This window comes from Erwinia sp. MYb416, from assembly GCF_037479575.1.
Taxonomy (GTDB): domain Bacteria; phylum Pseudomonadota; class Gammaproteobacteria; order Enterobacterales; family Enterobacteriaceae; genus Erwinia; species Erwinia rhapontici.
The window spans coordinates 519,045-576,715 of record NZ_JBBGYT010000439.1 but is presented as its reverse complement, the minus strand read 5'-3'; the positions used below and the strand labels follow the sequence as shown (position 1 = coordinate 576,715).

The following is a 57,671-nucleotide window of genomic DNA, read 5'->3' as shown; positions in this document are numbered from 1 at the left end:
TGCCAGCCAGACCTGCCTGCTGTCGATCAGTGGTCAGTGTTATTACGAGCGCACCTTGCCGAAGGCGATCAGTACCACTGGCATCAGCTTTGACGCCAGCGTGCAGCGGCGTATTCCCATCTGGCAGCATCATGGCTTGTATATTCGTTCACAGCTGTTTGGTACTCAGTACCGCACCCACGGCGACTACAACGAAACGACCTTCAGTACTCAGGCGGGTTACAGCTATCGCAAGGGACGCCATCAGATTGCTGTTGCACCCACGTTTGAGTATTACGATCTGGGTAATGACGCCTTTTACGGTGCCTGGGGTGCGCACGCAGAGTGGAGCTATCTGGCGGGCAGCGCCTCGTTGCTGAAAATTGAGAGCGACTATAAAGCGATGCGCTTTCGGCAGCAGCTGTATGCGCAAAATTTTGATGGCGGGCAAACCTCAACTTACGCCACCTTGTATCGTGAGGTTGGGGCAGGGGTGACGTTGTTTGGCGGTATCGATTTTGTCGACAGTACGGCGGAAGATAAGGTCAATGCCTATCAGCAGAAGGGCGTTCGTCTGGGCGCTTCTGTTGAGTTACCTGCCGGGTTCCAGGCGACCGTATTTAGCGCGTATCGGCAGCGTGATTACGGCATGTACAGTCCGCTTCTTGAGATGCGTCGTCGCGACAAAGAGCAGAATTATACGCTGGTGCTGAAGGCGGTTGACTGGAAGGTCGCGGGGTTTGTTCCACTGCTGACCGTGCGGCATAACAAGGTGAAGAGTAACGTCGACTGGTTGTACAGCTATGATCGTAATGACGTGAGTCTGAAACTGGAGTATGCGTTTTGACCGCCGGGTCAGGCATGCCTGACCCCTGGGAAATATCCGTGCAGCTGGGCGTGGCATGCCGCGCCCGGGAGGATTACAACGAGTCCTGGCTGATTTCGTCCAGCGACAGGCTGAAGCTCGGCACGAAGACTTCGACGAAATAGTCCATTTCCGGGCTGTGGCGCTGCGTCAGCGTCTTCTCAAGCCGCGCTTTTGCCAGCAGAAACTCATTATTACCCGCTGATAATTCTTCCAGGCATTTCAGATAGGCACAGAGAGCATCAGCCTGCTTGACGATGGCCGTCTCCGCTTCGCTGTGCTGATGTTCATCAATCAGCGGTGCATAGGCGGAACGCAGCTCTTCCGGCAGCATTTCAATCAGCTTTTGCTGGGCAATCTTCTCTATCTTTTTGTACTCATGGGCAATCTGCGCGTTGTAATACTTCACCGGTGTGGGCAGATCGCCGGTCAGCACTTCGCTGGCATCGTGATAAATCGCCATCATTGCGATACGTTCAGCGTTGAGATTGCCATTAAATTTCTTATTTTTGATCAGGGCCAGAGCATGGGCGACCATTGCCACCTGTAAGCTGTGCTCCGAGACATTTTCGGTACGCACATTACGCATCAGCGGCCAGCGGTTGATCAGTTTCAGGCGGGAGAGGTGGGCAAAAAAGTGGCTTTGAGTCATGGTCATTTTCCCTTACGTCAAAATGCGAAGAGCGGCCTTAGCCGCTCTTTGGGGGGAACATTACAGCTGGCGATAGCCGCTGAGGAAGCGACCAAACTTGTTAATCGCCATATCCAGCTCATCCACGCGCGGCAGGGTGACGATACGAACGTGATCCGGCCACGGCCAGTTAAACGCAGTACCCTGCACCAGCAGCACTTTTTCTTGTAGCAGGAAGTCGAGCACCATTTTCTGGTCATCGTGGATGTTGAACTTCTTACTGTCGATTTTCGGGAACATATACAGCGCGCCATCCGGCTTCACGCAGCTGACTCCCGGGATTTCATTGATCAACTCCCAGGCACGGTTGCGCTGTTCATACAGACGGCCGCCAGGCTGGATAAATTCGCTAATACTCTGATATCCCCCCAGCGCCGTCTGAATCGCATGTTGCGCAGGGACGTTGGCGCACAGGCGCATTGAGGCCAGCATTTCCAGCCCTTCGATATAGCCTTTCGCATGTTTCTTCGGTCCGTTCAGCACCATCCAGCCCTGACGGAAGCCCGCCACACGGTAGGTTTTTGACAGACCGTTAAAGGTAATGGTCAACAGATCCGGTGCCAGGGCGGCAATAGAGTGATGCTGTGCGGCGTCATAAAGAATTTTGTCGTAGATCTCGTCGGCAAAAATAATCAGGTTATGCTGACGCGCCAGTTCGACCACTTCCAACAGCAGTTCTTTGCTGTAGACGGCACCGGTCGGGTTGTTCGGGTTAATAATCACAATGCCGCGAGTACGCGGTGTAATTTTGCTGCGGATATCATCCAGGTCCGGGAACCATCCTGCAGACTCATCACACAGGTAGTGAACCGCTTTGCCGCCAGAGAGCGATACGGCCGCCGTCCACAACGGATAATCCGGCGCGGGCACCAGCATTTCGTCGCCGCTGTTCAGCAGCGCCTGCATGGATTGCACAATCAGTTCAGACACACCGTTACCGATATAGATGTCTTCTACTGTCATATCACGCACGCCGCGCGCCTGATAATGCTGCATGATCGCTTTACGGGCGGAATAGAGGCCTTTTGAGTCGCAATAACCCTGTGCGCTTGGCAGGTTACGGATGACATCGACCAGAATTTCATCCGGGGCTTCAAAACCGAACGGGGCAGGGTTACCGATGTTCAGCTTGAGGACTTTATTTCCTTCTTCTTCGAGGCGCTTGGCTTCTTTTAATACCGGGCCGCGAATGTCGTAACACACATTATACAGTTTGCTGGATTTATCAATTGGGGTCATCTCTGTCGCCTTGACTGGCAGAAGGGCATTCCTGCCGTGGAAAACTAAACATTGCACAATGTACTCTTCTCCTGGTTCCTTTTGAAGGGTGGCAACAGGCTTTGGTGTGTTAAAGGATGTTTTTTCATTCAGATGGCAGGCGTGCACACTGGATCGCTGTTTTATGACATTTCATGCTGTTATCTGAGTGTAATCCGATGTGAACAACTATTCAGATGTTTTAAAATCTCAGCGTATTGTCCTATCCGTCATACTTTTTCAACGTGATTATTAAATTATTTAGTAAATATTGATGTACTGATGATACATGAAACAGTCAAGTCACGCTTATTTGTCGGTATGTTTTTTGTACAAAGGGGGCTTTGCGTGAAGATTGACCATTGAGGGCTGATCCGCATGCTGCCTCGACCGAGTGTGATAATCGTGCTGTGGGAATAATAAAGTTTGTAGTGTCAGGGCCTGTGCTGCGGGCTGTTGCCAATAAAATCTTACTTTAGTGATAAGAATAATCAGTTTTGGGCTTAAAAAGTAAACGACAGTATGTCAGGATAACCTTCAGGAGACTTTGCACCGGGTGTGCAGGTTCTTCCGGTAATAAAAAAAAGATTTTTATTACCCTAAACAATAAGTACTGCTTAACATTTTTCGCTGTTTCTACAGCGTGTTGGTAACTTAATTTTCAAGGGTTGTTTTAGACTAACGACACCGCAACTCGTCTCTTTTTGAGTTTTGTCGGCGTTACTTAACTATAACGACGCGGCTTCCTGCAACTTATGGGTTAGTGCAGCGTGCATTAGTGATGTATCAGACGGAAGAACCTTTTCTCTGCGATCTTGCCATTCACCATTGGTCAAAATTACCAGAGTAAAAACTACTTATTCGTCTGCCAATGAAAGTAATGCATCGGGTAATTTTTTTTATTGCTAAACACTGTAGCCATTATGCAATTGTTATCATTTTATCCCATTGATAAAAAAGGTAATAACACCAGGGTAGCTGTTTGTAAAAAACTTATAAAGTGAAGAAAAAAACATGACTAGTGCAAATCGTCCAATACTTAATCTTGACCTCGATCTGCTGAGAACCTTCGTTGCTGTTGCTGATTTGAACACCTTTGCTGCCGCTGCAGCAGCGGTGTGCAGAACGCAGTCAGCCGTAAGCCAGCAGATGCAGCGTCTGGAACAATTGGTAGGCAAAGAGCTGTTTGCCAGGCATGGACGCAACAAGTTATTAACGGAACATGGTATTCAGTTACTGGGCTACGCCAGAAAAATCCTGCGCTTCAACGATGAAGCCTGTACTTCTCTGATGTACAGCAACATTCAGGGCGTACTGACCATCGGCGCATCTGATGATACTTCTGATACCATTTTACCGTTTCTGCTCAACCGCGTGACATCGGTTTACCCGAAACTGGCTATCGATGTCCGTGTGAAACGCAATCCCTTCATGATGGAAATGTTAAACCAGGGTGAAGTTGATCTGGTGGTGACGACCTCCAGCCCGATGAACTTCGCCTGGCAGGTTCTGCGTACGTCTCCAACATTGTGGTACTGTGCCGCGGACTACATCTTCCAGCGTGGAGAAGCCATTCCTTTGGTTCTGCTGGATGAGCCAAGCCCATACCGTGACATGGCCATTGACCATCTTAACGAAGCGGGCATTCCGTGGCGTATCTCGTACGTTGCCTCAACACTTGCTGCGGTCCGTGCTGCGGTGAAAGCGGGCCTGGGTGTCACAGCTCGTCCGGTTGAGATGATGAGCCCGGAATTACGCGTAATGGGGGCTGCTGAAGGGCTGCCAATGTTGCCAGACACCGAGTATTTGCTGTGCCGTAACCCGGACAGCGATAACGAACTGGCGCTGGCAATCTTCAACGCAATGGAGTCCGGCAATGATCCCTATCGCCTGACCCCTGCAGCGCCAGACAGCGCAGCTTTTGCCGATGAAGAAGAATAACCAGTAAACGCAAACGATTACTTTTATCATTAAACATTGATGAATTTAAGTTTTACTGAGTAAAAAAGGCCTTTCAGCGTATTTTTAATCTGAAAGGCCTTTTTTTTACCTTTTAGTCGAGTGAAACCCTTCTTTTTTTGACGTCAATTAACACTGCGGTGTCAAAAATTCACCTATTCGTTGAACGACGATTTTTTTCCTCTTTCTGAGTCATCTGGTCCGATCAGTTAATTGATTCGGCAGTAAAAAAACCGACCGTTTTTATCACTAAAAACACCAAACTGTGTTCTGGATCAAAAAAATAACCCCATTAAGGGGCAGGAAAAGAGGACGAATCCTGCCAAAATAGGCCTTGTTAAATACACGATCCAAACAAGGTTTTAACCGCTACACTTTGATCACATGATGTCACTGACTCGATTTAGCCCATTTTTTGAGCATCATGTGTTAAATAAATGTTGTGAGTGTAAAATAATGTGCGGATAGTTTTGTCAAAGTTGACAAAAGGTCAGTTAAAGGAGTAAAAAACCACATAAAATTACTGCCTAATCGCTAAAGACGGTAAAATTTATAAGGTTTTTCATTCTTCCCTTGAATCGATGTGGTGTGTTAACTGCCAAATAATAGAGCAGGACGCAAAACGCCACTTTTGGTGAGTAAGCAAGAGTATGTCAACAACCACAGAAGTCGTCGCCCATCACTGGGCATTCGCTGTTTTCCTGATCGTCTCGATTGGTCTCTGCTGCCTGATGTTGGCCGGAGCATGGTTTTTGGGCGGAAAAGCCCGTGGAAGGCATACAAATACACCTTTTGAATCCGGTATCGCCTCTGTAGGCACCGCAAAACTGCGTCTGTCTGCCAAGTTCTACCTGGTTGCCATGTTCTTCGTCATCTTCGACGTTGAAGCCCTCTATCTCTACGCATGGTCGACGGCTATTCGCGAAAGCGGATGGGTCGGCTTTGTCGAAGCCGCCATTTTCATTTTGGTTCTGCTTGCTGGTCTGTTTTATCTGGTTCGCATTGGCGCACTGGATTGGGCTCCTGCCCGTCGTCAGTTTGACGTCAAACCTACCACCATCTCGCACGCCAACCGTCACAAGCAGTAACAGCGAGGCATTAACATGGACTATACGCTCACCCGCATAGACCCGAACGGTGAGAATGACCGTTACCCACTGCAAAAACAGGAGATCGTGACCGATCCCCTGGAAAAGCACGTTCATCAAAACGTCTACATGGGCAAGCTGGAACATGCCATGCACGACATGGTGAACTGGGGTCGCAAGAACTCCCTTTGGCCGTTTAACTTCGGTCTTTCCTGTTGCTATGTCGAAATGACCACGTCGTTTACGTCGGTGCATGACGTTGCGCGCTTTGGTTCTGAAGTTATCCGTGCTTCGCCGCGCCAGGCAGACTTTATGGTGGTTGCAGGAACCTGCTTCACCAAGATGGCTCCGGTTGTTCAGCGCCTGTATGACCAGATGCTGGAACCGAAATGGGTGATCTCAATGGGTGCCTGTGCCAACTCCGGTGGCATGTACGACATCTATTCCGTAGTACAGGGCGTGGATAAATTCCTGCCAGTTGACGTGTATATTCCAGGCTGCCCACCGCGCCCTGAAGCGTATATGCAGGCGCTGCTGCTGCTGCAGGAGTCCATCGGAAAAGAACGTCGCCCGCTGTCGTGGGTGGTCAGCGATCAGGGCGTTTATCGCGCCAATATGCAATCTGAGCGCGACAGGAAAAACGCCGAGCGTATCGCAGTCACTAATCTGCGTACCCCTGACGAAATTTAAGACAGCAGTTTATGGATGTGGTCATGAAAAGCGCAATAAAAACACAATGTCATCGCGCTGACCCACCTGACGCCAACACTGAGTGCCTGTCTGACAGGCCAGAATGGTGAACAACTTATGACAGATTTAACCACGCAAGATCTCGCTCAGCCGTTATGGCAAACCCGAGATCACCAGGATGACCCGGTGATCGGCGAGCTGCGTAATCGTTTTGGGCCTGATGCCTTTACCGTGCAAGCAACCCGTACCGGCGTGCCGGTAGTCTGGGTGAAACGTGAGCAGTTGCTTGAGATTATTGAGTTCCTGCGCAAGTTGCCTAAACCTTATGTGATGCTGTATGACCTGCATGGCATGGATGAGCGCCTGCGTACGCACCGTGCCGGATTACCGGCGGCGGATTTTTCCGTTTTCTATCACTTCATCTCCATTGAACGCAATCGCGACATCATGCTCAAGGTGGCGTTGTCTGAAAACGATTTGAATGTGCCAACCATCACCAAAATTTTCCCGAATGCCAACTGGTATGAGCGTGAAACCTGGGAGATGTTTGGTATCAATGTCGAGGGCCACCCACACCTGACGCGCATCATGATGCCGCAGACCTGGGAAGGGCACCCGTTGCGTAAAGACTATCCGGCGCGTGCGACCGAATTCGATCCTTTCGAGCTGACCAAGCAGAAAGAGGATCTGGAGATGGAGTCCCTGACCTTCAAACCAGAAGACTGGGGCATGAAGCGTTCGACCAACAATGAGGACTTCATGTTCCTCAACCTGGGTCCGAACCACCCATCAGCGCACGGTGCTTTCCGTATCATCCTGCAACTGGACGGCGAAGAGATCGTCGACTGTGTGCCGGATATCGGCTACCACCATCGTGGTGCGGAAAAAATGGGCGAACGCCAGTCCTGGCACAGCTACATTCCGTACACTGACCGTATCGAGTATCTCGGCGGCTGCGTCAATGAAATGCCTTATGTACTGGCGGTTGAAAAACTGGCAGGTATCAAGGTGCCAGAACGCGTTGAAGTGATTCGCGTGATGCTTTCAGAGCTGTTCCGTATAAACAGCCATCTGCTGTACATCTCTACGTTTATTCAGGACGTCGGTGCTATGTCTCCGGTGTTCTTTGCCTTTACCGATCGCCAGAAAATTTATGACGTAGTGGAAGCTATTACCGGTTTCCGTATGCATCCGGCCTGGTTCCGCATTGGCGGCGTGGCGCATGACCTGCCGAAAGGCTGGGAACGCTTGCTGCGTGAGTTCCTCGACTGGATGCCAAAACGTCTGAAAGCTTACGAACAGACGGCGTTGAAAAACTCCGTGCTGATTGCCCGCTCCAAAGGTGTTTCTGCCTACAACATGGAAGAAGCGCTGGCCTGGGGCACCACCGGTGCTGGTCTGCGTGGTACGGGGCTGGACTTTGACGTGCGTAAATGGCGCCCGTACTCCGGTTATGAAAACTTCGATTTCGAAGTGCCAATCGGAGACGGCGTGAGCTGTGCTTACACGCGTGTGATGCTGAAGATGGAGGAGATGCGCCAGAGTATGCGCATTCTGGAACAGTGCCTGAAGAACATGCCAGCAGGCCCGTTCAAAGCCGACCATCCTCTGACCACACCGCCGCCGAAAGAGCGCACGCTGCAACATATCGAAACCCTGATCACTCACTTCCTGCAAGTGTCGTGGGGCCCGATTATGCCGGCCAACGAATCCTTCCAGATGATTGAGGCGACCAAAGGGATCAACAGTTACTACCTCACCAGTGATGGCAGCACCATGAGCTACCGCACCCGCGTGCGTACGCCAAGCTTCCCGCACTTGCAGCAGATCCCTTCGGTGATCAACGGCAGCCTGGTATCCGACCTGATCGTATACCTCGGTAGTATCGATTTTGTTATGTCAGACGTGGACCGCTAATTATGCACGATCAAAGAATTGCGATCGAAACGATCGATGAAACCGGGGCTTTTGTGCTGAGTGCGGCAGAGCGCGACGCCATCGAGCATGAAAAGCACCACTATGAAGACGCGCGTGCGGCTTCCATTGAAGCGCTGAAAATTGTCCAGAAACAGCGTGGCTGGGTGCCGGACGGTGCAATCCACGCCATTGCTGATGTGCTGGGGATCCCGGCCAGTGATGTGGAAGGGGTGGCAACGTTTTACAGCCAGATCTTCCGCACTCCGGTGGGCCGCCATGTGATCCGTTATTGCGATAGCGTGGTTTGTCATATTACGGGCTTCCAGGGGATTCAGTCGGCGTTGGAAAGCAGCCTGAATATCAAACCGGGTCAGACCACGGCGGACGGGCGCTTTACGCTGCTGCCAACCTGCTGTCTCGGCAACTGCGACAAAGGGCCGGTGATGATGGTGGATGAAGATACCCACGTTCATCTGACGCCGGAAGGTATCGCCAACTTACTGGAGCAGTATCAATGAGACAGATCGTGCGTACTGCCGAAATGCATCCGCTGACCTGGCGCATGCGTGAAGACAAACAGCCGGTATTCCTCGAAGAGTACCGCAGTAAGAATGGTTATGCCGGGGCTGAAAAAGCGCTGAAATCCCTGTCGCCGGAAGAGATTGTCAGTCAGGTTAAAGATTCGGGCCTGAAAGGGCGTGGCGGTGCAGGTTTCTCCACGGGTCTGAAGTGGAGCCTGATGCCAAAAGACGAATCCATGAACATCCGTTACCTGCTGTGTAACGCGGATGAAATGGAGCCGGGCACCTATAAAGACCGTCTGCTGATGGAGCAGATGCCACACCAGCTGGTGGAAGGCATGCTGATCAGCGCGTTTGCACTGAAAACCTACCGTGGCTACATCTTCCTGCGCGGTGAGTACATTGAGGCGGCCGTTAACCTGCGCCGTGCCATTGCGGAAGCGACCGAAGCGGGTCTGCTGGGTAAGAACATTCTCGGCACGGGGTTTGACTTTGAGCTGATTGTGCATACCGGCGCGGGGCGTTATATCTGCGGCGAAGAGACCGCACTGATTAACTCACTGGAAGGGCGTCGCGCTAATCCGCGTTCCAAGCCGCCATTCCCGGCTTCTGCGGGTGCCTGGGGCAAGCCGACCTGCGTTAACAACGTAGAGACGCTCTCTAACGTACCGGCCATTATCGCCAACGGCGTTGACTGGTACAAAGGGATTTCTACCAGCGAAGATGCCGGTACCAAAATGATGGGCTTTTCCGGTCGTGTGAAGAACCCGGGCGTATGGGAGCTGCCGTTTGGCACCACCGCGCGCGAGATCCTCGAAGAGTATGCCGGTGGCATGCGCGATGGCCTGAAGTTCAAAGCCTGGCAGCCAGGTGGCGCAGGTACGGACTTCCTGACCGAGTCGCACCTCGATCTGCCGATGGAATTTGCCAGTATTGGTAAAGCCGGTAGTCGTCTGGGTACGGCGCTGGCGATGGCCGTCGACCACGAAATCAACATGGTGTCGCTGGTGCGTAACCTTGAAGAGTTTTTTGCCCGTGAATCCTGCGGCTGGTGTACGCCATGCCGCGATGGCCTGCCGTGGAGTGTGAAAATTCTGCGCGCGCTGGAAAATAAACAGGGACAGCCGGGGGATATTGAAACCCTGCTGCAACTCTGCCGCCAGCTTGGCCCGGGTAAGACCTTCTGTGCGCATGCGCCTGGTGCAGTAGAGCCACTGCAAAGTGCCATTAAATATTTCCGCGAAGAGTTTGAAGCGGGTATGGCACCCCAGGTATTCAGCAACGCGCACGCGATTAGCGGCATCCAGCCCAACCTTTTAAAGGCGCGCTGGTAAGCAAAGTTTAACGCCCGTGTTCGCACGGGCCTTACGGAAGCATGTTCACTATGGCTACAATTCATGTAGACGGTAAAGAATATGATGTTGATGGCGCAGACAACCTCTTGCAGGCCTGTCTCTCCCTCGGCTTAGATATTCCTTATTTCTGCTGGCACCCGGCGCTCGGTAGCGTCGGTGCCTGCCGCCAGTGCGCGGTGAAGCAATTTCAGAATGCCGAAGACACCCGTGGCCGCCTGGTTATGTCCTGCATGACCCCGGCGTCTGACGGCACCTTTATTTCGATCGATGATGGCGAAGCCAAAGAGTTTCGCGAAAGCGTTGTCGAGTGGTTAATGACTAACCACCCGCACGACTGCCCGGTATGTGAAGAGGGCGGTAACTGTCACCTGCAAGATATGACAGTGATGACCGGCCACAGCTTCCGTCGTTATCGTTTCACGAAGCGTACCCACCGTAATCAGGATCTCGGTCCGTTCATTTCCCACGAAATGAACCGCTGCATCGCCTGTTACCGCTGCGTGCGTTACTACAAAGATTACGCGGATGGCACCGACCTCGGTGTCTACGGCGCGCACGATAACGTCTACTTCGGTCGCCCGGAAGACGGCGTACTGGAAAGCGAATTCTCCGGTAACCTGGTTGAAATTTGTCCGACCGGCGTATTCACGGATAAAACGCACTCTGAGCGTTATAACCGTAAGTGGGATATGCAGTTTGCACCGAGCATTTGCCAGCAGTGCAGCATCGGTTGTAACACCAGCCCGGGTGAGCGCTATGGCGAACTGCGTCGTATTGAAAACCGCTACAACGGTACTGTAAACCACTACTTCCTCTGCGACCGTGGTCGTTTCGGCTATGGCTACGTGAACCTGAAAGACCGTCCACGCCAGCCGATGCAGCGTCGCGGTGATGACTGGATCGCGCTGAATGCTGACCAGGCAATGCAGGGCGCGGCGGATGTGCTGCGCCAGGCGAAGAAAGTGATCGGCATTGGTTCCCCGCGAGCCAGCGTAGAAAGCAACTTTGCACTGCGTGAACTGGTCGGTGCAGAAAACTTCTCCACCGGCATTGCGGCGGGAGAGCAGGCGCGCCTGGATCTGATGCTGAAAGTATTGCGCGACAGCGGAATTCATACTCCGGCGCTGCGCGAAATTGAAAGCTACGATGCGGTGCTGGTGCTGGGTGAAGATCTGACCCAGACCGGAGCGCGCGTTGCACTGTCAGTGCGTCAGGCGGTGAAGGGCAAATCCCGTGAAATGGCTGCCGCACAGAAAGTGGCAGACTGGCAGATTGCCGCCATCCTGAACATCGGGCAGAACGCGAAGCATCCCCTGTTTGTCACCAACGTTGACCAGACCCGTCTTGATGACATTGCCGCCTGGAGCTATCGCGCCCCGGTGGAAGATCAGGCGCGTCTTGGTTTTGCCGTTGCGCATGAACTGGATGAAAGTGCGCCTGTCGTTACGGATATTGATAAGTCACTGGCAGGCAAAATTGACGTCATCGTTCAGGCATTAGCCGGGGCGAAGAAACCGCTGATTATCTCCGGGACTAACTCCGGCAGCGAAGCGATGATTCAGGCGGCCGCTAACGTGGCAAAAGCACTGAAGAATCGCGGTGCTGATGTAGGTATTACCCTGCTGGCAACCGCGACGAACAGCGTGGGTCTTGGCCTGATCGGTGGGAAATCCCTTGATGTGGCATTGTCCGAGCTGGAAAGCGGTGCAGCAGATGCCGTGATTATCATGGAAAACGATCTCTACCGTCACCTGCCAAAGGCGAAGGTGGATGCTGCGCTGGCCCATACGCCAAACGTGATCGTACTCGATCATCAGCGTACGTCGACCACGGAAAAAGCCGGTCTGATCCTCTCCAGCGCCAGCTTTGCTGAAAGCGACGGTACGGTAGTGAATCAGGAAGGCCGCGCACAGCGCTTCTTCCAGGTTTATGACCCTGCCTACTACGACGAAAAAGTACAGATGCTGGAAAGCTGGCGCTGGCTGCATTCGCTGCAAAGCACGATTAACAGCCGCGAAGTGGACTGGAGCCAGCTCGATCATGTGATCGATGCCTGCGTAGCGGCGTTGCCACAGCTGGCTGGGATTAAAGAAGCGGCACCTGATGCCAGCTTCCGTATTCGTGGTCAGAAACTGGCACGTTCACCTAACCGTTCGAGTGGGCGTACTGCAATGCGCGCCAACATCGACGTGCATGAGCCGCGTCAGCCGCAGGACAAAGACAGCATGTTTGCCTTCTCTATGGAAGGGAACAACCAGCCGTCTGCAGCACGTTCGCAAATTCCGTTTGCCTGGGCACCAGGCTGGAACTCACCTCAGGCATGGAATAAATTCCAGGCGGAAGTGGGCGGAAGCCTGCGTAATGGCGATCCAGGCGTGCGTCTGATCGAAGCGGGGGCCACACAGCTGGGCTGGTTCGACACGGTACCTGCTGCCTTCACTGGCGTGAACGATGCCTGGCGTGTGGCACCGTATTTCCACCTGTTCGGCAGCGATGAAATGACTCAGCGCGCCCCGGTTATTCAGCAGCGTATGCCAGAAGCCTACCTGATGGTTAATCCGGATGATGCGGCGAAGCTTGGGGTGAATGTCGGCACGGCCGTTGAGTTTACTTGCCAGGGCGAAACACTGCGCCTGCCAGTACGCTTCTCCAGCACGTTGCAGGCAGGGCAGGTGGGTTTGCCACTCGGTTTACCGGGCATTCCACCGTTCCTGGCGGGTAGCAACATCGACAATCTGCGGGAGGCAGTACAATGAGCTGGCTGACACCGGAAGTTATCGACGTGCTGATTGCCGTCGTAAAAGCGCTGATTATCCTGTTTGTGGTGGTCGGTTGTGGCGCCTTTATGAGCTTTGGTGAGCGCCGTCTGCTCGGCCTGTTCCAGAACCGATACGGGCCTAACCGTGTCGGCTGGGGCGGTTCCCTGCAGTTGGTCGCTGACATGATCAAAATGTTCTTTAAAGAGGACTGGATCCCGCCGTTTACCGACCGCGTGATTTTTACCCTCGCTCCTATGATTGCTTTTACCTCGCTGCTGCTGGCGATGGCGATTGTGCCGGTGACCTCCACCTGGATGGGCGCCGACCTGAACATTGGTCTGCTGTTCTTCCTGATGATGGCGGGTCTGGCGGTGTACGCGGTGCTGTTTGCCGGCTGGTCGAGTAATAACAAATACTCGCTGCTGGGCGCAATGCGTGCCTCTGCGCAGACCCTGAGCTATGAAGTGTTCCTCGGTCTGTCGTTGATGGGCGTGGTCGCACAGGCGGGCTCATTCAACATGGTCGACATTGTTAACAGTCAGCAGCATCTGTGGAACGTGATCCCGCAGTTCTTAGGTTTCCTTACCTTCTGCATCGCCGGTGTTGCGGTCTGTCACCGCCATCCGTTTGACCAGCCAGAAGCGGAACAGGAACTGGCCGACGGTTACCACATTGAATATGCCGGGATGAAATTCGGCCTGTTCTTTGTCGGTGAATACGTCGGTATCGTGACCGTTTCATCACTGATCGTCACGCTGTTCTTCGGCGGCTGGAACGGTCCGTGGTTGCCACCGATTTTCTGGTTCGCGATTAAAACGGCATTCTTCATGATGATGTTCATTCTGATTCGTGCTGCGTTACCGCGTCCGCGCTATGACCAGGTGATGTCGTTCGGCTGGAAAGTCTGTCTGCCGTTGACGCTGTTGAATCTGCTGGCGACTGCCGCAGTCATTCTGTACACGGCGCAGTAAGGGGTTTAAGAACATGACATTAAAAGACCTTGTCGTTGGTTTCGGGACAACCGTACGCAGTATCTGGCTGATAGGCATGAATGCCTTCGCCAAACGCGAAACCATGATGTATCCGGAAGAGCCGGTTTATCTGCCACCACGCTACCGTGGCCGTATTGTGCTGACGCGCGATCCGGATGGCCAGGAGCGCTGTGTTGCCTGCAACCTGTGTGCTGTTGCCTGCCCGGTAGGCTGTATTTCTCTGCAAAAAGCAGAGATGGCGGATGGCCGCTGGTATCCGGAGTTCTTCCGTATTAACTTCTCGCGCTGCATTTTCTGTGGCCTGTGTGAAGAGGCTTGCCCGACCACTGCGATTCAGCTTACCCCAGATTTCGAACTGGGTGAGTTCAAGCGTCAGGATCTGGTGTATGAAAAAGAACACTTGCTGATTTCCGGCCCGGGTAAATACCCGGAGTACAATTTCTACCGGATGGCGGGTATGGCGATCGACGGTAAAGACAAAGGCGACGCTGAAAACGAAGCCAAACCTATCGACGTCAAGGGCTTGTTACCTTAAGGAGCCAGGCATGGAATTTGCTTTTTATGTTAGTGGTCTGGTAGCGGTGCTGGCGACGTTGCGCGTCATCACTCATACCAACCCGGTACATGCGTTGCTGTACCTGATTATTTCTTTGCTGGCCGTTTCAGGAGTGTTCTTTTCGCTCGGCGCCTACTTTGCGGGCGCGCTGGAAATCATTGTTTATGCCGGTGCGATTATGGTGCTGTTCGTCTTCGTGGTGATGATGCTGAATCTGGGCGGCCAGGAAGTCGAGCAGGAGCGCCAGTGGCTGAAACCGAGTATGTGGATGGGGCCGGCTGCGCTCTCCCTGGTATTGCTGGTGGTGCTGGTTTATGCCATTAGCGGCATTAATGACCAGGGCATCGACGGCAAGATGATCGATGCGAAAGCAGTGGGTATCAGTCTTTTCGGTCCGTATGTTCTGGCCGTTGAGCTGGCATCGATGCTGCTTCTGGCGGGTCTGGTAGTGGCCTTCCACATCGGGCGCGAACAGCGTTCTGGTGAGGTTCTGAGCAACCGTCCGGGTGATGCGGCGAAAAGTAATAAGGAGGAGCGGGTATGATCCCTCTACAGCATGGACTTATTCTGGCAGCCATCCTGTTTGTCCTTGGACTGACAGGCGTGGTGATCCGCCGCAATCTGCTGTTTATGTTGATTAGTCTCGAAATCATGATTAACGCCGCAGCACTGGCGTTTGTGGTGGCGGGAAGCTACTGGGGACAGGCCGACGGTCAGGTGATGTTTATCCTGGCAATCAGCCTGGCCGCGGCTGAGGCCAGCATTGGCCTGGCGCTGCTGCTGCAGCTCCATCGTCGTAGCCAGACCCTCAACATTGATAAAGTGAGCGAGATGCGCGGATGAACCTTCTCTATTTAACTATCCTGTTTCCGCTGATTGGCTTCTTACTGCTGGCGTTCTCCCGTGGCCGCTGGTCAGAGAATCTGTCTGCTACCGTGGGGATGGGATCGGTCGGCCTTGCGGCGCTGGTGGCGGCATATGCAGGTATCGACTTCTTCAATAACGGCCAGCAGGTATTCAACCAGGCGCTGTGGACCTGGATGCAGGTGGGTAATTTCAAAATTGATGTCAACCTGACGCTGGACGGCCTGTCGCTGACCATGTTGTCGGTGGTCACTGGCGTTGGTTTCCTGATCCACATGTTTGCGTCCTGGTATATGCGGGGAGAAGAGGGCTACTCACGCTTCTTCGCCTACACCAACCTGTTTATCGCCAGCATGGTCGTACTGGTGCTGGCCGATAACCTGATGCTGATGTATCTCGGCTGGGAAGGGGTGGGTCTCTGCTCTTATCTGCTGATTGGCTTCTATTACACCAACCCGAACAACGGCGCGGCGGCAATGAAAGCCTTTATCATCACCCGTGTGGGCGACGTGTTCCTGGCATTTGCGTTGTTTATTCTCTACAACGAGCTGGGTACGCTGAACTTCCGCGAAATGATGGAGCTGGCACCACAGCACTTTGCAGCGGATAACCACATGCTGCAGTGGGCGACCCTGATGCTGTTAGGCGGGGCGGTCGGTAAATCTGCACAGCTGCCGCTGCAAACGTGGCTCGCTGATGCAATGGCTGGCCCGACGCCGGTTTCTGCTCTGATTCACGCCGCCACGATGGTTACCGCGGGTGTTTACCTGATTGCCCGTACGCACGGCTTGTTCCTGATGACGCCGGAAGTGCTGCATCTGGTCGGCATTATTGGTGCGGTCACGCTGGTACTGGCCGGTTTTGCCGCGCTGGTGCAAACCGATATCAAACGCGTGCTGGCTTACTCCACCATGAGCCAGATTGGTTATATGTTCCTGGCGCTGGGTGTTCAGGCCTGGGACGCGGCGATCTTCCATCTGATGACCCATGCGTTCTTTAAAGCGCTGTTGTTCCTCTCGTCTGGTTCGGTGATCCTTGCCTGCCATCACGAGCAGAACATCTTTAAGATGGGCGGTCTGCGTAAAAGTATCCCGCTGGTGTATGTCTGCTTCCTGGTCGGGGGGGCCGCGCTGTCTGCGCTGCCGCTGATCACCGCAGGCTTCTTCAGTAAGGATGAGATCCTGGCGGGTGCGCTGGCTAACGGTCATCTGAATCTGATGATTGCCGGCCTGGCAGGGGCGTTTATGACCTCCCTCTACACCTTCCGTATGATCTTCATTACCTTCCACGGGGAAGAAAAAATTCACGCTCATGCTGGCAAAGGGATCACTCACCATCTGCCGCTGATTGTCCTGTTAATTCTCTCAACCTTTATTGGTGCGATGATTGTTCCACCGCTGAAAGGCGTGTTGCCTGAGACCAGTGAACTGGCGCACGGTAGCGTGCTGACGCTGGAGATTGCGTCTGGCGTAGTGGCGATTGTGGGCATCCTGCTGGCAGCTGCTCTTTGGCTGGGTAAACGCACTCTGGTGACGGCAATTGCCAACAGCGCAGTAGGGCGTTTCTTCAGTACCTGGTGGTTTGCAGCCTGGGGCTTCGACTGGCTGTATGACAAAGTCTTTGTGAAGCCTTATCTCGGCGTGGCCTGGCTGCTGTCGCGTGATCCGCTGAATTCACTGATGAATATTCCTGCTTTGCTGGCGCGTGGCGCTAACAAGGGCCTGGTCGTCAGTGAGAATGGCTATCTGCGCTGGTATCTCGCCTCCATGAGCATTGGTGCCGTTGTGGTGCTGGCGCTGCTGCTGGCGCTCTAAAGGTTTGTGAGTGGGGTGGGGCAGAGCCACACCCTATAAAGAATAAAAATCGCAATAAAGGGAAAACCGCCATGTTATTACCTTGGCTAATATTCATCCCGTTTGTCGGTGGGTTACTATGCTGGCAGCTGGAGCGCTTCGGGCCTAAGCTGCCACGCTGGATTGCACTGATCGCAATGGGGCTGACGTTTGTGCTCTCGCTGCAACTGTGGCTGCAGGGAGATTACTCACTGACTCAGGCGGCGGGCTTGCCGCAGTGGCAATCTGAGTTTTCCGTGCCGTGGATCCCACGCTTCGGTATTGAGTTCCATCTGGCCCTGGATGGTCTGTCGCTTCTGATGGTGGTGCTGACCGGCCTGTTAGGCCTGATGGCTATTCTCTGCTCGTGGAATGAAATCGAGAAATGGCAGGGTTTCTTCCATCTGAACCTGCTGTGGATCCTCGGTGGCGTAATCGGCGTGTTCCTGGCAATGGACATGTTCCTGTTCTTCTTCTTCTGGGAGATGATGCTGGTGCCGATGTACTTCCTGATCGCACTCTGGGGCCACAAAGCCTCTGACGGGAAGACGCGTATTTCTGCTGCCACCAAGTTCTTCATCTACACCCAGGCCAGTGGTCTGGTGATGCTGATCGCCATTCTGGCGCTGGTGTTTGTGCACTACAACGCAACGGGCGTATGGACGTTTAACTACGAACTGCTGCTGAAAACCCCAATGACGCACGGCGTGGAATACATGCTGATGCTGGGCTTCTTCATTGCGTTCGCGGTGAAAATGCCGGTGGTACCGCTGCACGGCTGGTTACCGGATGCGCACAGTCAGGCCCCTACGGCAGGTTCTGTTGACCTGGCGGGGATCTTGCTGAAGACCGCGGCCTATGGCCTGCTGCGTTTTGCCCTGCCGCTGTTCCCGAATGCCTCTGCCGAGTTTGCACCGATTGCCATGTGGCTGGGGATTATCGGGATCTTCTACGGCGCATGGATGGCGTTCTCGCAGTACGACATCAAACGTCTGATTGCCTACACCTCGATTTCCCATATGGGCTTCGTGCTGATTGCTATCTACACGGGCAGCCAGCTGGCGTTCCAGGGTGCCGTCATCCAGATGATCGCGCATGGTCTTTCCGCTTCTGCGCTGTTTATTCTGTGTGGCCAGCTGTATGAGCGCCTGCATACCCGCGATATGCGTCAGATGGGCGGCCTGTGGTCACGTATCAAGTGGTTGCCGGGCCTGTCGCTGTTCTTCGCCGTTGCTAACCTGGGGATGCCGGGCACCGGTAACTTCGTCGGTGAGTTTATGATCCTGACGGGCAGCTTCCAGACTGTGCCGGTGATTATTGTCATCGCCACCTTTGGTCTGGTGTTCGCGTCGGTGTACTCGCTGATTATGATGCAACGCGCTTACTACGGTGCGCCGAAGTCAGAAACGCCGCTGCGGGGGATGTCTGCACGTGAGTTCCTGATGATCATGGTGCTGGTGGTCCTGCTGGTGTTGCTGGGTGTTTATCCGCAGCCGATTCTGGATACCTCTCATGCTGCGATGAGCAATATTCAGCAGTGGTTTACTGCTTCAATTTCAACTACAAGGCCGTAATTCGCCATGACAATAACTCCTCAACAATTGATCGCGCTTCTGCCGCTGCTGATCGTCGGATTGACGGTGGTAGTTGTGATGCTGTCCATTGCGTGGCGACGCAATCACTTCGTCAATGCGACGCTGGCAGTTGTCGGTCTCAACCTGGCGCTGTTTTCACTGTACTTTGTCGGTCAGGCAGGCCCCATGGATGTCACCCCGCTGATGCGGGTGGATGGTTATTCGATGCTGTATACCGGGCTGGTGATCCTTGCCAGCCTGGCGACCTGCACCTTTGCCTATCCGTGGCTGGCAACGTACCCGGACAACCGTGAAGAGTTCTATCTGTTGGTGCTGATTGCTGCCCTCGGTGGCGTGGTGCTGGCCAGTGCGAACCATTTGGCATCGTTGTTCATTGGTATTGAGCTGATTTCTCTGCCGCTGTTTGGTCTGGTGGGCTATGCCTTCCAGCAAAAACGCTCGCTGGAAGCCGCCATCAAGTACGCCATTCTGTCGGCAGCGGCCTCATCGTTCCTGCTGTTTGGTATGGCGCTGGTGTATGCCGATTCCGGTAACCTTGCTTTCGCATCACTGGGTGCAAGCCTGAATGACGGTGTGATCAACCAGCCGCTGTTGTTAGCGGGCCTGGGTCTGATGATTGTCGGCTTTGGCTTTAAACTGTCACTGGTGCCGTTCCATCTCTGGACGCCGGATGTTTACCAGGGCGCACCTGCACCGGTATCCACCTTCCTGGCAACCGCCAGCAAGATCGCCATTTTTGGCGTGCTGATGCGTCTGTTTATGTATGCGCCAATGGCGGATAACGAAGGTGTGCGTACCGTACTCAGCCTGATCGCCGTGGCATCCATGCTGTTTGGTAACCTGATGGCAATCTCGCAGAGCAATATCAAGCGTCTGCTGGGTTACTCTTCTATCGCTCACCTTGGTTACCTGCTGGTCGCCCTGATTGCGGTACAGACCCATCAGCTGTCGATGGAAACCGTTGGCGTTTATCTGGCCGGTTATCTGTTCAGCAGCCTCGGCGCCTTCGGTGTGGTCAGCCTGATGTCCAGCCCGTACCGTGGCCCGGATGCAGACTCTATGTACTCTTACCGTGGCCTGTTCTGGCACCGTCCGATCCTCGCCTCAGTCATGACCGTGATGATGCTGTCGCTGGCGGGTATCCCGATGACGCTGGGCTTTATCGGTAAGTTCTATGTGATTGCTGTCGGTGTCAGTGCGCACCTGTGGTGGCTGACCGGAGCTGTGGTGCTCGGCAGTGCCATTGGCCTGTACTACTATCTGCGTATGACCGTCAGTCTGTATCTTTCACCACCGGAACTGTCCCAGCGTGATGCGCCTGCTAACTGGGCATTTACTGCCGGTGGTGTGGTGGTGCTGATTTCCGCGATTCTGGTGCTGATACTGGGTATCTTCCCGCAGCCGCTGATTTCGCTGGTGAAACTGGCGCAGCCACTGATGTAATTTGATGCAAGACAGGTAATAATCGGGCCCACAGTGGCCCGATTTTTTTTGCTTCAGTCTGAGGAGTTAAGTTGATGGACATCATCTGGCAGGACCTGCACCACAGCGAACTCAGTGCCGCCCAGCTTTATCGGCTGCTGGCATTGCGCAACGCGGTGTTTATTGTTGAGCAGCAGTGCCCTTATCTCGATATTGATGGCGCGGATCTGGTGGGTGAAAACCGCCATCTGCTGGGTATCCTCGACAATCAGCTGGTTGCCTGTGCACGCATTCTGATGCCTGAAGGGGAGGGTCAGCCGGTCAAGATTGGTCGGGTGATTGTGTCCGGAGAGGCGCGCGGGCTGAACCTGGGGAGTCGGCTAATGGAGCAGGCCATGAATAGCTGCGAACACCATTGGCCAGGGCAGCCTATTTTTCTTTCTGCACAGGCGCATTTGCATCGTTTCTACGCTCGTCTGGGGTTTGTGGCAGTCAGCGGGGAGTATCTGGAGGATAATATTCCGCATATTGATATGCAGCGGACGTCTGGTTAGCGATAGCGTTTGGCGTTTGGCGTTAATCGTTAATCGTTAATCGTTAATCGTTTATTTTAAGGTCAACGTCAACGTCAACGCCCTGGACCTTGAGACGTTGACCTGGCCCTTGACCGGCCAGGTCCAAACGCGATTAACCCGCGGTCATAATCCGGTCATCCACGTATTTACGCTTATCCGGCGGCGGTGGAACATACTGATACAGCCAGGTTTCGCTCAACGTTTCATCTTTGGTCCGCAGGAACAGACGCATATTCACCGGATCGGTGGAATCGCTGTTTGGATACCAGTCGAAGAGAATACGGTAACCATCAATCGGTTCAACGTAGAGGATCTCAACCTGCTTCAGCGTGCCGGAGGTGACGTTAATCACCGGCTCAATGCCTTTCGGTGCTGCGGCTTTCAGATCGCCGCCAACAAAGTCAACGGCGAAACGGCGTGACCAGACGTTCGGGTAATGCTCGCCCGGTGCCCAGCCTTCCGGGAAACCGCCCATGCCGGTGCGGGTGGCATTAACACGTGCCAGACCGCTACGTACCGGTGGCAGGCCGCTCCAGTAAAGCTTGTAGGAGAAGCTGTGCTCGCTCCCGGCTTTGATGGCATCGGCTGGCTGCCAGAAGCAGACAATATTATCCAGCGTTTCACCCGTGGTCGGGATCTCCATCAGGTTAATCGCACCTTTACCCCACTTACCGACCGGTTCCACCCACAGGCTTGGGCGCTTGTTGTACCAGCCAATCACATCCTGATAACTGTCGAAGTCATGATTAAGCTGTAACATGCCAAAACCACGCGGGTTTTCATCCTGATAGGCGTTAAACGTCAGACGCTGTGGGTTGTTCAGCGGACGGCAAATCCACTCACCGCTCCCTGTCCACATGGCCAGACGATCGGAGTCGTGGATCTGCGGATGGATGGTATCGCACATGCGGCGCTCGTTATTGCCGCAGCTGAACATGGTGGTCATCGGCGAGATACCCAACTGCTGGATATCCTTGCGCGCATAAATGTGGTTTTCCACTTCCATCACTACGCGTTTATCTTCGCAGTGAATGGTGAATTTAAACGCGCCGGTGCAGCTCGGGCCATCCAGCAGGGTATACACCACAAAGGTGGTGTCATCGGCTTTCGGGGTTTCGAACCAGAAGGCGGTGAAGTCCGGGAACTCTTCTTTACCGTTACTGAAGGTGTCGATGGCCACGCCACGCGCGGACAGACCGTACTGGAAGGTTTCATCGACAGCACGGAAGTAGCTGGCGCCGAGGAACGAGACGATGTCGCGTTTTGCCAGCTCGGGTTTTTTAAATGCACGGAAACCAGCGAAGCCAAGGTCGGTTTTGCCTTCCAACTGTTTGGTGTCGACGTGAGCATTGTTGTAGTTAAACAACTCAGGGCGGAAGTGAATTTCACGCGCCTCACGACTGGCACCATCAACGGAGAACATGCGGATACGGCGCTTAAAGCCCATCCCCACATGGAAGAACTGAACGTCAAGCTGACGGTTGTCGATGCCGTTCCACAGCGAATGATTGGCATCGTACTGGATTTCGTTATAGGCCTGCGGCGTCAGCGTTGCCAGTGTTTCAGGCAACGGCGCCGGAGCACCACCATAGGCCTGTTTTGCCATATCGGCGGCCATTTTTTTAAGCACATCAAAATCAAATCGCTTTGCGGAACCATCGGCAATCCCGTCTTCCGCCCAGGCAGCCTGGGAGAACAACGTGGATAAACCCGACATCCCACTGAGGGTTGCGAATGCCATTGACGCTTTCATAAACATTCTTCGATTCATGCCGGAAATAATTTCCTCAGGTGAACGGAGTTTGTAGTGACTGTCGTGCGTTTGCACGCATTCGCTTCGCCGGATAAAGGTCCGGTTACAGGGAGTTACGACAGCTTGCCTGGGTAATGATTCAGTTCACGCAAAATTTATCAGATAAATCTAACTACCGCAGTGGTTTCGCATGTGAATTAACGTAAATATCGGGAAAATAAGCACCCTTTGACCCGTTTTACTGTCCCTGAACACACCATTCTCAGTCGATTCCTGGCGGTTTTAATCAAGCAGAGCGGCAAAAACTGTCTATAGTTACCTGACGAAGATTTTTCGCCCAAGGAGAATGGAAATGGCAACAACGACTGAACCACATGAAACTCGCCTGGATGACGATCTGGCGCTGCTCACTGAAACCCTGGAAGAAGTGCTGAAGTCGTCGGGCGATCCGGCCGATCAGAAATACATTGAGCTGAAAGCGAAAGCGGAAAAATCACTGAACCAGGTGAAGTCCCGCATCAGCGATGCCTCTGATACCTACTATGTGCGAGCCCGTCAGGCCGTTACGCGTGCTGATGATTATGTCCACGATAAACCCTGGCAGGGGATTGGTGTCGGTGCCACGTTGGGCCTGGTCATCGGCCTGCTGCTGGCGCGTCGCTAATTCAGTAGAACAACAGGCAGTAGCACAACAGACGTCCTCCCGGACGTCTGTTCATTTCTCTCCCCTGTTTTCAGATCAATATACTGCCTTGCCAATCCCGCTAATATAACTGCCCATCTGTTTTCTACTTTTCTATTGAGGTCAGCGTGCAACTTGCTCAGGCGATAGAACAGCTTCGCGTACAGCTCGCACAGGTGAGCGAATCGGGGCCCGGTGAGCGGCAAATCAGCGTGCACTTTTCCCCCGAAACCGATGCGCTGAACTGGCTGGCCTCCCAGACCCGCTGGCCCCAGTTTTACTGGCAGTCGCGCAGCGGTGAAGAGATCGTGGCAGCCTGCGGTGCGCTTGAGCGGTTTCACTCAGTTGCAGAGGCTACCCTGCGCTTGCAGGTATTGCCGCCGGGCTGGCGGGTGTTTGGCGCAAATGCCATTTTTGGCGCCAGCGACCTGTTTCTGCCTGTCCTGCTGTGGCAGCAGGACAGTGCAGGGCACCACTTGACGATCAATCTGGTCAGCGACGGTTCGTTACAGCAGCAAGCCCGGCGTTTGCTGCACTGGCTGGCAGGCTTGCGCCCGGTGCAGCCGGCTACATCCTTACCGCATTATCATCGCGTGCATCATGCCCCGGATAAAGCGGGCTGGGTCCAACGGGTTAACCATGCGCTGACGGCTATAGCCGCTGGCGAACTGGAGAAAGTCGTGCTGGCACGCGTCAGCGATTTCAGCCTGTCTGGCCCCTTGTCTGCCGCCGCCTTGCTGGCCGCCAGCCAGCGCATTAACCCCCATAGCTACCATTTTATGCTGGCCACAGAGGAACATCAGGCGTTGGTGGGATCCAGCCCTGAACGGCTGTATGCGCGCGAGGGCAGCCAGCTTTCGAGTGAAGCCCTGGCCGGAACGGCTGACGTGCATCAGCCAGGGTTGCTGATGGATAAAAAAAACCAGTGGGAAAACACCCTGGTGGTGGAGGATATCCGTCAGCGGCTGGCGGATATTGTTACTGAACTGGAAGTCATGCCCGCAGAATTACTGCCGCTGCGTCATCTGCAACATATCCGGCGGCGGATCCGCGCGCGGTTAATGCGAGCGGACGATGCGCAATGCGTGGATCGCCTTCAACCCACAGCGGCCGTTGCCGGGGTGCCGCGTGCCGCTGCACAGGCTTTTATTCGTCAGCAGGAACCCTTTAGTCGCGGCTGGTACAGCGGGTCGGTGGGGTATCTGTCGCAGTCACACAGCGAGTTTGCCGTGGTGCTCCGTTGCGCGCAGGTGTCGGGGGCACAGGTTCGCCTCTACGCTGGGGCCGGTATTGTCAGCGGCTCCGAACCGGAGCGGGAGTGGGAGGAAATTGAACGCAAAGCCGCGACGCTGGGCACGTTACTCACGGCGGAAAACCAGGGGTAAAACTGGCCCAAATCAAAAAGGACCTCAATTCAGCTGATTATAATAGCGCGAGGATTTTTGATCTGGAGTGGCTATGCAGCAAGAGATGTCGCACGCAACGTTTAATCGCCGCTGGGCTACCGTACTGCTGGAAACGCTGACGCGCCACGGTATACGGCATATCTGCATTGCTCCCGGGTCCCGTTCTGCGCCGCTGGCTCTGGCAGTAGCAGCCAGTGATAAATGGGTGTGTCATACCCATTTTGACGAGCGTGGCCTCGGTTTTCTCGCGCTCGGCCTGGCCAAAACCACCCATCAACCGGTGGCGATCGTTGTCACTTCCGGGACGGCGGTAGCCAACCTTTATCCCGCGCTGGTTGAAGCACATCTGACCGGCGAAAAACTGGTCGCCATCAGCGCCGACCGCCCACCCGAATTGATTCACTGTGGCGCGAATCAGGCCATTGAACAGCCTGGTCTCTTTGCGTCCCACGTTTCCGCTGTACTCAACCTTCCCCGGCCTTCACCGTCGATCCCCGCACGCTGGCTGGTCTCGGCCATCGATACCTTGCTGGCACAGCAGCAGCATGGCGGCGTGCATATCAACTGCCCGTTTGCTGAACCTCTGTATGGCGCTGACAGCAACGATTACCTCGCCTGGCAGGATGAACTGGGAAACTGGTGGGACAGCAACGAACCCTGGCTGAAATATCCACAGCGCAGCCATACCCCCATTGAAGAAGACTGGTTTTTCTGGCGCCAGAAACGGGGGGTGGTGATTGTCGGGCGCGTCAGTGCTCAGCAAGGCCAGCAGCTGGCCGAGTGGGCGGAAATGCTGGGGTGGCCGCTGCTCGGTGACGTGGTGTCACAAACCGGGCAACCACTGCCTGGCGCGGCCTTGTGGCTGGGGCATCCATCGGCACAGCGGGCCTTGAGTGAGGCGCAGATCGTGGTGCAGTTCGGCAGCAGCCTGACGGGAAAAAACCTGCTCAACTATCAGAACGACAGCGGCACTGAGATGTACTGGCTGATCGATGCATTACCGGGGCAGCGCCATCCGGGGAACCCTGGCGGGCGGCGCATTCAGGCCAATATTTCTGACTGGTTGCAGCACCATCCTGCGGCGCCTCGTCATCCCTGGTGTCCACAGCTGGTGCCGCTGGCTGAACGTACCCGGGACTATCTGCAACAGCATTTGCAGCAGTTTGGCGAGGCACAGCTGGCGTACCGTCTGCCCGCACTGCTGCCGGAAAACGGCGCGCTGTTTATCGGCAACAGCCTCGCCATTCGCCTGGTTGATGCTTTTGCACAGCTTCCTGCGGGTTATCCGCTGTACTGTAATCGCGGTGCCAGCGGCATCGACGGGTTACTGGCAACGGCGGCGGGCGTACAGCGCGGCACGGGCCAGCCGCTACTGATCCTGCTGGGCGATCTCTCCGCGCTCTACGATCTGAATAGCCTGGCGCTGTTGCAGCAGGCTTCTGCGCCGGTGGTGGTCATCGTGGTAAACAACCAGGGCGGCCAGATCTTCTCTATGCTGCCAACGCCCTTATCTGAACGTGAACGCTTCTTCACTATGCCGCCCAGCGTTGATTTTCGCCATGCTGCGGCACTGTTTGGTTTGCATTTTGCACAGCCAGCCAGCTGGCAGGCACTTCAGCGGGCGGTTGAACAGGGTTTCAGTTCGGGCATCACCCTGATTGAGGTGGTGGTCGACGGTGATGAGGGTGCACAAACCCTGGCGCGCTGCGCCAGCGAGGTGGTCCATTTATGATGCTACATGCGCACTGGCAGGGGCACCATCACAGTACGCGTCCGGTACTGGTATGGCTGCACGGTTTTCTCGGGAGTGCTACGGACTGGCAGCCGGTTCAGCGCTATTTCAGTCACTGGCCGCTGCTCAGTATTGATCTGCCCGGTCACGGTGGTTCACGTGCGCAGACCGTGAGCGGTTTTGATGATGTATGCCAGCGACTTAACGCCACGCTGCACTATCACCAGGTCGATCGCTATTGGCTGATCGGTTACTCCCTCGGCGGACGGCTGGCGCTCTATCACGCCTGCCGTCACGCCGGTAACGGTCTGGCAGGATTGCTGGTGGAAGCCGGGCATTTTGGCCTCAGTTGCCCCAGTGAGCGTACCCGCCGCCGGGCGCATGACCAGGGCTGGGTACAGTGTTTCCGCCAGCAACCGCTGGAAGAGGCGTTGGACCAGTGGTATCAGCAGCCGGTTTTTGCCGAACTGACCGCAATCCAACGCCAGCGCCTGGTCGCCCGGCGGCTCAACAATCGCGGTGAAGATCTGGCGGCGATGTTACAGGCCACCTCACTCTCAGAGCAGCCCGACCTGCTGCCGGAACTGCGAGAAAAAACCTTTCCGTTCCGCTATCTCTGCGGTGAGTGGGATCAAAAATTTTTGCAGCTTGCTCAGCAGGCCGCACTTCCTCCTGCGGTTATCCCCGCAGCGGGCCATAACTCGCACCTGGCGAATCCCCTGGCATTTGCCCATCAACTTGCCCGCGTGCTTAATCACCATTAAGGAGCTTTGATGTTGTATCCAGATGAAAGCCTGCTGTATGCCCCGGCGCAGTGGCGGGATTGCGGCGCTGAGTTCAGCGATATTCGCTATCACAAAACGGACGATGGTATTGCCAGAATCACCATCAACCGCCCTGAAGTACGTAATGCCTTTCGCCCGTTAACGGTCAGTGAAATCCAGCAGGCGCTGGATAATGCGCGCCGTGACCCGGCGGTGGGCGTGATTGTGCTGACCGGCGAAGGCGAACGGGCATTTTGCTCCGGTGGGGACCAGAAAGTTCGCGGCGACTACGGCGGTTATCAAGATGACGCGGGCGTTCATCATCTTAACGTCCTCGACCTGCAACGCCAGATTCGTACCTGTCCGAAACCGGTCGTGGCGATGGTGGCGGGCTATGCGGTGGGTGGCGGCCACGTTCTGCATATGATGTGCGACCTTACGATTGCGGCAGATAATGCACAGTTTGGTCAGACCGGGCCGAAAGTGGGCTCCTTTGATGGCGGCTGGGGCGCGGCCTACATGGCGCGTATTGTCGGCCAGAAAAAGGCGCGTGAAATCTGGTTCCTGTGCAGGATGTATAACGCACAGCAGGCACTGGATATGGGGCTGGTTAATACCGTTGTACCGCTGGCCGAGCTGGAAAAAGAGACCGTTCGCTGGTGCCGTGAGATGTTGCAAAACAGCCCGATGGCGCTGCGCTGCCTGAAAGCCGCTCTCAATGCGGATTGTGATGGCCAGGCCGGGCTGCAAGAGCTGGCGGGCAATGCCACCATGCTGTTCTATATGACTGAAGAGGGGCAGGAAGGGCGCAATGCATTCAACGAAAAGCGTCAGCCTGACTTCAGCAACTTCCGGCGTAATCCCTGATGCGTCACGCCACGTTATACGGTTATCAGGTCGCCATGGACGCCGGGGTGGTGTTACGAAACCAGCGGTTAAAAACCCGCCAGGGACTGCTGGTGAACCTGATGGAGGGAGCAGCGCAAGGCTGGGGTGAGATTGCCCCCCTCCCTGAGTTCAGCCATGAGACACTTGAACAAGCACAGCAGCAGGCGATGAGCTGGCTGGCGCAGTGGTGTGAGGGTGAAACGCCCGCAGAGAGTGAACGGCCTTCTGTGGCCTTCGGCATCAGCTGTGCGCAGGCCGAGCTGACGAACACCCTGCCCGCAGAAGGGGAGTATCGTCTGGCGCAGCTGTGCAGTGGCGATCCGGACGCGTTATTTCAGCAACTGCTGCGTCAGCCAGAGCCGCTGGCAAAAATGAAAGTGGGCCTGTACGAGGCGATACGCGACGGCATGCAGGTCAACCTGCTGCTGGAGGCGTTACCGCACCTCACCTTGCGGCTGGATGCTAACCAAAGCTGGACGCTGGAAAAGGCATTGAGCTTTGCCCGCTATGTGTCGCCGGAGCTGCGTTCACGCATTGCGTTTATCGAAGAGCCTTGCCGTGACAGACAGCAGAGCCTCGCCTTTGCCGCCGAGACAGGTATTAACATCGCCTGGGATGAAACCCTGCGTGACCATGATGACGCACTGACCGCCGCACCCGGCGTGGTGGCCGTGGTCATCAAACCGATGCTCACGGGCAGTATTCAGCGCGTACAGCATCAGGTGTTACAGGCGAAGGCGCAGGGGTTAACCCCGGTGATCAGTAGTGCGCTGGAGTCCAGCCTTGGGCTGACCCAGCTGGCACGGCTCGCACATGAGCTGACGCCGGGCGTGCGGCCAGGTCTGGATACGCTGCAACTGATGCAGCAGCAGGTGCTGCGGGCGTGGCCCGGCAGTATGTTACCTGTGCAGAACAGAGAGGTGCTGCAATGTCTCTGGCAACGATAGCCGACTGGCCGTGGCGTGACTGGCAGAAGTGTTGTCCGGCGTCGCTGGCGATTGATAGTGGCGAGGTCACGCTCAGTTGGCAGCAGCTGTCACAGGCGGTGGCAGAACATGCTCAGGGCTTTCAGCAGCAAGGCGTGGCCGCCGGAGATGTCGTGGCGCTGCGAAGCGCGAACAGTCTGGCGGCGCTGCTGGCGTGGCTCGGGCTGATGGCCTGCGGGGCACGAGTGCTGGGGCTTAACCCTCAGTTGCCGGATGCCCAGCTACGCCAGCTGTTGCCGGGGCTGGGGCTGGACTTTGTACTCAATCTGGCCGGGGAAACCAGTATTGAAAGACCCATGCTGGCGCTGCGTCCGATTGCCGGTGATGGCAGCCAGCCGTGGCAGCCGGATCGGATCGCCACCCTGACGTTAACCTCTGGCTCTACCGGGCTGCCTAAAGCAGCGGCCCACACTTTCAGCGCCCATCTGCACAGCGCCGCAGCGGTCATTGAACTGATGGCGTTGACGGCTGATGATCGCTGGTTATTGTCGCTGCCGCTGTTTCATGTCTCCGGGCAGGGCATCCTTTGGCGCTGGCTGCTGGCCGGAGGCACGCTGGTGATCCCCGATGACAAAGGATTGCATACTGCACTGGCGCGCAGCAGCATCGCGTCTCTGGTGCCCACGCAGCTCTGGCGCCTGCTCAATCAACCTGTTTTACCCGCCAGATTGCGCGCGGTACTGCTGGGCGGTGCGCAAATCCCCGCTGAGCTGACGCGTCAGGCGGAGGCCGCCGGGCTGCACTGTTATTGTGGCTACGGTATGACGGAAACTGCATCGACTCTTTGCGCCCGACGGGCAGACGAACATCCAGGCGTGGGTGCGCCGCTGGCTGGCCATCAGGTCAGGGTGGTCGACGGTGAGATCTGGGTGCGTTCGCCCGCTCTGGCCTCCGGCTACTGGTTGCAGGGCGCACTGATGCCGTTGACGGATCACGACGGCTGGTTACGTACCGGCGATTGTGGGCACTGGCATCGGGGCGAGCTGCGGGTCAACGGACGGCGCGATAACCTGTTCTTTTCAGGCGGTGAGTCGGTACAGCCGGAGCAGATCGAACGCATTTTGCTCGCCCATCCGGCGGTGACACAGGTGTTTATTGTGCCAAAAGTCGATGCGGAGTACGGTCATCGCGCGGTCGCACTGGTGGAAGGCAATATTGGGCTGGAGGTGTTGGCCGACTGGGCCGCGCCAAAGCTGGCCGGGTATCAGCGCCCGGTGGCGTGGTATCCGCTACCGGCTGATAACGGCGGGGCGATCAAGCGCTCACGCGTGCAGCTGAAGGCATGGGTGGCAAATCAGACGCAGGCCTGTTTGACATCGCGGGTCTAATGACGGCTAAAGAAGTGGAAATTGACGTTGTATTTCTGCCGGGCGCTTCTTACAGTGTAAAGCTTGAGTGTACCCGGAGAACAACATGATAAGAGTGTAAATGCCCGCGACCGGCGACGAAGTGCTGCACGGACAAATCGTCGATACCAACGCGGCCTGGCTGGCTGGCGTACTGTTTGAGCAGGGCTTACCGATGACCAGCCGTCAGACGGTAGGGGACAGCTTGCAGGATTTGGTGACGGTACTGACCGAGCGCAGCAAAGTGGCTGATGTCTTGATCGTGAATGGTGGCCTGGGGCCGACCAGTGATGATCTGAGTGCGCTGGCCGCCGCCACCGCAGCCGGAGTGGAACTGCAAATTCATCCTGAGTGGCTGGCGAAAATGGAAGCCTTCTTTGCCAGCCGTGGCAAAGTGATGGCCGCCAGTAATCGTAAGCAGGCTGAAATCCCGCAGGGTGCGGAGATGATCGATAACCCGGTCGGCACCGCCTGCGGTTTCGCCATGCAGCTTAATCGCTGCTGGATCTTCTTCACGCCGGGTGTGCCTTCCGAATACAAGGTGATGGTCATGGATCAAATCCTGCCGCGCCTGAAAGCCCGTTTCCAGTTGCCCGAGCCGCCCGTCTGCCTGCGGATGACCACTTTTGGTCGCGGGGAAAGTGACCTCGCCTCTGATATTGAGCCTTTAGCGCTGCCGGAAGGGGTGGTGATGGGTTACCGCGCATCGATGCCGATTATCGAACTGAAGCTGAACGGTCCGGCGTCAAAGCGTGCCGAGATGGAGCAGTTCTGGCAGCAGGTACGTGAGATTGCCGGTGACAGTGTGATCTTTGAAGGGTTTGAAACCTTACCCGAGCAGCTGGCACGCCGTCTGAAAGAACATAAGCTTACGCTTGCCGTTAGCGAGCAGTTCAGCGCCGGGCTGTTGCAATGGCAGCTTATTTCCGCCGGTGCTTCTCTGGCGGCGGGCAACGTGTTGCCTCATCAGAGTGAGTCACTGGGCTTGCTGGCGGCACGCAGTCAGCAGCTGGCGAAACAGAACCATGCCCGGTTATCGCTGGTCGTGGGAAGTCTGGAGGACGATCGTCTGGGCTTTGCTCTGCACACGCCGGACGGCACTTTTGCGCAAAAAGTGAAGTTTAACGTCAGCCGACATGGTCTGAAAGCACGGCAGGAGATGGTGGCCATGCTGGCGATGAATATGCTGCGCCGCTGGTTGAATGGTCAGTCAGTGACCACCGGACACGGCTGGATTGATGTGGTAGAAACGCTGTAAACGCCCCGGGCGAGGCATGCCCCGCCCCTACGTGATGCGGTGACGGTATCGATTATCGGGAACGTGTAGGGGTCGGGCATGCCCGACCCGATGTGATGCGGTGACAGTATCGATTATCAGTAATGCGCAGGGGTCGGGCACGCCCGACCCGATGTGATGCGGTGACAGTATCGATTATCAGTAATGCGTAGGGGTCGGGCATGCCCGACCCGATGTCGATGAGACAGCCGCGCTTAACCCCTTACAGCGCGATCTCAATATCCCCTTCGGCCTTGCAGCAGCAGGGCAAAATCTCACCCGGTTGCACAAAGGCCAACGGCGTTGCGCTGTAGCTGACTTCACCCTTCAGCAGACGTGTGCGGCACGAACCGCAGTAGCCCTCACGGCACTGATACTCCACGCACACCCGGTGCGACTCCAGTGCGGCAAGCAGGGAAGGGTGTTCATCATGACATTCAAGCTGCGTACCGGTGGTACGCAGTGTAATGCTCGCCATCTTACAGCTCGAAGTCGCTGAGGTCGTCAGCGTTTACTTCAGAGTCAATCTGGCCGACCAGGTAAGAACTCACTTCCACTTCCTGCGGCGCGACCTGCACGTTATCGGAAACCAGCCAGGAGTTGATCCATGGGATCGGGTTGGAGCGGGTTTTAAACGGCAGATCCAGACCGACGGCATTCATGCGGATATTGGTGATGTACTCAATATACTGCCACAAAATGTCTTTATTCAGGCCGATCATCGAACCGCCGCTGAACAGATATTCTGCCCACTCTTTCTCCTGCTCGGCTGCCAGCACAAACAGGTCGTAGCACTCCTGGCGACACTCTTTGGCGATCTCTGCCATTTCAGGGTCATCTTCGCCGCTGCGCAGCAGGTTCAGCATGTGCTGGGTGCCGGTCAGATGCAGGGCTTCATCACGGGCGATCAGCTTGATGATTTTGGCGTTGCCTTCCATCAGTTCGCGCTCGGCAAAGGCGAAGGAGCAGGCAAAGCTGACGTAGAAACGAATGGCTTCCAGCGCATTCACGCTCATCAGGCAGATGTAGAGCTGCTTTTTCAGTGCACGCAGGCTGACGGTGACGGTTTTACCATTCACTTCGTGCGTACCTTCACCCAGCAGATGCCAGTAGCTGGTCATCTCAATCAGATCGTCGTAGTAGCCAGAGATATCTTTGGCACGCGACAGGATCTGCTCGTTGGTGACGATATCGTCAAACACCAGCGACGGATCGTTAACGATATTGCGGATGATATGGGTGTAAGAACGTGAGTGGATGGTTTCTGAGAATGCCCAGGTTTCAATCCAGGTTTCCAGTTCAGGAATCGAGATCAACGGCAGCAGCGCCACGTTCGGGCTACGTCCCTGGATGGAGTCCAGCAGCGTCTGATATTTCAGGTTGCTGATAAAGATGTGTTTTTCGTGATCCGGCAGTGCCTGATAGTCGATACGATCGCGTGAGACGTCCACTTCTTCCGGGCGCCAGAAGAAAGAGAGCTGCTTTTCGATCAGTTTTTCAAAGATGTCATACTTCTGCTGGTCGAAACGCGCCACGTTCACCGGCTGGCCGAAGAACATCGGTTCCAGCAGCTGATTATTTTTATTCTGCGAAAATGTGGTGTAAGCCATGATGTATTCCAGATGCGTTCAGGGTCGGGCATGCCCGACCCTCAGAGTCAATGTTTCGCGAAGGGGCCAGGCAAACCCGGCCCACGGAGATTAGATCTTGCAGGCACCGCTTTCACAGCCATCATCCTGAATCGATGGTGCCAGGTCTTCCTGGGTATCTTCTGCACCGTCACGCGTGTTCTGATAGTAAAGCGTTTTCACGCCAAACTTATAGGCCGTCAGCAGGTCTTTCAGCAACTGCTTCATTGGCACCTTACCGTTGGCAAAGCGCGTTGGATCGTAGTTGGTGTTCGACGAAATCGCCTGGTCGATAAATTTCTGCATCAGGCCGACCAGTTGCAGATAGCCATCATTGTTTGGCATATCCCACAGCAGCTCGTAGCTGTCTTTCAGACGTTCGTACTCCGGGACCACCTGGCGCAGGATACCGTCTTTTGATGCTTTAATACTGATATGGCCGCGCGGTGGTTCAATCCCGTTGGTGGCGTTAGAAATCTGCGAAGAGGTTTCTGACGGCATCAGCGCAGACAGCGTGGAGTTACGCAGGCCGTGCGTTTTCACGGATTCACGCAGTGCTTCCCAGTCGAGCAGCAGCGGTGTGTTACAAATCGCATCCAAATCTTTCTTATAGGTGTCGATTGGCATAATACCCTGAGAATACGTGGTTTCATTGAACCACGGGCAGGCACCCTGTTCGATGGCCAGATCGTTGGACGCTTTCAGCAGCCAGTACTGAATAGCTTCAAAGGTCTGGTGCGTCAGGACGTTGGCGCTGCCATCGGAGTAGCGTACGCCATTTTTAGCCAGATAGTAGGCGTAGTTGATCACACCAATACCCAGCGTACGACGCCCCATTGCACCGCGTTTGGCGGCCGGGATGGGGTAATCCTGATAATCGAGCAGGGCGTCCAGCGCGCGAACTGCCAGCGTGGCCAGCTCTTGCAGGTCATCCAGACTTTCAATCGCGCCCAGGTTGAATGCGGAGAGCGTACACAGCGCAATTTCGCCGTTTTCGTCGTTCACATCCAGCAGCGGTTTGGTTGGTAACGCAATTTCCAGGCACAGGTTGGACTGGCGAACAGGTGCGATAGCCGGATCGAACGGGCTGTGAGTATTACAGTGGTCGACGTTCTGGATGTAGATACGGCCGGTAGAAGCTCGTTCCTGCATCATCAGTGAGAACAACTCTACCGCTTTGATGCGCTGTTTGCGGATGCTGTCGTCTTGCTCGTATTTGGTGTACAGGCGCTCGAACTCGTCCTGGTTCGCAAAGAAAGCATCGTACAGGCCCGGCACGTCAGACGGGCTGAACAGGGTGATATCTTCGCCCTTCAGCAGGCGCTGATACATCAGTTTGTTGATCTGAACACCGTAGTCCATATGGCGCACGCGGTTGCCTTCAACACCACGGTTGTTTTTCAGTACCAGCAGACTTTCGACTTCCAGATGCCACATCGGGTAGAACAGCGTGGCTGCCCCGCCGCGAACGCCGCCCTGAGAGCAGGACTTCACTGCAGTCTGGAAATGCTTATAGAACGGGATACAGCCGGTGTGGAAGGCTTCACCGCCACGGATCGGGCTACCCAGCGCACGAATGCGGCCCGCATTGATACCAATCCCGGCGCGCTGAGAAACATATTTCACAATGGCGCTGGAAGTGGCGTTGATAGAGTCCAGGCTGTCACCACATTCGATCAGCACGCAAGAGCTGAACTGGCGCGTAGGCGTACGCACGCCAGACATGATTGGCGTTGGCAGTGAGATCTTAAAGGTGGAGATCGCATCATAAAAACGCTTCACGTAGTCCAGACGCGTCTCGCGCGGGTAGCCGGAGAACAGGCAGGCCGCGACCAGAATGTACAGGAACTGGGCGCTTTCATAGATCTCACCACTCACGCGGTTTTGCACCAGATACTTGCCTTCCAGCTGCTTCACGGCAGCGTAGGAGAAGTTCATATCACGCCAGTGGTCAATAAAGCCGTCCATCAGCTCAAACTCTTCCGCACTGTAGTCTTCCAGCAGGTGATGGTCATATTTGCCCATCTCTACCATGCGGGTGACCTGGTCAATCAGCTTTGGCGGCTCGAACTGGCCGTAGGCTTTTTTGCGCAGGTGGAAGATGGCCAGACGGGCAGCCATGTACTGATAGTCAGGGGCATCTTTAGAAATCAGATCAGCAGCAGACTTAATGACAGTTTCATGGATATCAGAAGTGCGGATACCTTCGTAGAACTGGATGTGAGATCGCAGTTCAACCTGAGAGACGGAGACGTTTTGCAGTCCTTCGGCAGCCCAGTCGAGAACACGGTGGATTTTATCGAGATCGATACGCTCGGTGCGGCCATCGCGTTTGGTTACAAGCAGACTCTGATTCATGTCGCGTTTTACCTGTCCTTAACAAATAGTCCCCACGTTTATACACAGATTTCTCATTGTGAGTAACTCTGTGGATAAACACTACATATAGGGGGTGGAAGAAACCTTGATAACAATATGGTGAGTATTCTAGTAATTTCCGCGTGCTTAACAAGGCTTGATTTTCGCGGCAAACTCCGGTTCTAGGGCTGGTATTTTTCCTAAGTCCACGTTTCTCAAGGCCCTGGGTCAATGTCAATGGGTTGAGATTTTTTTTAGAATCTTGATCGAGCGCGGGTTTCTTGTTCAGGTTAAAAAATTCGAGCTTTGGGGCGCTGAAAAAGTACGCACAATAAGACGCCTCACGGGCACAAATGGCGTGATGCGGTGAGATTAACCTGATCTTGATGACAGGGATAAGACGAAAACGATCTTATCTCGCGTCAGGCACTAAGATGGACTTATATATCGCACGTATATCGCACGGGCGGATCGGCATCCGCCCGTATAGCGTCACGACGCGTCGATGGCGCTGTGCGTATGCACCATATAGTTCACGTCAACGCCCGGAGCCAGTTTGAAATGGTTGGTGATCGGGTTGTAGTGCAGGCCAATAATATGGCGTTCGCGCAGGGGGGTTTCATCGACCCAGTTCAGCAGTTCAGCCGGACGGATAAACTTTTTGATGTCGTGTGTGCCGCGCGGCACCATACGTAATACGTATTCTGCGCCGATGATCGCCATCAGCCAGGATTTGCTATTGCGGTTAAGGGTTGAGAAGAACACTTCGCCACCCGGTTTCACCAGCCGGGCGCAGGCATGGACCACGGAACGTGGATCGGGCACGTGCTCCAGCATCTCCATGCAGGTCACCACATCGTACTGTCCGGTGAACTGCTCAGCGTGCTCTTCCACGGTCTGCTGGACGTAATCAATGGCTACGCCGCTTTCCAGTGCATGTAGACGGGCAACCTGCAACGGTTCCGCTCCCATATCCAGCCCGGTGACGTTCGCACCTTCACGCGCCATGCTCTCGGCGAGAATACCGCCGCCGCAGCCAACATCCAGCACCTTCTTGCCAAACAGGCCGTCAGCGTGTTGGGCAATCCAGCCAAGGCGCAGCGGATTAATCCGGTGCAAAGGCTTAAATTCGCCTTCTAAATCCCACCAGCGTGAAGCAACTGCTTCAAATTTAGCGATTTCACCGTGATCAACGTTCTGCGTACCCGCGTTTTGTTCTGATTTCATTGGGTTATTACTCCAGCCAAAGTTTGCCCCATTATACATGTTTACGCGTTGCGATGGGCAGGGGCGCGGGCCGGAGAGGGACAGAATGCAATAAAGCGGCCAAAGCAACGCTTTCCATTCAACACATGGCTGCTTTGTGATATACTTTCGCACCTTTGAATCCGGTAATAATACAGAAGGAAAGCGCCTCCATGAGCGACCTGGCCCGCGAAATTACACCGGTCAATATCGAAGAAGAGTTAAAGAACTCCTATCTGGATTATGCAATGTCGGTCATCGTTGGCCGTGCGCTGCCAGATGTCCGTGATGGCCTGAAGCCGGTTCACCGCCGCGTGCTTTACGCTATGAACGTCCTCGGTAACGACTGGAACAAAGCTTATAAAAAATCCGCCCGTGTCGTCGGTGACGTCATCGGTAAATATCACCCTCATGGCGACACTGCCGTGTATGACACCATCGTGCGTATGGCGCAGCCGTTCTCGCTGCGTTACATGCTGGTGGACGGTCAGGGCAACTTCGGCTCCGTAGACGGCGACTCCGCTGCTGCGATGCGTTATACCGAAGTTCGCATGTCCAAAATCGCTCACGAACTGTTGGCGGATCTGGAAAAAGACACCGTTGACTTTGTGCCTAACTACGATGGCACCGAGCAGATCCCGGAAGTGATGCCGACCCGCGTTCCCAACCTGCTGGTTAACGGTTCCTCAGGGATTGCCGTCGGGATGGCCACGAACATTCCTCCACATAACCTGACCGAAGTGATCAACGGCTGCCTGGCCTATATCGACGACGAAAACATTACCGTCGAAGGGCTGATGGAACACATCCCAGGCCCGGACTTCCCGACCGCCGCTATCATCAATGGCCGCCGTGGCATTGAAGAAGCTTATCGCACTGGCCGTGGAAAAATTTACATCCGCGCCCGTGGCGAAGTGGAAGTGGATGCGAAGACCGGCCGTGAAACCATCATCGTGCATGAAATTCCGTATCAGGTGAACAAAGCGCGCCTGATTGAGAAAATTGCCGAGCTGGTAAAAGAAAAACGTCTGGAAGGCATCAGCGCCCTGCGCGATGAGTCTGACAAAGACGGTATGCGCATCGTGATCGAAGTGAAGCGCGATGCGGTTGGCGAAGTGGTTCTGAACAATCTGTATTCACTGACTCAGCTTCAGACCTCTTTCGGCATCAACATGGTGGCACTGCACCAGGGCCAGCCAAAGATTATGCCGCTGAAGGATATTCTTGAAGCCTTCGTGCGTCACCGTCGTGAAGTGATTACCCGCCGTACCATTTTAGAACTGCGTAAAGCGCGTGACCGTGCTCATATCCTTGAAGCACTGGCCGTAGCGCTGGCGAACATCGATCCGATTATTGAGCTGATTCGCCGCGCTGCTTCTCCTTCTGAAGCGAAAGCGGGCCTGATTGCGCGTCCATGGGCGCTGGGTAACGTCTCCGCGATGCTGGAACGTGCCGGTGATAATGCGGCGCGCCCTGAGTGGCTGGAAGATGAGTTCGGTATCCGCGATGGTCAGTACTATCTGACTGAGCAGCAGGCTCAGGCGATCCTTGATTTACGCCTGCAGAAACTGACCGGACTTGAGCATGAAAAACTGCTCGACGAGTACAAAGAGCTGCTGGAGCAGATCGCAGAGCTGTTGCGCATTCTGGGCAGTTCCGAGCGTCTGATGGAAGTGATTCGCGAAGAGCTGGAGCTGATCCGCGATCAGTTCGGCGATGAGCGTCGTACCGAAATCACCGCTAACAGCGCCGACATCAACATCGAAGACCTGATCAACCAGGAAGATGTTGTGGTGACCCTGTCGCATCAGGGCTACGTGAAGTATCAGCCATTGACTGATTACGAAGCGCAGCGCCGTGGTGGTAAAGGTAAATCGGCTGCACGCATTAAAGAAGAAGACTTTATCGACCGCCTGCTGGTGGCCAACACCCATGACACCATCCTCTGCTTCTCAAGCCGTGGTCGTCTGTACTGGATGAAGGTTTATCAGCTGCCGGAAGCCAGCCGTGGTGCGCGTGGACGTCCAATCGTCAACCTGTTACCGCTGGAAGCCAACGAACGTATCACCGCAATCCTGCCGGTGCGTGAGTATGCAGAAGGCTTTAACATCTTTATGGCGACCGCCAGCGGTACCGTGAAGAAAACGGCCCTGAAAGAGTTCAGCCGCCCACGCAGCGCCGGTATCATTGCCGTCAACCTGCGTGACGACGACGAACTGATTGGTGTGTCACTGACCAACGGTAGCGATGAAGCGATGCTGTTCTCTGCCGCCGGTAAAGTGGTGCGCTTCGCAGAAAGCGCTGTTCGTGCGATGGGTCGTACAGCCTCTGGCGTGCGCGGTATCAAACTGGCAGAAGGCGATCGCGTGGTGTCACTGATTGTACCGCGTGACGATGGTGCCATCCTGACCGTGACACAGAACGGTTATGGTAAGCGTACGGCGAACACCGAGTATCCAACCAAGTCGCGTGCGACGCAGGGTGTGATCTCGATTAAAGTGACCGAACGTAATGGACCGGTTATTGGTGCGGTACAGGTTGTCGACAGCGATCAGATTATGATGATCACCGATGCCGGTACGCTGGTGCGTACCCGCGTGTCTGAAGTGAGCGTAGTAGGGCGTAACACCCAGGGTGTTATCCTTATTCGTACCGCTGAAGATGAAAACGTGGTGGGTCTGCAACGTGTGGCCGAACCGGTAGCAGAAGATGAACTTGATGCTATCGACGGCAGCGTCGCGGAAGGGGATGACGATATTGCCCCGGAAGTGGAAAGCGACGACGATGCACCTGAGGCCGATGACGAGTAATCGTTAAGGGTCTGATAAAAAAGCCGGTTCACTCTGAACCGGCTTTTTTTTACCTGAAAAACAGAACTTACTTAGCGGGCCGGGGCGCGAGAAAACCGTGGTGTTGCATAAACTGGCCGACGTCGGCCAGGGTTTTCTGGTGGATCACTTCCCGTTGCGCCGTTGGGGTTTCACAAATAAATGCCTCCCCTTCCTCTGCCAGAATCGCGGCGGCATTGGGCTGGCAGAGCGGTAGAAAGTCAAAGTGCCCGGCATCAGGCACGGTTATCAGCGGTAATTTAAGACGATCCACACCGAGATTCATCTTTCCGGTGGCACGAATAAAATAGTCTGCGGCGATGGTCAGCAACGGGATCTTGATGGTATCCAGACTGCTGCGGGTCAGTACGTAGCTCATGCCGGGGTCGAGGGCTATGACCCACTTCACCCTCGGATCGCGATAGCTGGCCGCCAGGCGCTGGTCGTCCGTGTTTTCCAGTCTGACGCCATCACGATAGTAAAACTGACAGTCTGGCATCTGTGGCATTGTCTGGCAGTAGTGGCTCATCTGCTGGCGGTTGGTGCGGGCACCGGCCAGCGCCAGCACGCTGTATCCGCCTTTAGAATGACCTATCGCGCCGATTTTTTCTGCATCGATGGTCTGCTGCCAGCGTGGAGCCTGAAGATAGTGGGTGAGCATAAAAGAGAGATCGGTTATCTGAAGGGTCAGATCGGTTTTTGGACTGGAATCTCCGGTGGTACTGCCGGGGTGGCTGGCGGCAATAACGATGGCACCGCGCGCTGCCAGAGGAACGGCCAGCCAGGCGAGACTGGCGTTATTACCGCCGCTGCCGTGGCTCAACACAATCAGCGGGAAACGGCCTGTTGCCAGCGGCGCATTCACGATAGCCGAGAACCCCGAAAAAACGCCATTCTCTGCCTGTCGCTGAGGGACTTGCTCGCTATGGCTGGGATAAAAAATACGCACATTCAGCGTGCGTGCGCGCTGGCTATCAACGATCGTTTCCTGCTGGCTGCCGACGGAATAGCACCACGCGGGGAGACTCAGTATCCATAGCATTGTGGAAATAATTAAACGCATCATATTCACTCGTCGTGTGGAAAAAGCCTATTATCAGGACATTACAGGCGCCTGGCGTCCTCGATCGCGATAGAGTCCTATGCTGATACCGGTTAATTTTTTGCTCAGCCTGGTGTGCGTGTTGCTGTTGGTGCAGCGCCGATACACCGGACACTTGTTTCAACTGCTGCTGTGGTTGTGTCTGATGCACAGTCTGATTGCCGGGCTGGCTATTATGCTGCCCGGGGAAAAGGTCTGGCGCGGATTGCAGCCCATCACGGCGGCGGCACTGCCGCTGATGTGCCGTCTGGCGCTGGCACAGGCAACCGGGCAGAGCGTACACGCCTGGCGCAGTGCGCTGGTGGTCATGTTGATGGTCGCCTGCGTGCTGTGGCTGCCGCAGGGGATTGACTGGCTGCTGCCTGCCATCTGGCTGGGCTGTGCCGGCCTGATGTTGCTGCGGCTGAAATCGGGCAGCGATGTGTTGCCGGAGGCGGTACTGAGCGAGAGTGATCTGACGCTGCGCGGCTGGCGGCTGCTGGCGCTATTGCTGGTTGCGGTAGCCTTACTGGATATCACCGTGTCCTGGTTAATGATATTTGCGGCGGCGGAGGGAACCCCGGGACTGTTATTAGCCGGAAATCTGACCATCGCGGCGGTGATGTCGCTGTTGCTGTTGTTAAGCCGTGTACCTGTTGCACCGCCTGTGATCAAGGTGACGCGGGAGGCCAGTGCAGAGGACCCGGATATTGTGGCCCGTATTGATGCACTGATGCAGGCCGGGCTGTACCGGTAACCTCAGCTGAACCTTGCGCGACTGGCGCGAAAAGCCGGGATCCCGACGCGGCAGGTATCCGCGGCGGTGAATGCCCTCTATCAGCAAAGCGTGTCTCAGTATGTGAATGGCTGGCGTATCCGCGAGGCGGGGGAGCGTCTGGCGGGCAGCCAGCAGACGGTGATTGAAGTGATGGAGAGCGTCGGTTTCCAGACCAAATCCAACTTTAATCGCGAGTTTCGCCGCATCACGGGTAAAACCCCATCTGAGTGGCGCAAAGATGCCTGGGAACAGGCTGAAAATCACTGAAATAGCGGCCTGCGGGCGTGCTGATAACTGGCTTTTTTACCATGCTGACGCTACTGTATCGGCAATCATTTTCTTTTGTCCGTTATGGCTGCCAGTGGGTTACGCTTGAAATATCTTGTCTCTTTCCGAACGACGTTAAAGATCTCCCGCTATCTGTTCCGCGCCCTGGCGTTGATGCTGTGGACGCTGGGCGCACTGCTGACCACGTTTTATATCATTAACGTCATACACGAAAGAGAATCGCAGGTACGCCAGGAATTCAATACCAGCTATGATCAGGCTCAGTGGTATGTGCGCCACTCAGCGGACGTCATGCGTGAGCTGAAGTTTATTGCGGAAAACCGCCTGAATACTGCGACCAGCAGCCTTGATGGACTGAGCGGTGTCTCTGCAGGCAAAGCATCGCCGCCACAGTTCTACCCTCTGTATGCGGATTCCGACTGCAATGCAATGAGCAATACCTGGCGCAACTCACTGGAGCCTCTCAGTTATTTCCTGAGTTACTGGAAAGAAAATTTCGCTTCCGCCTATGAACTGAACCGGGTGTTCTTTATCGGTGGCGACAGCACCTGCCTGGCGGATTTCGGCCTGGGCACGGCATCCGTCGATCGTGAACGCGCGATGAAATCGCTGCGCGAGCGCATCCTGAAGTACCGTAATGGTAACGACGACGAGCGTAAAAACAGCCTGTTCTGGATCTCTCCGGCGGCACAGCCCGGCGTTGGCTATTACTACATGATCACCCCGGTGTATGTGGCCAATAAGGTCACGGCTCTGCTGGGCATTGAGCAGAGCATCCGTATGGAAGACCTGATCCTGCCGGGTAGCATGCCGGTAACGGCCACGCTGGTGGATCAGAATAATCAGCGTCTGCTCTCTTCTGCGCGCAATGGCCCGGATTTCTCAGCGGATGACCTGCCTGATGACGCCGCCTGGTTTGGCTATATTTCCGGCTACAATCAACTGATCATGAAGAAAAGTCTGTCACCGTCTTCGCTCAGTATCGTCTACTCGGTGCCGACCAATGTGATGATTGAACGGCTGAAAATTTTGATTATCAACGCCCTGTTGCTGAACCTGATCAGTGCGGTAGTGCTGTTTACGCTGGCATGGCTGTTTGAACGCAGAATGTTTTTGCCCGCAGAAGATAATGCCCACCGGCTGGAGGAGCACGAGCAGTTTAACCGTAAAATTGTGGCCTCGGCGCCGGTCGGGATCTGCATTTTGCGCACCAGTGATGGCACCAACATCCTCAGTAACGAGCTGGCTCATAATTATCTCACCATGCTGACTCAGGAAGATCGGCTGCGCTTAACCGAGATTATCTGTGGACAGCAGGTTAACTTTGTCGATGTGCTGACAGGCAGTAATACCAATCTGCAAATCAGCTTTGTCCATTCGCGCTACCGCAATGAGAATGTGGCGATCTGCGTGCTGGTTGACGTCAGTGCCCGCGTCAAAATGGAAGAGTCATTACAGGAGATGGCTCAGGCCGCAGAGCAGGCCAGCCAGTCCAAATCCATGTTCCTGGCGACCGTCAGCCATGAGTTGCGTACGCCGCTGTATGGCATTATCGGTAACCTTGACCTGCTGCAAACAAAATCTCTGCCGCCGGGCGTTGAGTCGCTGGTGACGGCCATGAACAACTCCTCCAGCCTGTTGCTGAAAATCATCAGTGATATTCTCGATTTCTCCAAAATTGAGTCTGAGCAGCTGAAAATAGAACCCGCTGAGTTCTCTCCGCGTGAAGTGGTGGCACATATCACTTCCAACTATCTGGCAATGGTGGTGAAAAAGCGTCTGACGCTGTGGTGCTTTGTCGACAGCGATGTTCCAGCCACGCTGGATGGTGACCCGATGCGTTTGCAGCAGGTCATCTCCAACCTGCTGAATAATGCTATTAAGTTCACTCATACTGGCGGGATCATCCTGCAGGTTTACGTCAAAGATGGGTATCTGGCTTTCCGCGTGCGCGACAGCGGCGTGGGGATCCCGGCAAAGGAGTTGACGCGTCTGTTTGACCCGTTCTTCCAGGTCGGAAGTGGGGTACAGCGTAACTTCCAGGGAACCGGGTTGGGGCTGGCTATCTGTGAGAAGCTGATCAATATGATGGACGGTGATATTGAGGTCGACTCTGAGCCGGGCATGGGCAGCCAGTTTATTATCCGTATTCCGCTCTATAACAGCCGGGTGATAGCGCCAGAGTTGCAGGACGGTCTGCACGATAAGCAGTGCTGGCTGGCACTGCGTAATGAGCAGTTGGCCACGTTCCTGACGCGCTTGCTGGGCGAACACGGTATTCAGGTTCAGCGCTACGAAGGCGAGGCGGCGGCAGATGACGTGATGATTACCGATCATGATTTCCTGCCTGAGCAGGCCGTACGTGCCACTATCCGCTTTGACAGTCGCCACAATGATGCACCACAGCATCTGGGCGCGGGGCACTGGGTTTGTGCGACAACCACGCCGCACGAATTACCTTCATTGCTGGCGCGGATCTACCGGGTGGAGGCGGATCAGCCTGAAGGCGGGCTTGCCGTACTGGCGAAAGAAGCGCAAACCGCCGCGCATGATGACATCCTGATCCTCGTGGTCGACGATCATCCGATCAACCGTATGTTGCTTTCCGATCAGCTCGGATCGCTGGGTTACCGCGTGAAAACGGCGCGCGACGGTCTTGATGCACTTAACGTGATCGGCCGTAACGAGATTGATATCGTGTTGACCGATGTCAATATGCCGAATATGGATGGTTATGGCCTGACACGACGTCTGCGCGAACTGGGGAAAACGTTCCCGGTGGTGGGCGTGACGGCGAATGCGTTAGCGGAAGAGAAACAGCGCTGTATTGATGCGGGAATGGATAACTGTCTGTCTAAGCCGGTGACGATGGATACATTACAGCAGGCGTTAACGTTATATGCGCAGCGGGCAAGAGAGAGCAGGGCGAACGTTTAAATCATAAAGGCTGACCAAAACAGAAGGTCAGCCCCTGCAGATGTAGGGGCGACCATTTTTCCGGTCGCCCCGTCAGTCTTAAACTTAATCTTTAACCGGTGACATGCTGACTGATGACAGATAGTTCAGCAGCGCAATATCGTTATCCACACCCAGTTTCATCATGGCTGATTTCTTCTGGCTACTGATCGTCTTAATACTGCGGTTCAGTTTCTTGGCAATTTCGGTTACCAGGAAGCCTTCAGCAAACAGACGCAGCACTTCGCTCTCTTTCGGTGACAGACGCTTGTCGCCGTAACCGCCCGCGCTGATTTTCTCCAGCAGTTTCGCCACGCTATCCGGCGTATACTTTTTGCCTTTCTGCAATGCGGCCAGAGCCTTAGGCAGGTCGGTTGGTGCACCCTGCTTCAGTACGATGCCTTCGATATCCAGATCCAGCACAGCGCTGAGAATGGCTGGGTTATTGTTCATGGTGAGAACAATGATCGACAGATCAGGATAGTGACGCTTGATATATTTGATCAGTGTAATGCCATCGCCATATTTTTCGCCTGGCATAGACAAATCTGTCACCAGAACGTTGGCATCAAGCTTAGACAAGCTGTTAATTAATGCAGTGGAGTCTTCAAACTCACCGACAACATTGACCCATTCAATTTGTTCGAGCGACTTACGAATGCCGAACAGAACAATGGGGTGATCGTCGGCAATAATGACATTCAGGTTATTCATATTATTGGTTACCTTGCTGCAGCAGGTCATTGACGTAATTGTCAATTTCACTGGTGGTATTTTTGATGTTTGAATCGTCACACTGTTCAATGTGATGTTCTAACGTTTCACAAAGCTGCTTGCCGGGTAATAAATTTAACATGGCAAACACGCCTTTCAGCCGATGCGCAGTCTGAGCAAGCGCAGTAAAGTCCCTGTTTGCGGCCTCATTATACAGTCTCTTGACATCATCGGGTACTGTATCGACGAAAAGCTGGAAGTAACCACTGGCGAAAAGTTGAGCCGTGGTCTGTTGTTCCGCATTTTCGTCACCCAGCTCGTCCTGAGCCAGTTGCTGTTCAATCAACGTCAGCAGCGCATCCTGCATCGCACTGCTGATATTGAAATTGACCCGGTACTGATTGGATGAAATCTGGCAGAAACCCGGTTCATCACCGGAGAGCAGTAATGACCAGGGCGTCAAATGCTCAGGTTCATCCGTTACCAGTACATCGTGTTCCTGACCGGAGAAACGTTCGTCTGGCGTAATGCAGTTCGCTCCCCAGTCTTCAAGCTGATGTACGACGATTTTACGCACGTCATCAACGGTAATATCAATCAGGGCGTTGACGCCCTCCAGGAGCTTCTCTTCCTGTACCAGCTGGGGTTCCAGCGGCGTATGGAGCTGGATGCTGTAGCGCGAGCCGATATCCGGGCTGGCGCTGATATCCAGATGGCCACCTAACTGTTTGCACAGTTGCTTACACAGGAAAAAGGCCATGCCTGAGGCTTGACCATAACGGTCCTGATGAGTCTCACCCAGGTACGGGAAATCCGTGTTCGACATTTCGTCAGCCGAAAGACCAGCACCAGTATCAACAATCTCAATCGACAGGCGATCCGGGCGATCGTCGGGGGCGCTTACGGTGACGCTGACCCGGCCCCAGGTTGTGGTGGTCACGGCATAGTGCAGCAGCGTGGACAAGATCTTACTGATTGCCCGACGATCGCCAAAACGCGTCTCATCGCTGCTGCGGTGATTGGCGATCATCAGCGTCAGACCTTTGCGGCGCATAACCGGTAGCAGCTCAGCCACCAGCTCATCCAGCAGGGTTTGCAGATTGAAACTGCCTGCGTCCGGGGTCCAGTCGAGGGTTTCCAGCTGGTTCAGTAACACAATATCGTCAACCAGACGACTGAGAGCCTGAGAGGCTTCCAGCGAGGTATCCACCTGTTCGTCCGGATGTGCGGCAGCCAGCGCTTGCAGGCTGGTGATCACCTCGTTCAGTGGACGCTGCAACGCGTGACCGAGATTCTGCAAGAGCTGTTGGCGTGACTGATGGTTTTTATCCAGCACCTGCTGTGCTTTTTGCAGCTTTTTGTTCACCAACAACTCACGATCCTGATCGCGCATCATAAACACCTGCGTATGCGGTGAAATCATGCTGCGGGCATGACGGATCTCATACACCTCGTTGTTCACCGTGGCCTGCAAAACACCCTGATGTTGATCGGACATATTGATGATTTTTTGCAGATTGAGATGCGGCAGCAGGTGCTCAGCAATTTTATTGCTGATAAGGGTGCGGTTATTGGCAAAATCATACACCAGCAGCCCCACCGGGAGCGTACCGACGATCTCTTCATTCAACAGGCGCAGCGACTCCAGCTCGGCACTCTGGTTTTCACTGGGGCGCAACGACTGCTGGCGCAGCAGGAAAAGACCCGCCAGTGACATCAGCAGCAACGCGAGATTAGCCAGCAGCGGCCACAGCAGATTATGTAAGGTATCTACCACCAGCCCGGTGATCGGTACACGATAGATCAGCTGTAAGGGTGTGCTGGCCAGTGAACCGGCAATTTCGATATTAGGGTTAACCCAATTGATGCGGGTGGTGCTGCTGCTGTCCTGATTATCATCCCCTTCGGCAACCGGGGTGGTATCCTGCTTTAGCTGGAAATTCTCCAGCGGCATATTCAGCGGAATAATGTCGTTCACCGGCAGATCGAAAGCCACCACGGTCGCCAGATGCCCCGGCTGATTGAAGGTGGTACGCACGGTGAAGTAGTGGTCATTCTGCCAGGTAAAACGGCGCAACGGCGAGAAGCTCTCACGCTCGTCCAGCGCATTAGCCTGTTGCAGCATCTCGGCGCGACGTGCCTCAACGATGTTGCTGATCGCGCTTTCTTTATAGCGTGAGGCCATATCTTTTAATGGCAGGGTAGAGACCAGGATCAGGCTGTTGTCCTGCCCGTTGAGGAAATACATCGACCAGGTGCTGTTCTCGGCACCCCATAAGGTGTCGAGATAGTTGGACATACGCAGGGTCATATCCAGCGTGCCACTGTCGTGTGAACCAAAAATCAATGCTTCGGTTTTACGCCGGGTTTTCTCCAGATAATAGACATCCTGACGTAGACGGGTTTCCTGCAAACTGTTGCCCGCCGTGCCCGCCGCATTGGCTGCCAGGTTTTCATAAATCTGCCAGGTGGCGAAGCGATAGGTATCAATACGCTTTTGCATCGCGTGAGTGATATCCGCCATCGCGTAGCGCTTTTCTGTCAGCCAGGCGTTAACTGCATTGTGGATCATAAATCCTGATGCCAGTACCAGCACCAGAATAAACAGTGCAAAGAAGCGCGTAACATTGCCGGAAGTCAGTGGAAATTTATATGGCAACATGCAGTGAAACCCCGGTTAACGAGTAATCTGTCGGGCGCTGGCAGCAACGACCAACAGCAGCGCCGCAATGCCGCTGAACGCGACGGACAGGCTGGATAATTGAGAAATAAAACCGACCAACGCGGGCCCTGCAAGAATGCCGGCGTAACCGATAGTGGTCATCGCCGCGATGGCCAGATTGGCGGGCATCACTTGCTGCTTTCCCGCTGCGCTGAACATAATTGGCACGGCGTTTGAAGCACCAAACCCCACCAGCAGAAAACCGGCCAGCGTCCAGGTGGCATCCGGTATCGCCACTGCCAGCACCAGGCCACCCGCCGCGCATAATGAACCGCAGAATAACGTTGCTGTGCGCCCGAACACGTTGACGATGCGGTCGCCAAACAGGCGGCCAATGGTCATGGCGATGGAAAATACCGCGTAACCCAACCCGGCTTGTGAGGCGGGCAGGTCACGGTTATGGGTCAGAAACAGTGCGCCCCAGTCAAGAATGGCACCCTCGGTTAAAAACAGAATAAAACAGAGCACGCCAAGGAACAGTACCCAGCCGCGCGGCATCACAAACAGCGGCATATCGGGCTGGTGCAGACGCTGGCTCAGCAGGTGCTGCTGGCAGTAAAGCCACAGCAACACCAGCAAAACATTGATCATCAGTATCGACACTAACGGAGAGGCACCGAGCGCGAGCGCAGCGCTGACCAGTCCGGCACCCACAATCCCGCCCGCGCTGAAGAAACCATGAAACCCTGACATCATCGCTTTTTTAGCCGTTTTTTCGACCTCGACGGCCTGGATATTCATGGCAACGTCGATCAGACCGATGGCGGCACCGAAGATCATCAGCGCCAGCGCCAGTGTAGAAGGGCTGGAGAGCGTTGCCAGTAGGGGTAAGAGCAGCAACAGCAACAGACTGCCCGCTGCAATAACGCGTTTGCATCCCAGACGACCCACCAGCATCCCGGTCAATGGCATCGCAATCAGCGAGCCTAATCCAAGAAACAATAACAGGGTGCCGAGTGAGCCATCGCTCAGCAGGGCACGATCTTTCGCATAAGGAACCAGGGGGGCCCAGGAGGCCATGCCGATACCGGCGATTAAAAATACCGCACGCGTGGCACGCTGTGTTGCCAGCGCTTTTTCCTCTGAGGCAGAGCCTTCCAGTATCGTCATTGTATCCATTTTGCCTGTCGCGTAATCAACCCCATTTTTTACCACAATTGTTGCCAGTTAAGAAGCTAAACCCTGCCTGCGAAGGCGATGCCGGGCAGGGTGCAACACAGAAAGACAGGATGGGCAAAGTTAATAACCTGGATAAATAGGGCGGTGAATCAGAATTGTCCCTTAACGCCAGCTTTTAAGAAGGTTCCTGGCTAAGGCTGAGCCTCTTTTACTTAACTCAAATTATTGTGAGGGAACATAAAATGCCGATTTTCACTGTTGAACCCGGAGCGGGGTTGGTGGCTTTTTAAGCTATTGCCTGCTTGTGCTTACGGTCACGAATCAACATGAAATTTTCGCGTCATTAACCCCGCGTTATTACCACGGTTAAATCGCTTTTATGCCTGAAAGTGTCTAAACGGCCATCATCAAACTAATTTTTCTGTTAACTAAATCAAATCATTAATCAGTGGTTGCACTATTTTTCAGCATTTTTTGGCAATTAATCGGCTACTGTACTAAACCATTAAATTAAAATAATTAATCGCATCGATAAATTTTAATCAAATCACACATTCATTTTATTAATTATATGTGAATGAGGAATTAAACAAAAAATAAGTCAGTTTCAGCAAATTTAAGCCATTTTTTTCAGGGAGAGTCACTCTCTGACTGTGCATCAGGTGAAAAGTAACGCCCAACACGGTGTGAAAATATTTTGTTTAAGGTGAGCTAAAAGTGAAGTTTTTTTTCACTTTTCTCGCGTTGAACTTCTAAATCCTGTTATCTGATGTACATGAGGTTACTAAAATGGCACAGCTCAATGATGGCCGCGTAGACATTCTCTCACGCGACGACGGCTCTATTCTCTCCCAGGCCAATGCGGGCTCGTCCAGGAACGTTCTCCTTAATCAACCCAGCATCGTAAAAGTGCATGGCACGCGCGAAATGGTGGCCGAATACGAGCGCCAGGGTAACGACCTCATTCTGCACATGAAAGATGGCACCACTGTGCGCTATCAGCAGTTCTTCTTGGATGACGTGGATGGCGATCACAGCGAACTGGTGTTCGATGACGGAGTTAATCCGCCGGAACACGCTCTGTTCCCGGTGACCAGCGAGTTTGCCGATGCGCAGACCGCGATGGTCATCACGCCGCAGTATGAATCCCTGGGAAGTATTGAACCTCTGCTGCTGGCTGATACCGGGGCGGGTCCGGGCCTTGTCACCGCTGCAGGTCTGGGTGCGCTTGGCCTGGTGGGGCTGGGTGCTGCCGCACTGGGTGGTGGCGGCGGTGGTGGTGGTGATGATGGCGGTAATGGCGGTGGGACCAACCCTCCCAATCCTCCTAACCCTCCTGCTAACGGGCCGACACTGACCATTGGCACCTTCGCGGGCTATAACGTATTGAGCGCCGCATAAAAAGAGACCACTCAGCTGTTAAGCGGTACTACCACCAACGTACAAGCCGGACAAACGGTGGTGATCGTGCTGAACGGCGTCACCTATAATGCGACGGTGCAGGCGAATGGTAGCTGGAGTGTGGCGGTTCCGGTTTCGGCCTTAGAAGCGCTGTCGAACGGTTCGGCGACCATTTCAGCCTCGGTGACTAACATCGCCGGCCAGTCTGCCAACGATACGCATAACTTTACTGTTGAAGTCTCTCCGGCGGCAAACGTGCCTCAGATTGCCATTGCTATTTTTGCCGGTAACGATGTGCTCGATGGCGCGGAAAAACTGACCTCACAAACCCTGAGCGGTACGACCGTTAACGTGCAACAGGGGCAAACCGTTACCGTTACGCTGAACGGAAAAACCTACACCGGAACGGTTGATGCTGACGGCGTATGGAGCGTGTCGGTGCCGGCGGCCGATCTTGCGCTGTTGTCCACCGGCAGTGCGACTATTTCTGCCAGCGTGAGCAATACGGGCGGCACGTCTGCCAGCGCCACTCACAATTTCAACGTGCAGGAAAGCACCACCCCAAGCGTCAGCATTACCTCGCCAGTCAGTGACGATGGCTATCTCAGTGCGACTGAAGCACAGGGCACGCTCACCCTGAGCGGGTCCGCGAGTGGCGTACCGGTGGGCACTGCCGTGTCTGTAACCCTGGGGGGGGTAAGTTATCCCGCTGTCACTCAGGCAGGCGGCAGCTGGACGGTAACGGTGCCGTCAGCCGACCTGCAACAGCTTCCGCAGGGCTCGAATCTGATTGTTGCCAGCATTACGCTGCCTAATGGCACCCTCATTGAAAACAGCACCACTGTCTCGGTGGATGTGATCACCACTGCGCCAGTCGTGCAGGTCGATCTGCCGTTTGTCGATGGTGTGTTAAGCGGCACGGAAATCGGTCAGCCGCAGACTGTGACCGGGACGACCGGCGTGACGGGCCCTAATCAGACGGTTTCCATCGATTTTAACGGTGAGAAATACCCCGGTACGGTCAATAACGACGGGAGCTGGAGTGTCACTATTCCGGCGGGTTCAGTGACCGATCCAACGCAAGGGACATTACCTCTGGTGGTGAATATCACCGATCCGGCGGGTAACACGGGCAGCAGCACAGTTGAGGTGACGGTGGATAATACGCCTCCGGTTGTCACTGTCGCGCCGTTTGACAGTGCGCTGAATGCCACTGACATCACGCAACCGCTGACAATCACTGGTAGCAGCGTTGGCGGTCAATCGGTGACCGTCTCTCTGGATGGTCAGACGTATACCGCTTCAGTGAATCCCGACGGTAGCTGGAGTGTGAACATTCCGGCTTCGGCGTTACAACAGCTCGATCAGGGGAGTAGCGACCTGGTTGTCACCTCTACCGACAAATACGGTAATACCTCGGCTGAAACCACCCTCCCGCTGAGTGTGGATACCGTGGCACCGACGGGCGTTACGCTGACGCCTGTCACTGATAATGGCGATAACTACGTTTCCGCTGATGAACTGGGCACCCTGACTATCAGCGGGACGGCGGAATCGGGCAGTATCATTCGCGTCTTCATCGGTGACCGGGAGCTGAGCCTGACCGGCAATGCGAATGGCAATAACGAATGGAGCATCGTGGTTTCTGACGCCGACAAGGCCGCTCTGGCCGACGGCAGTTACCCAATAAGAGTGGAAGCGTCCGATGCGGCAGGCAACGTGACGACGGCATACGGGAATGTCACTCTGGCCGTTGAACCGGGCAGCCAGCCGTTGATCGAGGTGAATACCTTTGCCGGAGACAACGTTCTGCAAAATGCCGAACTGGGTGTGGATCAGGAATTGAGTGGCCGGGTGCTCAATGTTGAACAGGGCCAGCCCCTGATTGTCACGTTCAACGGCGAGCCATACCCGACGACCGTGCTGGCGGGGGGATTATGGCATGTCACCATTCCTGCCGATGCACTGGCAGGCCTGACTAACGGCCAATTTGTGAATTACGGTGTGTCCGTGTCCAATGCTGCCGGCGTCACCGCCCTGTTTGGCGGCAATTATCCCGTGATTAACGATCCGTTAGCCGTGACGCTGGCGATTGCGCCGGTTGGTGGCGATAACTGGATCAACGCGTCGGAAGCCGGGTCACCGGTGACCGTCAGCGGCAGTAGTCAGGGCGTGCCGCAGGGCACCCTGCTCACCGTGACGTTTAACGATAAATCCTACACTGCCACCGTGGGTGCAGACGGTAAATGGACCACTGAAATTCCGCCTGCTGACTTCGTTGGGGTCGCTAACAATACTTATGACATTAAGGTCGAAGTTGCCACCGATCCTGGCATCAGCGCCACGCTGAACATTGGAGTGCAGGCCAACTTCCCGGACAATGTCACTGTCAACGCTGCCTTTGGTGGCGACAATATCCTTAATCTAACCGAATCAGCCACACCGCAGACGATCACCGGTAACACCGGATTGACACTGCCGGATCAGACGGTGACCGTTGAGATAAACGGCACCTCCTATAACGCCACGGTGAATCCTGCTACGGGCGCCTGGAGTGTTAACTTACTCCCTGCTGATCTAGCGTTGCTGCAGCAGGGCAGCAACAATGTGATCGTGACGGTGCGCGATGCCGCAGGAAATGAAGTTATCCATAATGCCAGCGTCAGCGTGGACACACTCGCGCCAGACCTGAATGTCGGCGCGGTAGCGGGGGACGGGGTGATCAACCGCACCGAACAGGGTCAGCCGCTGCCGCTTTCCGGGACAGCAGACCCGTTAAGTACCATTACGGTGGTACTCAACGGCGTGACTTACCGCACTGCCGCCGATGCAGATGGCAACTGGAGCGTCAATATTGCGCCATCGACGCTGCAAACGCTTGCCGATGGTAAATATGATATCAGCGTCACGGCTCGCGACAGCGGCGGCAATGAAACGACGACGCTGACCCCGGTCACCCTCGATACGGCTTCACCGTCTGTGACGGTTGCACCGGTTTCTGGCGACGGCTATCTCAATGCGCTGGAACACAATGCAGCGCTGGCCATTACCGGTACCACTGAGCCGGGTGCGACGGTGGTGGTGAGCGTCAATGGCGTTGATTACCCCGCCACGGTGGATGCTGGCGGTAACTGGACCGCAACCCTTCCCGCGAACGTCGTTACCGGCCTGGCCGACAATACCTACACCGTGACTGCGACGGCCACCGACCCCCTGGGCAACAGCGGCAGCAGCAGCCAGCCGCTAACGGTGATCGCGGGCAGCGGTTCACTGCCGAGCGTCACTGTCGGTGCGTTTGCGGGCGATGATATTCTTGATGGCGCGGAAAAAGGGCTGTCTCAGTTTGTTACCGGGAATACCGTCAATGTCCAGGCGGGCCAGACGGTCACCGTCAGCCTGAACGGTAACCAGTACACCGGCCTGGTACAGTCAGATGGTAGCTGGAGCGTGCTGATCCCTGCCGCGGCGCTGCATAATCTGGCCAATGGCACCGACAATTATACCGTCAGCGTCAGCGATGTGGCCGGAAACCCGGCGACGACCAATGGCAGCTTCACCGTTGATAACACCTTCAGCGCCATCGCCATTGGCGTGATCAGCGACGACAACACGCTGAACGCCGCTGAGGCACTGTTACCGCTCTCGATCCACGGTTTCAGCCGCTTTGTGGCCTCAGGCAGCTCGGTATCGGTGTCGTTCCGCGGAAAATCCTATCTCACCACTACCAACAGCGATGGCAGCTGGACGGTGACGGTTCCACCAGCAGACCTGACGAATCTGACCAATACCACGCTGACAGTCACTGCCAGCACCGTTGATATCAATGGCAATACCATCACCGTTGAGCATTCGCTTAACAGTGAAGTGCTGCCGGGCTTCCTGCCAGAGATCAACCCACTGTTTGGTGATGATTATCTTAATGCCACGGAGGCGGGCAGTGCCCAGACAATAAGCGGTTCATCGGGCGTTGAAGGTGCGGGCCAGACGGTGAAAGTGCTGATTGGCGGGATCACCTATACCGGAACGGTGGATGCGCAGGGTAACTGGAGCGTGTCGGTGCCGTCTGCCACGCTGCAAAACCTGCCGCAGGGAGAAAATACCTTATCCGTGACGCTGGGCGATGGTGCGGGTAACAGCGTTAACGTGAATACCGACTTTATCGTGGATACCGTCGCGCCAGTGGTGACGCTGGATGCGGTGGCGGCAGATAACCGCATTAACCTTGAAGAACAGAACGACATACAGACCATCGGTGGGTCAGGTACGCAGGGTGACCGTATCAGTGTCACACTGAACAACCAGACGTATGACGTTGTCGTGGATGGCACCGGGCACTGGGAGATCGAGCTGCCGGTTAACGCGCTGAAAGCGCTGACCAACGGCAGCTATGACCTCAAGGTGACCAGCACCGACGATGCGGGCAACGTGACCACCGTGGTGCGTACCATTGAGGTGGATATCACTCCGCCGCCAGTGACCGTCAATGCGGTTTCCGGGGGCTATATCAATGCGGCAGAGTCTATTCAGCCGCTGACGGTGACCGGCACCGGGGAAGCCGGCAATGTTATCCGCGTGGAACTGGCGGGAACCACGGTTACTACCGTGGTCGGTGCAGACGGGTCCTGGTCTGCCCTGATCCCGGGCAACGTGGTGGCCGGGGTGACTGATGGTGACTATACGCTCTCGGTAACGGCCGTTGATCCGGCGGGCAACACGACTATCACCAGCACCCCGCTGGTCGTGGATACCGGTGTACCGTCCATTGTTGTCAACAATGTCACGCCGAATAACAGTATTGATGGCGCTGAACAGCAGGTGGACCAGATTATCACCGGTACGGCTTCGAATGTGGAAGCCGGTCAGACCCTGACGCTAACGCTGAGTGGCAATGGCGCGACGTACACCACCACCGCCCTCATTCAGTCCGGCGGCGGCTGGCAGGCCAATCTGCCGACAGAGGTGCTGGAGGGGCTGGCGAACGGATCGTACACCCTGACCGCCAGTGTCACCGACAAAGCGGGTAATACCGGCACCACGGATAAAACCTTCAACGTCGATGACACGCAGCCCGCGATTGCCGTCAGCCCGATCAGTGACGATGGCTACCTCAACTTCGCTGAGTCTCAGGCGGCAGAGGGACTGGATATCATTCTGACCACGCTGAATGTTCCTGCTGACAGCAGAGTGACCTTTAGCTTTAATGGCCTCCCTTATGATGGTTTATTGCAGCCGAACGGAACCTGGCTGGTCAACATTCCGCGTGCTGACGTGGGAGCGTTGACCAATGGCACCGTGACGGGGGTCGCGACCGTTTATGACAGCAGTGATAACCCACTGGCCACCAGCAACGCCTCGCTGATTGTGCACGTCACCAACCTGCCGAACCCAACGCTGGATACGCCGTTTGGCGATAATACGCTCACCAATGCTGAAGCACTTATCGGGCAGACCCTGACGGGCACCACCGGGGAACTGGGCGACGGTCAAAGAGTGATCATTAACATCGGCAACAGTGCGTTTGAGGCCACCGTTAACAGCTCCGGCGTCTGGACTCTGGTGCTGACCACGCAGCAGTTACTGGATTTGGATCCGAAGGGGGCGTCTTCCATTCTGGTTACGGCGATTGATGTGGCCGGGAACAGCGCCGAAGCCGGGCCGTCATCCGTCACGATTGCCACCGATCTGCCTTCTCTGACGCTGGGTACTATCGCCGAAGATGGCATTATCAATGCCACCGAACAACAGGCGCCGCTGGTGATTGAAGGCACCACCGCTGCGGGTAATACCGTGGTGATCACGCTGGAGGGTAAAACCTATAACGCGGTATTCGGCAACAATGGCAGCTGGACGGTAACCATCCCACCTGCTGACCTGGCCCTGCTGCAAGACGGTGGCTACGATGTCACTGTTACCGTCACCGATCCGGCAGGCAACAAAACGGTGGATACTGAGGTGGTGATTGTTGATACCGCCGCGCCAACGTACACCCTCGATCCGATCGGCGGTGACGGCATCATCGATCGTGTTGAAGTGACGCAGCCACTGGATATCACCGGTAGTGGCACCATTGGGGACAGCGTCAGCGTCACCCTTGGCGGCACCACGCTGGATACCACGGTAGGCAGTGACGGCAAGTGGTCGGTCACCTTCCCGGTGACCACGCTCGATAATCTCGATCAGGGGCAGAACCCGGTCACCATTGTGGTCACCAATCCGGAAGGCAACAGCGTGACGCAGAACACCTCGGTGATTCTGGATACCGCTGTTTCCAACGCGCTGCTGGTGAATCCGGTCGCGGGTGACGATGTGGTTAATGCACTGGAAGCGGCCGCAGGTCTGACCGTTACCGGTAGCGTACCGGACGGCACCACCAGCGTGGTGGTCACCTTTAATAACCAGTCTTATAACGCCACCGTCGGGCCTGATGGTCTGTGGAGCGCCACCATTCCGTCCACGGCCCTCGCCGGGCTGGCCGACACGGGTTATACCGTGACGGTGGTTGCAACACCATCGGTCGGTGACAGCGTGACGGTCACACGTCCGATTGTGCTGGACACCACGCCACCTGATTTTGTGATCACTCCGGTATCTGATGGCTATCTGAATGGCACTGAGCTGGCGCAACCTCTGGCGATCACGGGGACCGGTACGCCTGGCGACAGCGTGCGCGTCACGTTGAACGGCAAGGTTTATCTGACCACCGTGGGCAATGACAACAGCTGGGCGGTGAGCGTGCCGACCGGCGATCTGGCGGGCCTGAACAGCGGTACCAACACCGTCAGCGTGGTAGTGAAAGATCCGGCA

General features: G+C 55.2%; 40 protein-coding genes and 1 pseudogene (2 of these 41 cut by a window edge). 30 read left to right on the top strand and 11 right to left on the bottom strand.

Annotated features, from left to right (window positions below; translation table 11 throughout):
- Positions 1-826, top strand: the 3' portion of a protein-coding gene (locus WH277_RS21335; RefSeq protein WP_238336998.1) for a porin family protein. It extends 659 nt beyond the left edge of the window; only the last 826 of its 1,485 coding nucleotides appear in the window; the start codon falls outside the window, past its left edge; its stop codon occupies positions 824-826.
- A 73-nt stretch (positions 827-899) separates the two neighbouring features.
- Here WH277_RS21335 and yfbR read toward each other — a convergent pair whose 3' ends face one another.
- Together yfbR and WH277_RS21325 are read right to left on the bottom strand one after the other, a co-directional pair.
- On the bottom strand, positions 900-1,496 hold the full coding sequence (gene yfbR / locus WH277_RS21330; RefSeq protein WP_133841395.1) for a 5'-deoxynucleotidase: 597 nt from the start codon (positions 1,494-1,496) through the stop codon (positions 900-902).
- Between the two features lie 60 nt (positions 1,497-1,556).
- On the bottom strand, positions 1,557-2,774 hold the full coding sequence (locus WH277_RS21325; protein WP_339506806.1) for a pyridoxal phosphate-dependent aminotransferase: 1,218 nt from the start codon (positions 2,772-2,774) through the stop codon (positions 1,557-1,559).
- Between the two features lie 1,032 nt (positions 2,775-3,806).
- Between WH277_RS21325 and lrhA the strand changes: the two genes are divergently transcribed.
- From lrhA to WH277_RS21250, 15 genes and pseudogenes are all read left to right on the top strand, one after another.
- Positions 3,807-4,733: a transcriptional regulator LrhA gene (gene lrhA, locus WH277_RS21320; RefSeq protein ID WP_133841397.1), complete on the top strand. Its 927-nt coding sequence runs from the start codon at positions 3,807-3,809 to the stop codon at positions 4,731-4,733.
- Positions 4,734-5,401: 668 nt separating this feature from the next.
- Complete coding sequence (gene nuoA, locus WH277_RS21315) at positions 5,402-5,839, top strand: NADH-quinone oxidoreductase subunit NuoA (protein ID WP_004158614.1); 438 nt, start codon at positions 5,402-5,404, stop codon at positions 5,837-5,839.
- A 15-nt stretch (positions 5,840-5,854) separates the two neighbouring features.
- Entirely contained in the window at positions 5,855-6,529 is a 675-nt protein-coding gene (locus tag WH277_RS21310) for a NuoB/complex I 20 kDa subunit family protein (RefSeq protein ID WP_133841399.1), read from the top strand.
- A 103-nt stretch (positions 6,530-6,632) separates the two neighbouring features.
- Positions 6,633-8,446: pseudogene (gene nuoC / locus WH277_RS21305) on the top strand (NADH-quinone oxidoreductase subunit C/D).
- Between the two features lie 2 nt (positions 8,447-8,448).
- Complete coding sequence (nuoE, locus tag WH277_RS21300) at positions 8,449-8,964, top strand: NADH-quinone oxidoreductase subunit NuoE (protein ID WP_133841401.1); 516 nt, start codon at positions 8,449-8,451, stop codon at positions 8,962-8,964.
- Positions 8,961-10,301, top strand: coding sequence for an NADH-quinone oxidoreductase subunit NuoF (gene nuoF / locus WH277_RS21295; protein ID WP_133841402.1), 1,341 nt, complete (start codon positions 8,961-8,963; stop codon positions 10,299-10,301). Before nuoE ends, nuoF begins: the two co-directional genes overlap by 4 nt.
- A 50-nt stretch (positions 10,302-10,351) precedes the next feature.
- Positions 10,352-13,078 carry an NADH-quinone oxidoreductase subunit NuoG gene (gene nuoG, locus WH277_RS21290; RefSeq protein ID WP_133841403.1) on the top strand — a complete coding sequence of 909 codons (2,727 nt, stop codon included), beginning with the start codon at positions 10,352-10,354 and terminating at the stop codon, positions 13,076-13,078.
- Complete coding sequence (gene nuoH, locus WH277_RS21285; protein WP_133841404.1) at positions 13,075-14,052, top strand: NADH-quinone oxidoreductase subunit NuoH; 978 nt, start codon at positions 13,075-13,077, stop codon at positions 14,050-14,052. The genes nuoG and nuoH overlap by 4 nt, the downstream gene beginning before the upstream one ends.
- Positions 14,053-14,065: 13 nt before the next feature.
- The gene (gene nuoI / locus WH277_RS21280) at positions 14,066-14,608 is read left to right on the top strand and encodes an NADH-quinone oxidoreductase subunit NuoI (protein ID WP_048915455.1); all 543 of its coding nucleotides are present in this window, start codon (positions 14,066-14,068) and stop codon (positions 14,606-14,608) included.
- Positions 14,609-14,618: 10 nt separating this feature from the next.
- A complete protein-coding gene (nuoJ, locus tag WH277_RS21275) occupies positions 14,619-15,173 on the top strand; it encodes an NADH-quinone oxidoreductase subunit J (RefSeq protein WP_133841405.1) in 555 nt (184 codons plus the stop codon).
- The gene (gene nuoK / locus WH277_RS21270; RefSeq protein WP_133841406.1) at positions 15,170-15,472 is read left to right on the top strand and encodes an NADH-quinone oxidoreductase subunit NuoK; all 303 of its coding nucleotides are present in this window, start codon (positions 15,170-15,172) and stop codon (positions 15,470-15,472) included. Before nuoJ ends, nuoK begins: the two co-directional genes overlap by 4 nt.
- Positions 15,469-17,307: an NADH-quinone oxidoreductase subunit L gene (gene nuoL, locus WH277_RS21265; protein WP_200642942.1), complete on the top strand. Its 1,839-nt coding sequence runs from the start codon at positions 15,469-15,471 to the stop codon at positions 17,305-17,307. The genes nuoK and nuoL overlap by 4 nt, the downstream gene beginning before the upstream one ends.
- 71 nt (positions 17,308-17,378) lie before the next feature.
- Entirely contained in the window at positions 17,379-18,899 is a 1,521-nt protein-coding gene (nuoM, locus tag WH277_RS21260) for an NADH-quinone oxidoreductase subunit M (RefSeq protein ID WP_133841408.1), read from the top strand.
- Positions 18,900-18,905: 6 nt separating this feature from the next.
- Complete coding sequence (nuoN, locus tag WH277_RS21255; RefSeq protein ID WP_133841409.1) at positions 18,906-20,363, top strand: NADH-quinone oxidoreductase subunit NuoN; 1,458 nt, start codon at positions 18,906-18,908, stop codon at positions 20,361-20,363.
- A 74-nt stretch (positions 20,364-20,437) separates the two neighbouring features.
- Positions 20,438-20,896, top strand: a complete 459-nt coding sequence (locus WH277_RS21250) for a GNAT family N-acetyltransferase (RefSeq protein ID WP_133841410.1) — start codon at positions 20,438-20,440, stop codon at positions 20,894-20,896.
- 133 nt (positions 20,897-21,029) lie between these two features.
- On the opposite strand, the gene WH277_RS21245 is transcribed toward WH277_RS21250, so the two are convergent.
- Positions 21,030-22,688: a glucan biosynthesis protein D gene (locus WH277_RS21245; protein WP_339506802.1), complete on the bottom strand. Its 1,659-nt coding sequence runs from the start codon at positions 22,686-22,688 to the stop codon at positions 21,030-21,032.
- A gap of 334 nt (positions 22,689-23,022) precedes the next feature.
- On the opposite strand from WH277_RS21245, the gene elaB reads away from it, so the two are divergent.
- The 8 genes from elaB to WH277_RS21205 all read left to right on the top strand — a co-directional run bounded on the left by elaB (position 23,023) and on the right by WH277_RS21205 (position 31,732).
- Positions 23,023-23,334, top strand: coding sequence for a stress response protein ElaB (gene elaB, locus WH277_RS21240; RefSeq protein WP_133841412.1), 312 nt, complete (start codon positions 23,023-23,025; stop codon positions 23,332-23,334).
- Positions 23,335-23,480: 146 nt separating this feature from the next.
- Complete coding sequence (locus tag WH277_RS21235; protein WP_339506800.1) at positions 23,481-24,737, top strand: isochorismate synthase; 1,257 nt, start codon at positions 23,481-23,483, stop codon at positions 24,735-24,737.
- Between the two features lie 85 nt (positions 24,738-24,822).
- Positions 24,823-26,490 (top strand): 2-succinyl-5-enolpyruvyl-6-hydroxy-3-cyclohexene-1-carboxylic-acid synthase, encoded by a 1,668-nt coding sequence (gene menD, locus WH277_RS21230; protein WP_339507062.1) that lies wholly within the window; start codon positions 24,823-24,825, stop codon positions 26,488-26,490.
- The gene (menH, locus tag WH277_RS21225) at positions 26,487-27,254 is read left to right on the top strand and encodes a 2-succinyl-6-hydroxy-2,4-cyclohexadiene-1-carboxylate synthase (RefSeq protein ID WP_166653679.1); all 768 of its coding nucleotides are present in this window, start codon (positions 26,487-26,489) and stop codon (positions 27,252-27,254) included. The genes menD and menH overlap by 4 nt, the downstream gene beginning before the upstream one ends.
- Before the next feature lie 9 nt (positions 27,255-27,263).
- On the top strand, positions 27,264-28,121 hold the full coding sequence (menB, locus tag WH277_RS21220) for a 1,4-dihydroxy-2-naphthoyl-CoA synthase (protein WP_133841414.1): 858 nt from the start codon (positions 27,264-27,266) through the stop codon (positions 28,119-28,121).
- A complete protein-coding gene (gene menC, locus WH277_RS21215) occupies positions 28,121-29,089 on the top strand; it encodes an o-succinylbenzoate synthase (protein WP_159336286.1) in 969 nt (322 codons plus the stop codon). The genes menB and menC overlap by 1 nt, the downstream gene beginning before the upstream one ends.
- Complete coding sequence (menE, locus tag WH277_RS21210; RefSeq protein WP_339506795.1) at positions 29,071-30,456, top strand: o-succinylbenzoate--CoA ligase; 1,386 nt, start codon at positions 29,071-29,073, stop codon at positions 30,454-30,456. Before menC ends, menE begins: the two co-directional genes overlap by 19 nt.
- Positions 30,457-30,556: 100 nt before the next feature.
- Entirely contained in the window at positions 30,557-31,732 is a 1,176-nt protein-coding gene (locus WH277_RS21205) for a nicotinamide mononucleotide deamidase-related protein YfaY (RefSeq protein ID WP_339506793.1), read from the top strand.
- Between the two features lie 241 nt (positions 31,733-31,973).
- Here WH277_RS21205 and yfaE read toward each other — a convergent pair whose 3' ends face one another.
- From yfaE to ubiG, 4 genes are all read right to left on the bottom strand, one after another.
- A complete protein-coding gene (gene yfaE, locus WH277_RS21200; RefSeq protein ID WP_133841418.1) occupies positions 31,974-32,228 on the bottom strand; it encodes a class I ribonucleotide reductase maintenance protein YfaE in 255 nt (84 codons plus the stop codon).
- A gap of 1 nt (position 32,229) precedes the next feature.
- The gene (gene nrdB / locus WH277_RS21195; protein WP_133841419.1) at positions 32,230-33,360 is read right to left on the bottom strand and encodes a class Ia ribonucleoside-diphosphate reductase subunit beta; all 1,131 of its coding nucleotides are present in this window, start codon (positions 33,358-33,360) and stop codon (positions 32,230-32,232) included.
- 90 nt (positions 33,361-33,450) lie between these two features.
- Positions 33,451-35,736 (bottom strand): class 1a ribonucleoside-diphosphate reductase subunit alpha, encoded by a 2,286-nt coding sequence (nrdA, locus tag WH277_RS21190; protein ID WP_133841420.1) that lies wholly within the window; start codon positions 35,734-35,736, stop codon positions 33,451-33,453.
- Between the two features lie 492 nt (positions 35,737-36,228).
- The gene (ubiG, locus tag WH277_RS21185; RefSeq protein ID WP_339506789.1) at positions 36,229-36,963 is read right to left on the bottom strand and encodes a bifunctional 2-polyprenyl-6-hydroxyphenol methylase/3-demethylubiquinol 3-O-methyltransferase UbiG; all 735 of its coding nucleotides are present in this window, start codon (positions 36,961-36,963) and stop codon (positions 36,229-36,231) included.
- A 191-nt stretch (positions 36,964-37,154) separates the two neighbouring features.
- Between ubiG and gyrA the strand changes: the two genes are divergently transcribed.
- Positions 37,155-39,791: a DNA topoisomerase (ATP-hydrolyzing) subunit A gene (gene gyrA / locus WH277_RS21180; RefSeq protein WP_339506787.1), complete on the top strand. Its 2,637-nt coding sequence runs from the start codon at positions 37,155-37,157 to the stop codon at positions 39,789-39,791.
- Between the two features lie 67 nt (positions 39,792-39,858).
- Here gyrA and WH277_RS21175 read toward each other — a convergent pair whose 3' ends face one another.
- Positions 39,859-40,875, bottom strand: coding sequence for an alpha/beta hydrolase family protein (locus WH277_RS21175; RefSeq protein ID WP_241008267.1), 1,017 nt, complete (start codon positions 40,873-40,875; stop codon positions 39,859-39,861).
- A 76-nt stretch (positions 40,876-40,951) separates the two neighbouring features.
- On the opposite strand from WH277_RS21175, the gene WH277_RS21170 reads away from it, so the two are divergent.
- The 3 genes from WH277_RS21170 (at position 40,952) to rcsC (ending at position 44,893) form a co-directional block, all read left to right on the top strand.
- On the top strand, positions 40,952-41,647 hold the full coding sequence (locus WH277_RS21170) for a hypothetical protein (RefSeq protein ID WP_339506785.1): 696 nt from the start codon (positions 40,952-40,954) through the stop codon (positions 41,645-41,647).
- Positions 41,648-41,653: 6 nt separating this feature from the next.
- On the top strand, positions 41,654-41,935 hold the full coding sequence (locus WH277_RS21165; RefSeq protein WP_339507060.1) for a helix-turn-helix domain-containing protein: 282 nt from the start codon (positions 41,654-41,656) through the stop codon (positions 41,933-41,935).
- 105 nt (positions 41,936-42,040) lie between these two features.
- Positions 42,041-44,893 carry a two-component system sensor histidine kinase RcsC gene (rcsC, locus tag WH277_RS21160; protein WP_133841424.1) on the top strand — a complete coding sequence of 951 codons (2,853 nt, stop codon included), beginning with the start codon at positions 42,041-42,043 and terminating at the stop codon, positions 44,891-44,893.
- An 84-nt stretch (positions 44,894-44,977) separates the two neighbouring features.
- On the opposite strand, the gene rcsB is transcribed toward rcsC, so the two are convergent.
- From rcsB to WH277_RS21145, 3 genes are read right to left on the bottom strand one after another with little or no spacing between them, the layout of a single operon-like run.
- The gene (rcsB, locus tag WH277_RS21155) at positions 44,978-45,625 is read right to left on the bottom strand and encodes a response regulator transcription factor RcsB (RefSeq protein ID WP_062742930.1); all 648 of its coding nucleotides are present in this window, start codon (positions 45,623-45,625) and stop codon (positions 44,978-44,980) included.
- Between the two features lies 1 nt (position 45,626).
- Entirely contained in the window at positions 45,627-48,287 is a 2,661-nt protein-coding gene (gene rcsD / locus WH277_RS21150) for a phosphotransferase RcsD (RefSeq protein ID WP_133841425.1), read from the bottom strand.
- A gap of 15 nt (positions 48,288-48,302) precedes the next feature.
- Complete coding sequence (locus WH277_RS21145; RefSeq protein ID WP_212813086.1) at positions 48,303-49,457, bottom strand: MFS transporter; 1,155 nt, start codon at positions 49,455-49,457, stop codon at positions 48,303-48,305.
- A 798-nt stretch (positions 49,458-50,255) separates the two neighbouring features.
- Between WH277_RS21145 and WH277_RS21140 the strand changes: the two genes are divergently transcribed.
- Both WH277_RS21140 and WH277_RS21135 read left to right on the top strand, forming a co-directional pair.
- Positions 50,256-50,867, top strand: a complete 612-nt coding sequence (locus WH277_RS21140) for a BapA prefix-like domain-containing protein (RefSeq protein WP_339506783.1) — start codon at positions 50,256-50,258, stop codon at positions 50,865-50,867.
- 15 nt (positions 50,868-50,882) lie between these two features.
- Positions 50,883-57,671 carry the 5' portion of a beta strand repeat-containing protein gene (locus WH277_RS21135; protein ID WP_339507058.1) on the top strand. Its footprint extends 6,834 nt past the window's final position, so 6,789 of the gene's 13,623 nt are visible here — the first part of the coding sequence; it begins with the start codon at positions 50,883-50,885; its stop codon lies beyond the right edge, outside the window.

Bases quoted from the DNA above. Each gene is read 5' to 3' on its own strand.
- nuoA (WP_004158614.1), top strand. From the start codon at position 5,402: ATGTCAACAACCACAGAAGTCGTCGCCCATCACTGGGCATTCGCTGTT.
- menH (WP_166653679.1), top strand. From the start codon at position 26,487: ATGATGCTACATGCGCACTGGCAGGGGCACCATCACAGTACGCGTCCG.
- menB (WP_133841414.1), top strand. From the start codon at position 27,264: ATGTTGTATCCAGATGAAAGCCTGCTGTATGCCCCGGCGCAGTGGCGG.
- WH277_RS21170 (WP_339506785.1), top strand. From the start codon at position 40,952: ATGCTGATACCGGTTAATTTTTTGCTCAGCCTGGTGTGCGTGTTGCTG.
- nrdA (WP_133841420.1), bottom strand. From the start codon at position 35,736: ATGAATCAGAGTCTGCTTGTAACCAAACGCGATGGCCGCACCGAGCGT.
- nuoF (WP_133841402.1), top strand. From the start codon at position 8,961: ATGAGACAGATCGTGCGTACTGCCGAAATGCATCCGCTGACCTGGCGC.
- nuoE (WP_133841401.1), top strand. From the start codon at position 8,449: ATGCACGATCAAAGAATTGCGATCGAAACGATCGATGAAACCGGGGCT.
- rcsD (WP_133841425.1), bottom strand. From the start codon at position 48,287: ATGTTGCCATATAAATTTCCACTGACTTCCGGCAATGTTACGCGCTTC.
- ubiG (WP_339506789.1), bottom strand. From the start codon at position 36,963: ATGAAATCAGAACAAAACGCGGGTACGCAGAACGTTGATCACGGTGAA.
- menE (WP_339506795.1), top strand. From the start codon at position 29,071: ATGTCTCTGGCAACGATAGCCGACTGGCCGTGGCGTGACTGGCAGAAG.
- nuoI (WP_048915455.1), top strand. From the start codon at position 14,066: ATGACATTAAAAGACCTTGTCGTTGGTTTCGGGACAACCGTACGCAGT.
- menC (WP_159336286.1), top strand. From the start codon at position 28,121: ATGCGTCACGCCACGTTATACGGTTATCAGGTCGCCATGGACGCCGGG.
- yfbR (WP_133841395.1), bottom strand. From the start codon at position 1,496: ATGACTCAAAGCCACTTTTTTGCCCACCTCTCCCGCCTGAAACTGATC.
- WH277_RS21245 (WP_339506802.1), bottom strand. From the start codon at position 22,688: ATGAATCGAAGAATGTTTATGAAAGCGTCAATGGCATTCGCAACCCTC.
- WH277_RS21145 (WP_212813086.1), bottom strand. From the start codon at position 49,457: ATGACGATACTGGAAGGCTCTGCCTCAGAGGAAAAAGCGCTGGCAACA.
- WH277_RS21325 (WP_339506806.1), bottom strand. From the start codon at position 2,774: ATGACCCCAATTGATAAATCCAGCAAACTGTATAATGTGTGTTACGAC.
- nuoG (WP_133841403.1), top strand. From the start codon at position 10,352: ATGGCTACAATTCATGTAGACGGTAAAGAATATGATGTTGATGGCGCA.
- WH277_RS21205 (WP_339506793.1), top strand. From the start codon at position 30,557: ATGCCCGCGACCGGCGACGAAGTGCTGCACGGACAAATCGTCGATACC.
- WH277_RS21310 (WP_133841399.1), top strand. From the start codon at position 5,855: ATGGACTATACGCTCACCCGCATAGACCCGAACGGTGAGAATGACCGT.
- nuoN (WP_133841409.1), top strand. From the start codon at position 18,906: ATGACAATAACTCCTCAACAATTGATCGCGCTTCTGCCGCTGCTGATC.
- nuoM (WP_133841408.1), top strand. From the start codon at position 17,379: ATGTTATTACCTTGGCTAATATTCATCCCGTTTGTCGGTGGGTTACTA.
- yfaE (WP_133841418.1), bottom strand. From the start codon at position 32,228: ATGGCGAGCATTACACTGCGTACCACCGGTACGCAGCTTGAATGTCAT.
- nuoH (WP_133841404.1), top strand. From the start codon at position 13,075: ATGAGCTGGCTGACACCGGAAGTTATCGACGTGCTGATTGCCGTCGTA.
- elaB (WP_133841412.1), top strand. From the start codon at position 23,023: ATGGCAACAACGACTGAACCACATGAAACTCGCCTGGATGACGATCTG.
- WH277_RS21250 (WP_133841410.1), top strand. From the start codon at position 20,438: ATGGACATCATCTGGCAGGACCTGCACCACAGCGAACTCAGTGCCGCC.
- nrdB (WP_133841419.1), bottom strand. From the start codon at position 33,360: ATGGCTTACACCACATTTTCGCAGAATAAAAATAATCAGCTGCTGGAA.
- nuoL (WP_200642942.1), top strand. From the start codon at position 15,469: ATGAACCTTCTCTATTTAACTATCCTGTTTCCGCTGATTGGCTTCTTA.
- lrhA (WP_133841397.1), top strand. From the start codon at position 3,807: ATGACTAGTGCAAATCGTCCAATACTTAATCTTGACCTCGATCTGCTG.
- nuoK (WP_133841406.1), top strand. From the start codon at position 15,170: ATGATCCCTCTACAGCATGGACTTATTCTGGCAGCCATCCTGTTTGTC.
- WH277_RS21175 (WP_241008267.1), bottom strand. From the start codon at position 40,875: ATGATGCGTTTAATTATTTCCACAATGCTATGGATACTGAGTCTCCCC.
- gyrA (WP_339506787.1), top strand. From the start codon at position 37,155: ATGAGCGACCTGGCCCGCGAAATTACACCGGTCAATATCGAAGAAGAG.
- WH277_RS21140 (WP_339506783.1), top strand. From the start codon at position 50,256: ATGGCACAGCTCAATGATGGCCGCGTAGACATTCTCTCACGCGACGAC.
- rcsB (WP_062742930.1), bottom strand. From the start codon at position 45,625: ATGAATAACCTGAATGTCATTATTGCCGACGATCACCCCATTGTTCTG.
- nuoJ (WP_133841405.1), top strand. From the start codon at position 14,619: ATGGAATTTGCTTTTTATGTTAGTGGTCTGGTAGCGGTGCTGGCGACG.
- menD (WP_339507062.1), top strand. From the start codon at position 24,823: ATGTCGCACGCAACGTTTAATCGCCGCTGGGCTACCGTACTGCTGGAA.